Genomic DNA, 57,671 nt, shown 5'->3' with positions numbered 1-57,671 from the left:
TAAAACTTCTAGGGGGAATTGCGCTTATACCAATTTTATCGATATTACTCACTTGCGGAAATTCAATAATCGATCGGGACTATTCGTCCTAACTACAAACCGCCGTTTCGTGCTATGATGCGTGAATCTACAATCTACCATCTACAATCTACCATCTAAAAATGATGAAACAAATGAGTTTATAAAAGCAGATAAATAACATATAGTTGATAACTTATTAGCGATTGTGTTAGCTCCCAGACTTATATAAAAAGTGCGGACCCATGTATTCGGTTATAGGTAAAATCTACAATCGAGAATCTAAAATCTAAAATCTAAAATCTAAAATCGAATGACTGGCTTAATTTACAAATATCCTCCTCTTTTACCCGGAATTATCATCAAACGTTACAAGCGATTTTTTGCCGAAATAGAACTAGATTCGGGAGAAATAATCACCGCGCACTGTCCGAATACTGGCCCGATGACTGGTGTTTACATTCCGGGCAACCCCGTGCTAGTATCTCCCAGCGACAATCCTAAACGCAAGTTAGCTTATACTTGGGAATTAATTAAAGTTTGCGACACTGTGCCAACTTGGGTGGGAGTTAATACTGGGCTGCCAAATCGAGTAGTTAAATTAGCTTTGGAATTGAAATTGTTTCCAGAGTTGGGCAATTACAGTTTAATTCAACCGGAGGTTGTTTACGGCACTGATAAAAAAAGTAGAGTGGATTTTTGGCTAACTGGTGAGGAAAAACCAATTTTTCTGGAAGTGAAAAATACAACTTGGGTAAAAGAGGAGTTGGCTTTATTTCCTGATACAGTGACGGAGAGGGGACAGAAACATTTGAGAGAATTGATGGAAGTGGTGCGGCAGGGTTCGAGGGCTGTAATGCTGTATTTTATTAATCGCGGAGATTGTACTGATTTTGCTCCGGGGGATAGTGCCGATCGCCTTTACGGAGAATTGTTCAGACAGGCGATTAGTGAAGGTGTCGAAGTTTTGCCTTGTCGGTTTGACGTGACGCCAGAAGGCATTCGCTATTTGGGGTTAGCAAAACTGGATCTACTAGCCCCTAAATGATTGATTAGTTTAAATTGCCTGCATTTCTCGATCGATCTCAACACTAGCCACGCCTGGTACGCTCTTTAGTCCTTCTAGCTTCGACTCAGCAACTTCTCCAGTAACGATACCAATCACAGGCAGCACCTCATCTACTTTCATTCCCGCCGATTCTAAGGCAGTGACAACCGATTGAATTACCGATATGTTTTGGTCGTCAACAGTCACTATAATGCGCTGTACTTGTTCGTCAGACATATTTAGCATCCTTTGGAGTAAATCCATTGCGGTATTATAAATTGTCTTCTGTTAGATCCCCGCAGGCTAGTGCTGCGGGGATTTGAGTATTCTGCATTACGGAGCTTGTACTAAACCGCTTCCGACACGAGTATTTGGCAACGGTAGCGCCATAGCATAGGCAGTCAGCAATTGCCAAAGTTCAGCACCTCGTTTACCAGTCGATTCGGCATACAAGGCAGCGAGCCCAGCCACGTGCGGTGTAGCCATGCTAGTGCCATTGTAAGCAGCATAACGCCCTTTATTCATAGGCACTGATGAGTATACTTTCACTCCTGGAGCGGCGATATCGACTTTAGTTCCTTGAATTAGGTCAGAGGTAGCCGAGAAGTCAGGCACTTGGACGCAGTTATCGACGGCTGCAACAGCCATAATCGAGGGACTATTCGCTGGTTGTCCAACGGTTTTGGTGGGTCCGTGGTTGCCGGCGGCCGCCACGATCAGACACCCATTTTGTAGTGCCCGACGACCGACAGTTTCGTAGGCTGTAGAGGGCTTTGGATTGGTGTTTCCTAATGACATCGAGATCACTTGACACCCATTGGCGATCGCCCATTCCATTCCAGCCAGAATCCAGCCGCTAGCGCCACTACCGGCATTACTCAACACTTTACCGACATAAATGGTCGATTCGTAAGCGATCCCATACCTGCGACCGTTCTGATCCTTGAACCCGCAAGCTGTCCCGATGCAGTGCGTGCCATGACGGTTGCCATCTTGTACGTCCTCCCCTGGTACGAAGGACTGCGATACGATCGATCGACCCGCGAAGTCGGGATGTAATAGATCCATCCCCGTATCCAGCACCGCAACTTTGATTCCATTACCAGTCAACAGAGACTTCATCGCCTTCGTTGCCTTCAGACCCCAAGTAAACTCGCTATCATCAGCAAAACATTCTTGTTTCTGGATGTCTGCTACCTCTGTATTAGTGGCTTTCTCGTACAGGTTATCCACCGCATCGCGATAGCCCCGCAGGTAATCTGCCGACAACCCATCGCCAATGGCGTAGAAAGTGCGCTCTGGTTCGATCGCCAGGATGGCAGAATCCTCTCCCGCTGATGTCATGATGCTGCTGAAACCCCCTTCGTCTAAGGAAACAACGGCAACGCCGAGAGTAGGAAACACCGCTCCCCCTGCTGCTTCAAGTTGGCTCAAGTCTAGAGCAGAGTCCGCGAAATCATCAGCGTTTGCCAGTCCTCTGATACCAGTTTGGTCGCTCAAGAGGTCTAATCCTTCTGTGACTGCATCTTCGCCGAAAGTAATAATGTAACGCCCTGTTGTTTCATCGGCTTGGGCAGTTTCTGGGATGGGAAAACTAGGTTGTTCAGACATAAATACCTCTTAGTGATTGTTATTGGACATCAATGACAGTTTTTCTGACATTGATTTCTATTGTTTTTGTTGCGGACTCCACTTATTTAGCACTTACGCAGGGGAGCAATTTTTACATTATTTGTGAAGTAAGGTGGGGAGTGCTGCGTGCGTTCTACAGATAAACTTTGTGCGTAATTCCTGTTCTGTTTACTGGGCTAATTTGCTAATTTGATGGTAAAGTTCATCCTCTAACCGTCCTTCTCCTGTCTGGATTAGCCATCTTTCTAAAGTACGGTTTTTATCGGTAAATTGTTGAGATTTGCCATTACCTCTAGTAACAGCCAATCCATTATAAATTACAATTTCCCGCTCCCCATCTACCTCTTCACCACTATCTCGTACAATCAAACCACGATACCCCAATCCATCATTAACATAACCTTCTCCTTTATGTGTAGATAATGATTGAAAGCGTTGGGAAAATTCCCGAGATTCTTGCACTGTCAATTCCCAATGTGGGTTGGGCCTGCCACTAAACATATCCACTTCTACTTGCATCTTTTTGTCTCCTAAAGCTGTGACCGAACATCCAAGCAAAGTCACCAAAAACATTAAAAAACTCAAGCCCATTATCCTTTTTGGATATGTTGTGAATGAATAAACCCGTTGCATGGTCTTCTTCTCCAGTGTGAGGAATCCACATTCCGCAGTGCTATAGATTCTATTTAATCTTTTGGCTCTTACAAGTGTAAAAGTAGCCACAGAAGATGGTGTAAGGCCCGCGGTTACAGGTAGCTGGGTTAGTGATGACTATGCCGCTGTTATCCGTATTTCGAGCCGCTGTCCCGCCCGGTTTGTGACCCCAAAATCCTTCTCGCATTTTGCGATACCAGTGGAAATCAACAAAGCCCGGACCAGGGGCAATCACCAGTGCTACTAAATAGCGAGGGGCTTGTGAAGCGGGGAAACAATCGTAGCGTTTGTGCAATCCATCACACAGGGAAGCTTTGGTAACTTCTACGCAATTAATTGCGGTGTACTGATGTCCACATCCTTTTCCTGGTTGGGCAAAAGTATCTGTCCGCTTGTTGCTCGCATAGTTATAGCAGTTATTGTTCTGCCGGATTACGGGGTTGTTGTTCCAAAAGCCGGGGTTATAGGGCGAAGTATCATAAAAGCAGGTAGCAGCCACCTCACTTGAGGCTTCTACGGCCATGTTTGGTAAGTCTTCAACATCCGAGACTGAAAGTCGGCTGCTGGTTTCCAGTTGTTGTCGCAGGAAATTCTGCAACATTTCATCTAAAGGTAGTTCTTCTCCGAAAGCCGATGCTTCTGGAGATGATTCTGCACTGCTCATTAAGCCGATCAAACGATCAGCAATCTCGTTTGCTTTATCGCTAGCAGCACTCGCACCTGCTGCCATATACATACTAGCGGGTAGTTCAAAGTCTTGGGCAAGCTCGTCAGAGAGGGGTTCAATGGTGAAACCGCGAAACCCTAATCCAGCATCAGCAGAAGCTGCCTCGGCTACAATGCTACGATGATTAGCAATCTCTTTGAGCGTAGTTCGAGCTTCTTCCTCGTCTGTAATGATCCACTCGGGAGCGGGTCTTCCGGAGAATATATCGGCAGTAATCCGTAACATACTTAACCTCTTTTTTGAGTAGTTTTCAGCAAACAAACTCCACCTTAAAGTTGTTCAATAGCTAGAAATAACAACCTTGGCTGTGAGTGCTTTTTTAGCTGATTTTCAAAACTGGATAACAGCTTTTGATCTAATAGTCCTCAAAATAAACTTGGAGAGCAATACGACGATCCGCGTATAGGATTATGAAGAGATTGCAACAAATTTCCCGTTGAATAACCCCAATTTTTCCAGAGCAACCATCACAGCAGCCGTCCGGGTTTGTACGCTTAGTTTCCCGTAAAGATGCTCCAGATGTTTTCGCACTGTTCCTTCACTGCAACCGATCACTTTAGCGATTCCTGCATTGCTTTTATCTTTGGCAATCCAGAATAAAACCTCCGCCTCGCGTTTGGTGAGTCCTAGCGATTCCAGGGTCGAAATAGAAAATGATTGCAGTTCTTCTTCCTCCAACAGCAAGAGATATTGCTGGTTGATGGGATCTGGAATCAGACGGACGATCAACTGTCTTCCTGCTTGCTGAATGTACAATGGTAAACAGCTACATGGAATATCACCGTTGAATGTGAGTCGCGATATCTGTTCCTTGAACCAATGTTGTAAGAGTTCTGGCAATGACTGCGGGGCGCGGGATAAAAAATACTGGTTCAACAGTTGTTCGGCGCGTTGAGTCATGAATTGCACCTGCCCTGCAATCTCCACAACTATTGCCCCTACCCGATCCAAGATTTGCTTGACTAATACCTTAATGAAATTATCTGACTCTTTGTTAGTGCGATCGCCTAAAACTTCGAGAGTATAATGTTGGTAGCAATTTTCGTAACTTTTGGTATCAGCTTTTGTTGCTGGGAATTTATCAATATCTTCAGATGTCAACCTAACTGCGCGCTGACGCTTTGGTGTCTGTGAATTCATGGGAAGTATCTCCATTGGCATACAGGGTGAGAATGACGAAACCAGATACCCTTGCGGTGAGGGTATCTAGCTCATTTCACTCTTGTTAAGGTATACAAGTGTAGAAATGCACTCTGAGATTTTTTGACAGTCCCTGATTTAAATTGCTTTTCTTAAGTAATCACTAACAATAACAGTCACTAGCTGTTAGTTACCAGTCGCATAATCGAGTGACTTGCATAAATTTTATTTTTGTGTTAATCGAAGTAGAGGCTATTGTAGAGATTAGTGGCGAAAAAGAAAGTGAAAGTCAACCCATTTGAGATTTGAGATTGAAGAAAAGGTTTAGTTGATAAATTACCTGTCAACATCAGGCGATGTTTCGCTTACAATACACTATGTAGCATCTAATAAAAAAGAGCGATCGCACTATGGGAATGACCCTGACCGAAAAAATCTTAGCTAAAGCATCAGGCCGCACTAAAGTTGAGCCCGGAGAAAATATTTGGGTAGAAACAGACGTTTTGATGACCCACGATGTCTGCGGGCCCGGCACCATCGGCGTTTTCAAACGCGAATTCGGTGAGAATGCGAAAGTCTGGAACCCTGACAAAATCGTCCTCATTCCCGACCACTACATTTTCACCAACGACGAACGCGCTAACCGCAACGTCGATATTCTCCGCGATTTTGCCCAAGAACAAGGGATAAAATACTTTTACGACATCACGGATCGATCGGACTTCAAAGCAAATCCCGACTACAAAGGAGTTTGCCACATCGCGCTAGCACAAGAAGGCCACACCAGACCGGGCGAAGTGCTCTTCGGCACCGATTCCCACACCTGCAATGCCGGCGCTTTCGGACAATTTGCCACGGGTATCGGCAATACAGACGCGGCTTTTATCATGGGAACCGGCAAACTGTTAATCAAAGTTCCCGCAACCATGCGCTTTGTGTTCAACGGCGAACTGCCGGATTATTTGTTAGCAAAAGACCTAATTTTGCAGATTATTGGTGATATTAGCGTTGCCGGTGCTAACTACCGGACAATGGAATTTGCGGGCGATACAGTTGAGCGTTTGACGATGGAAGAACGGATGACGCTGTGCAATATGGTGATTGAAGCTGGGGGTAAAAACGGCACGGTTGCGCCGGACAAAACTACGTTTGATTACGTTACTTCACGGACTGACAAACCCTTCGATTCATTTTACAGCGATGGGGATGCTAAATTTTATAGCGATCGCACCTACGATGTCACCCAATTAGAACCAGTCGTCGCCAAACCGCACTCTCCCGACAACCGCGACTTAGCCCGCAACTGCCGCGATGTCAAGATCGATCGAGTTTACATCGGTTCCTGCACTGGTGGCAAAACCTCCGACTTTCTGAATGCCGCCCGCATTCTCAAAGGAAATCAAGTCAAAGTTCCGACTTATTTAGTACCAGCAACTCAGAAAGTTTACGAAGATTTGTTTGTCACAAAATACGACGGTCAAACGCTTTCGGAAATCTTCTTAGCTGCCGGCTGCATCGAACCCGCCGCGCCTTCTTGCGCAGCTTGTTTGGGCGGCCCGAAAGATACTTTCGGGCGGATGAACGAACCAGAAATTTGTGTATCTACAACTAACCGCAATTTCCCCGGCCGTATGGGCAATAAAGAAGCGCAAGTTTATCTGGCTTCGCCTTATACGGCGGCGGCTTCTGCCCTGACTGGGTATGTCACCGATCCGCGCGAATTCCTGTGTTAGAAAGTAGCTGACGTAAGGTGCTCTTCGGCGCACCCGAAGGTCCATGGAAGGTGCGCCGAAGAGTACCCTACGAGATGAATGTAATGTGTTCTGCGGCGCACCCGCAAAAATGCGTGTGATATCAAATTCGTTAGCATCGGAATAGTAAATTCGAGTTGACTGTTGACGGTTGACTGTTCACGGCGTCAACAGTCAACCGTCAACAGTCAACATCATTTCGGTGTAACCGGAAATGATATAAAATGCCCTATAAAAAAGTAGGAGGACGATATTAATGCCAAACTATCGCCGATTTTACCTTCCTGGTGGAAGTTTCTTCCTAACGCTTGTTACCTACAATCGCACACCGCTATTTTCAGAGTCATAAAATGTCTCGCGACTCCGCAAGGCTGTAGGGGCGATTAAATCAGAATAACCTTTTGAAATTATTGGGCTGTTGTATTGCCCGACCACATCCATTTTTGGTAAAAATCACTTCCTAATCATACTGCATATGCCAAGCTTTTTAGAGATATAAAAGTTGTATTTACACAATCTTTGCGAGGTCAAGGAACTGTGAGTCAAAATGTCTCATTTTCTGACAGCAAGGGTCTAGAATGGGATGTTTGGGCTCGGCGCTTGTGGGGATATTCTATTTCCAAACAAGATAATTTTGAACAGCATTTAAACTATATTCACTACAATCCTGTTAAGCACAATTTAAGTTAGTGTCCGCATTGGTGGTATTATTATAGCTTTAGCTTATGGGTAAAAAAGATGTTTATTCAGTTGATTGGTGCTGCTGTAGTCATAGCAGAAAGCCAAAAATACTAAATTTTGATGCCATTTCCTATAGACTAGGAGAATAAATTCACAAGGCTTACGTAAAAATTGGTTTGACAGGCTACTTATAGCGGTAAGGTGCGCCGTAGGGCGCAACCCTATCCTTGTGTAAGGTGTGCACTGCTTGAATTGAAAGGAGATTTGCTTTGAAAACACTATTTTTGGCTTGGCAAAGCCCGGACAGCGGTTCTTGGTTTCCGATTGGTCGATTGACATTTAACGGTAAAGAATACCAGTTCAATTATACAAATGGTGTTCTAGAAGCTAAACTTAAGTGCGGGTTTCAACCCTTGCCATCTTTCCCGGATTTCAAGAATGTTTACACTTCACAGAAACTGTTTGCGTTGTTTTCTAATCGAGTGATGACCCGATCGCGCCCTGACTACCCTGAATTTGTACAGTGGTTGAATATCCCTGAACACGAACATGACCCAATTGCTTTATTGGCGCGCAGCGGAGGTAAACGGGCAACTGATAAATTTGAGGTGTTTCCTTGTCCCGAACCAGATGAAAATGGACGTTATTTTATCCATTTTTTTGCAGATGGACTGCGATACCTTTCAAAGTCGGCAATTGAACGGATTAATCGGCTTCAAGTGGGCGAACTTTTGTATTTAGCCCACGAATTTAAAAATCCGCGCGCTTCCCGTCTGCTTCTGTGTACTAAAGATCACTGGATTGTCGGCTATTGTCAGCGCTATCTTGTGGATGATATTTTTGAAATTATTTCGCAGCATCCAGAATTGGTTTGCGTACAAGTCGATCGCCTCAACCAACCCCCAACGCCGCTACAGTTCCGCTTGCTGTGCAAGATGACCGCCGATTGGCGAGACTTTCGCCCCTTCCAAGGTTGGAGGTACCAGCCGTTTAGCAGTGATGTTTTAGCTGAAAGTGCGATCGGATAATCAGCAACAATAAGTAAAATTACAATTGCATAATTAGGGAAAAAGTCAAGTTAATTATTGTGAATTGAATACAGAAGATTGCAGAATTTATACAAATAATTAGCTCAACGTTGACATTTTTTCCATAATAAAGTATGTTTGAGCTAATTTATCGATTCCCAATTCCGCAGTCTTAGTTTAAGCCCATAAAATTTATGAAAGTTAGAGCTGCACATTGCTAATGCTATCCATTAGTATTGTTGTTCTGGGGAAAGCCGATTAGAATTATACTTTTTATAATTAGAATTGGTCGGGGTGCGAAATTGACCGAACATAAACTTCCGATAATTGTGAGTATGAACAAAAAAATAAAGATTGGGGTTGCTGAAGCTTTTGGTACTTTTGTGTTGGTATTAGGTGGATGTGGCAGTGCGGTTTTAGCTGGAGACAAAATAGGCTTTTTGGGAGTTTCCATCGCCTTTGGTTTGTCTCTCTTAATCATGGTTTATACGATCGGCCCTATCTCTGGATGCCACATTAATCCGGCGGTAAGCATAGGTTTAGTAGTTGCCAAACTGATCGATGCTGTTTTGCTTCCTTATTATATAGGCGGTCAGATTGTAGGGGGAATTTTAGGCGGTCTTGTTTTGTATATGATAGCATCAGGAAAACCAGGCTTTGATGCGGCTGCTTCTGGATTTGCATCTAACGGTTTTGCAGAACATTCTCCCACTGGTTACGGACTTTTGGCAGCAGCTTTGACGGAAGTTGTACTGACGGCTTTTCTGTTATTTACAATCATGGGTACTACCCATCCCAAATATCCCGTCGGTTTGGGCGGAATTCCAATCGGCTTGATGCTGGTGTTGATTCACTTAGTCGGAATTCCCATAACCAATACTTCAGTTAACCCAGCTAGAAGTATCGGTGTTGCACTTTTTCAAGGCGGATGGGCAATCCAACAGTTATGGGCGTTTATTGTATTCCCAGTGATCGGTGGAGTTATCGGCGTTTTGGCTTATAATTTGATTCGACCCACTATGGAAGAAATTTGATCTCGAACCAAAAATCAACCGGGTTTATTGAATTTTTTAGGGTGGTAGAATTCATCCGGCAACTTAACAAACCCGGTTTGTCGATCGCACAACTTGATAAAATTGCAAGTATTCGGTAAATAAGTGCCATGATTACGATCGTGATGGGAGTCTCAGGTTCTGGCAAAACTACTGTTGGTAAGTTGCTGGCGCAATCTCTTAACTGGGATTTCAGCGATGCTGACGATTTTCACCCATCAGCTAATATCGATAAAATGAGTCGGGGCATTCCTTTAGAAGATGCGGATCGCCTTCCTTGGCTATTACAATTGCAAGCCGCAATAGACAGGTGGCTGTTAGAAAATAAAAATGTGGTTTTGGCTTGTTCTGCTTTAAAAACATCTTACCGCGAAATGCTCTACCGAGACCAAAAGCGAATGAAGATAGTTTATCTCAAATGTTCTTTTCAGCTATTAGCCACAAGGTTAAAAAATCGCGAAAATCACTACATGAAAGCAGACTTGCTGTTAAGTCAGTTAGACAGTCTCGAAGAACCTGAAGATGCAATTATCATAGATGCTTCGCAGCCGTTAGAGTTAATCTTGCGCCAAATTAGAATTCATCTGATGTGCGGTTAATTGCCCACAATAAAACCTCTGATACCAAATCTGGCTTCAATACCCATTGATTTCTTAGTTTCTATCAGCTAGAAGCAGAGTTTGTATAGAAATCCTCGCATCATTTGTGAATTTCTTACTCCCGAGCGAGCTGGTTCGGGGAGGGTTGCGCGGGGGGAAAAAATTTACGACTCCTGCAAGGATTGCTATAGAGTATGGATTTCAAACAGCCGGATTGAGGTTTTTTAAGGCGGATTTAGTATAAAAGTTATTTTGTTCTGATAAACCGAGTTTCTGAACCAAATTTAGCCCCCTCTCCGTTTCCAGGCTGATAGGTTTGCGGCCCTAATTTTTGTACAAATATAAGAAAGCTTCTACTTCAGCCGCAGTAGGTTGAGATCTAATTGCGCCTGGTTTCATCGCTGTCATGGCACCTACCGCACTGGCATAAGTTACAATTGTTTGGGCTATTTTGGGATCTGCTAAATTCTTAATTCCCTGCTTGCACAACTGTCGCACAAAACCAGCCAGAAATGCGTCGCCTGCCCCTGTTGTATCCTCAACATCTACTGTAAATGCGGGGATTTTTCCTTCATTTTCCGAGATACAATAAGCGCAACCTTTTTCGCCCGCAGTCACCAAAACGCCTTCTACAGAATCGAGACGGTAGGTAATAGCTCCAGCATCGGTAGTGTCAAACAACCATTCGGCTTCTTCCTCAGATAACTTGACAAAATCAACTTTTTTTAAAATTTTTCTAATGCGCGCTTTTGCTTCGTCTGGATTTGGCCAAAACACGGAACGCCAATTGATGTCAAGTATAATTTTAACGTCATACTGTTCTGCTAGTTCGATCGCTCGGACGATCGCCTCTCGACTTTCAGGATAAGCTAATTCTAAAGTACCTAGCACTAAATATTCGGCATTTTCAAACAACACTTCGGGTAGTTGTGCGGCAAGGAGGCGCGTGTCTGCAAAATCCGCAGTATCAAATTCGCCAAAACCTGCAAAATTTCGATCGCCCGCTTCATTCCGCAAGACATAAACTTGCCGCGTCGGCGCACTTGGATGTCGCTGCACTCCAACGATATCAACCCCTACTTCTTGCAATACCTGCACTAGGGAATTCCCCAAATCATCCCCACCTACAGCACCGATAAATCCCGCCGCCGCCCCCAATTTAACCAAAGCACAGGCAACATTAGCAGGAGCACCGCCGGGATATGCCGTCCAAGATTCCACCTCTTCGAGAGATACTCCTGGTTTGTCTGCTAAACAATCAAATAAAACTTCACCCAGACACAGAACGCGAGGATAAGTCATAGAAATTTTAGATTTGAGATTTTAGATTTTAGATTTTAGACCAGCAGTAGACAGGTCAATAATGATTTTTAACCCATCCCAGAAAAATTGCAACCTATTTTTTTATGGCTGCTCCTATAATATCAGACTTACTGATATTGGCAGTTACTCCCTAAAGGCTGAAATATAGTGCGGTCTTATAACTTAGTTGTTTTACGCGCAAACATCTGCAGGTTGGGCCCGGATGTCAGATGCGTGTAGGTAAAGGCAGCATCTGCCACCCGACGCACAAGCACTGGTGGCTGCGCGTCTTGGCGTGTGCGCACTGGGTTTGCACTCCTGGCCATTCTACAAGCGAGTTTGTGCTTCGGGCCCCAAAGAGTAGCACGGCAAATTTAATTTTCTCTTCATACTCGATCCCTCATCCTTTAGAATTGTAGATAGGTAAATATGCAGACATAGGAAAAATTTATGAGTGGGATTGTCTCTGGGACCCCTGTCACCCTGTCGGACAGAGAATTGCAAGTGGTAGAGTTAGTAGCGGCGGGATTGACTAATGAGAAAATTGCCGAAAAGTTAGAGATTAGCAAGCGTACAGTTGACAACCACATTAGCAATATCTTGAACAAGACGCGCGCTGACAATCGAGTTACGCTTGTACGCTGGGCGTTGCAGTGGGGAAAGGTATGTTTGGACAATATTAACTGCTGTCCTCTACCGCGGCCGATCGATAAAGAAGTATCTTAAGTAGGGATTCTGGTTGGGGACAGGCAAAGAAATGATGCAAACGGCACAAGAAAAACAACTCCGCTATCAAATTCAATGCCCTGGATTGCCACTGGCGGTGTATCGCGAAGTGGCGATCCATTTGCGTCAAGTTGAAGGGGTGGAAACCGGTTTAATTCCGCAGCAGTCGCAGCGGTTTGATTACTACGACAGCCAAGTTGGGGGTTTGTGGATACAGTATCCTGAAGGGTTCGATTTGGCAGGTCGCGAGCGGGTCGATCGCATTTTGGCTTATTATGGCGATCGTTACGGAGCGTGGGAATTATTAAGTCATTAGTTATTGGGAATTGTTAGTTGTTGAGTGTTAACTCTTAACTCTTGACTAATAACTAATGACTCATGGCCAATGACTAATGACTAATTACTAATCACAACTGACTACTGCCAACTGACTACTGACTAACAAAATGAGTGCAATTAAAACTTTACCGGGAACGCGGGATATTTTGCCCGCTGAAATTCAATATTGGCAAAATATAGAAGAAGTCGCTAGGACAATTTTGAAAAAAGCGGCTTATCGAGAAATTCGGACGCCAATTTTTGAACAGACATCTTTATTTGAACGCGGCATTGGCGAAGCTACCGATGTCGTAGGCAAAGAAATGTACACTTTTAAGGATAAGGGCGATCGATCGACGACTTTGCGTCCAGAAGGCACCGCCGGAGTAGTGCGAGCTTTTATTCAAAACAGTTTGTACGCGGCGGGAGACGTGCAGCGTCTGTGGTATGCTGGGCCGATGTTTCGCTACGAACGCGCGCAAGAAGGAAGACAACGGCAGTTTAATCAAATTGGCGTGGAAGTCTTGGGGAGTGCGAATCCTCGTGCGGATGTCGAGGTAATTGCGATCGCCTGCGACATCCTGCAAACCCTCGGTTTAAAAAATTTGCGCCTCGATATTAATTCTGTCGGAAATAAGCAAGACAGACAAAATTACCGACAAGCTTTGATAGATTATTTTACACCGCACAAAGACGAATTAGACGCGGATTCTCAAGATCGTTTGACTCGGAATCCGCTGCGGATATTGGACAGCAAAAATCAGCGCACTCAAGAAATTGTAGAGGGTGCGCCGAGCATTTTAGAATATTTGGGCGACGAGTCGCGATCGCACTTCGAGCAAGTGCAGCTTATGCTCACAAATTTAGGAATTAGCTATCAGTTAAATCCCCGATTAGTGCGCGGTTTAGATTACTATACCTACACCGCATTTGAAATTATCTCCGACGATTTGGGAGCGCAAGCAACAGTTTGCGGAGGCGGTCGCTACGACGGTTTAGTCAAGGAATTGGGGGGCCCTGATACGGCGGCAGTCGGTTGGGCAATGGGTATCGAAAGGTTAATTATCCTGCTGCAAAAGTTGCAACCTTTGCCCGCGCCGAAGTTAGATTTTTATTTGGTATCCAGGGGCGAAAAAGCAGAACAGCAATCGGTATTGTTAGCTCAAAAATTGCGCAGTGCCGGGTTTAGTGTAGAGATAGATTTGAGCGGCAGTGCTTTCGGGAAACAGTTTAAAAGAGCCGACAGAAGCGGTGCAGTTGCGTGTTTAGTTTTGGGAGATGCGGAAGCTGAAAACGAGACGGTACAATTGAAGTGGTTGGCGAGTGGTGAACAAAGTGCGATCGGGCAATCAGAACTACTAGCCATGACCACCGAACTACAGCAGAAAATTAACAACCCTTAAAACTCTCGGTTCCTCGTTACCAGGCTCTGCCCGGTAACGCATATCCAGAGGATCTGCCTCGTCATTAAGCCATTAACATTAATCCCAAAAACCAAGAGATATAATTTAAGAATTAAAACATTTAACCTCTGATAAACTATGTCTGTAGCAACTAAAAATCCTGAAACACAACTCACAATTACCTGGCCGCTACTACCAGAAGATTTTCAACTACCAGACGACCCCGTGGAAGACGAAAGCCAACCATTATTAGCCGCCGCTTTGCGCCAGCCGCTAACAGCATTTCCAGAATTAATGCAGGATGCCTTAATTGTTTCCAACTTTGCCTTGTGTGCCGGCATAAGTTTCCCAGGTTCAACCAGCGACGAACAGCGTATTATCTGCAAAGCGCCAGATTGGATGTACGTGAAACCCGTCAATCCAAAAAATGTCTCTCAAGTACGCCGTAGTTATACGCCACACACAGAAGGAACCATCCCCCAAATCGTGATGGAGTTTCTTTCAGAAACCTATGGAGAAGAATACTCCGTTGAATTTACCTCGCGGGTGGGAAAGTGGTATTTTTACGAGCAAGTAATCAAAGTCCCCAGATACGTCATATTCCGAGCCAAAACATCTCGTTTAGAAGTTTACGCTTTAGAATCAGAGCACTACAACTTGCAAAAACCCGATGAAAATGGACGTTATTGGATACCCGGATTAAACTTGTTTTTAGGAGTTTGGGAAGGAACCCACGAAGGGAGAACAGGCTGTTGGTTGAGGTGGTGGGATGCAGAAGGCGAGTTGTTGCTGTGGTCGGAAGAAAGAGCGGATCGCGAAAGACTGCGCGCTGAAAGATTGGCCGAAAAACTGCGTCAAGCGGGGATCGAGTTAGATGACGAAGAGTGAAATATCAATTGATGAGTCGAGTTCGATCGGGTTTTGGTATGATGACACTCTTGTGGTGCGGGCATCCCGCCCGCCCTTGGCGAACTTGGCACTCCTATGTTAATCGAACGTCTCCAGCCGATCGCGTGGACAAAAAAACCGCGACTCATATCCTTATTTTCTGGTTGCGGCGGCATGGATCTGCCATTCCACCAAGCCGGATTTGAGGTAGTTTGGGCGATCGACTCCAATAAATACGCCTGCAAAACATTCAGCAGAAACATTGCTGATGTCATCATCAACGACAGCATAGAAAATATAGACATTGCACAAGTTCCCGAAGCTGAAATATGTATAGGAGGGTTTCCCTGTCAAGATTTCTCCCTAATTTGGAAGCGCCCCGGACTTGAAGGAACCAGAGGTAATTTATATACATATTTTCTAGATTTTGTTAATAAAAAAAAGCCCAAAGCTTTTGTAGCAGAAAACGTCAAAGGCTTATTAAGTGCAAATAATTATCAAGCAATAAAACAAATAATCTCCGACTTTGAAAGTATCGCTCCAGGCTACTTAGTTAAACCTAAACTATACAACTTTGCTGATTACGGAGTTCCGCAATTTCGCCAAAGAGTGTTATTAGTTGGCATTCGGATGAATACAGGATTTAACTTTGTACATCCTCAGCCAGAATACGGTCAAAATCGCAAAAGTCCTTATCGAACTGCGGGCGAAGCACTCAAAAATGTAGAAGCAGTTCTTAACAATAACCAACATCATAAAATTCAAGCCCGCACCGTTGAAATTTTAAATCGAATTAAACCGGGAGGCAATTTTTCTGATATTCCCAAGGATAGTCCATACTATGTCAAAGGCATGATCAGTCACGTTTATCGGCGAATTCATCCAGATAAACCATCATCAACAATCATTGCTGGTGGAGGTGGCGGAACTTGGGGTTATCATTATTTAGAACCGCGTTCTTTGACAAATCGTGAAAGGGCAAGATTGCAAACATTTCCCGATGATTTTGTTTTTGAAGGTTCTACAACTGAAGTGCGGCGGCAGATTGGCAATGCAGTGCCGCCGCAGGGAATTGCGGCTGTTGTTGAGGCTTTGATTCCGCTATTTAAGGGGGATTATCCCCAAGTTGATTTATATGAAATGAGTCAAAAATTGCAGGGGATGTCAATTCAGGAACGATTAAAATGGGCTGAATAAGAGGTGTCCTAGCAGAGTTTAGAGTTGATTTCAAATGTGGCGGTATATCAGAAGCTTAAAAATAGCTGGCTCTGGGTTTACGATTAAATAAAATACATAAGGAGGGAAAGTCAATGATAAAGTTTGCTCTAGGTCACTACACCGATTTTAAATTGCCCAGCCACTCAACTATTCCAGAGGAATTACAGCAAACACTTCAGACGGTTGGGGACAGAAAATATGACGATTTATACGAACGAGGTGGAAAGTGCAATGTAGAAGAAGCTTTTGTAGAAGTAATGACAGCCTTTGGAATGCCTAATGATCCAATATCCCATCAGCGATACGTCTATATGGCTTATGGAATAGCATTAGCAGCTAAACCGACTATTAAACATTACTTTCCTGAAGAACACAAGGCTGATATCGTTGAAGGAATTGTATCTTGTTGGCTGAAGGATAGTTGTGAAATCCCAGAAACTTGGGCTGATACCTTGTTTCCTAATATCAACCAAATCGGAAAATATCAAGCTACTGACGAAGCTTATAATATCTTATACGGCTTGCTGCAAACACTCAACACCAAAACAGCCTATAATGCCATCTTGGATATTTTGTATGATGCCATTACCGGAGATGCTATTTCTGGTTTTGCTGCGCCTCAACGAGATATGTTTAATTGGTGGTTGATCGAGGTGGTTCCTGCTGCCTATTGTTTAAAGCTGCCATCTACTTTATATTCTGGAAAATGGGAATTTCCGCCACTGAGTCAGTGCGCTTAAGTGATGACCAAAGCAATTGATACAGCTTAATTAGTTAATAATCACGGGAATGCAGTTATTGACAATTACGAGCGCTCTCATTCATACTATAACTAAGCGTTGTAGGAGCTAACTTTAATGTCGGAGCTATTCGCAAGAATCACGGTTAATCCTAGACAGTGCGGCGGTCGCCCTTGCATTCGCGGCATGAGAATTCGGGTATCAGACGTACTGGACTTATTTGTGGCTGGTTTGAGTGCGGAACAAATACTAGAAGAAATGCCCGATCTTGAAGCTGACGATCTGAAAGCATCTCTTTTGTATGCTTCGCGCAAACTAAATCATCCGGTATTGGTTGCATGACAATAATTTGGGTAGATGCACATCTGTCACCGGCGATCGCAACCTGGATTACAAACACATTTGGTGTCACAGCAGTAGGCTTGCGCGAGATTGGCTTGAGAGATGCCGAAGATCCTGAAATTTTTGAGGCATCGAGAGCGCAGGGAGTTATCGTAATGACTAAAGATAGTGACTTTGTTGATTTGGTCGCTCGCCTGGGTTCACCGCCACAGATTATTTGGTTGACGTGCGGCAATACATCAAACGCTCGGTTGCGAGAGATTTTGAGTGCAACATTAGCTGAAGCTTTGGAGATATTGAAAGCAGGTGAACCACTGGTGGAGATTAGTGGAAATTAAACTTTTAATCACTAATCAGGCACCATCAAACCCTTCAATATTCTCCGCTTTTCCTCCTCCCTCAACCCTTTACACAGCACCAAAACCCCAAAACCCCCCAAACCCATCGGATCGATCAACTGATGCAAAGCCTCCCGTCGGCGCAAAAACGTTGCCACATCCAATACTTCTGCATCATTTGTAGACAGAGAAGCAATACGATCGCCCAAACCCAACGCCATCAAAAACAAAGCCTGCTGAGTAAACCCTACCACCTCCAAACCGCACAATTCTCCCTGCCTTTCCAGCGCCGTAAAATTAACATGAGCCGTTAAATCCTGCCGCCCCACATTAATATAAGGATTATTGTGATATCGGTGCAGATAATAACACTGTAGCGTCCCCTCCCTGCGCCTCGGATTGTAATAGCGGTGCGCCGGATAACCATAATCAATAGTTAACAAATATCCCCGCTGCAACTTTTGAGCAACTGTACTCATCCAGTCCAAAGCCGCCAAATTCACATCACTGCGATAACCATCCCCATAAACACTCGCCGACAAATCGATGCTTACAAAATCCAAATATTCGGCAATTTTATGCGTGGAAAGTTCGCCAATTACTTCAACAAAATTTATCTCTTCTTGTTCATTTTTTTGGGTTTCGCAGGCAACGTAAATCTCCCTAACTTGCCCTTCTTCCAGAATGAATTGATGCACGGGCAAAGCATCCACTAACTCATTAGAAAAGAAACAACCGATTATTGAATTATTAACTATCTCATCCCAATTGCACCACTTAACGCACTTGATATCACCTAACTTTTGGCGTTGTTCCGCTTGAAGTATTGGCGAAATTTCAACAATTATGTATGTTAAATTTTTAAATAAGTCGGGATGTTGCCGTTGCAGATATTGCAGTACATTTTCGGCAAAATTTCCCCGCCCAGCGCCCATTTCGACGATCGCGAAATTGAAAGGGCGATCGAGCAATTCCCACATTTCCACAAACTCCTCTGCCAAAACCTCCGCAAAATCAGCCCCCCAATGAGACGACGTGATAAAATCGCCTTGTTTGCCGATCGACTGGCGATCGCTATTGTAATAACCGTGCTGCGGATGATATAATGCCAAATCCATATATTCAGCAAAAGTAATTCGCTGCTGGGGACTGGCGGCAATTCTTTCGCAGATTAAAGCACAGAGCTCCGGATTGCTGTCATTGATATCTGGTTGCTGGACTTTCATAATTTATCGAATCAAAGTTGATGTTATTTCATTTGTGAAGGAGAGATTTTTTTTATTAACCGCAGAGGGCGCAGAGGGCACAGAGGAAGAGAGAAGAGAGAAATCAGGTATATTTTAGCTACCTTAACAGCAAAATTAATCGATATCTATCCGCGTTTATCTGGGGTTCAAAAAAATCAACCCGGTTCCATAAAAAAACCGGGTTAATTTCTTAGATAAAAACCGACAAAACCTACCTGTCAACCGAGCCCATAATAATGTCGATACTCCCCAAAATTGCGACCAAATCCGCAATCTTCACGCCGCGCACAATGTGAGGCAAAATCTGCAAATTATTAAAATCTGCAGCCCGAATCTTCCAGCGCCAAGGAAACACACTATCATCCCCGATAATATAAATCCCCAACTCACCCTTGCCGCTTTCAACGCGGACATAATGTTCGCCCTTGGGAATCTTAAAAGTCGGCGCTACTTTTTTGCCAATAAACTGATAGTCAAAACCATTCCATTCAGATTTGGGACCGCTTTCGAGTCGCTTCGCTTCCAAATTCTCGTAAGATCCGCCGGGGAGTCCTTTCAAGGCTTGATAGATAATCTTAACAGACTCGCGCATCTCCCGAATCCGTACTAAATACCGGGCTAAACAATCGCCACCAGCTTCGGTACAAACTTCCCAGTCGAAGTCGTCATAACATTCGTAATGGTCAACTTTCCGCAAATCCCAATTTACGCCGGAACCGCGCAACATGGGGCCGGAAAGTCCCCAGTTAATCGCTTCGTTGCGGGAAATCGTACCCAGGCCTTCAATCCGGCGGCGAAAGATTGGATTGTTGGTAATTAAACGTTCGTATTCGTCTATTTTGGGAAGGAAGTAATCGCAGAAATCTTCGCACTTATCTACCCAACCGTAAGGCAAATCGGCGGCAACTCCGCCAATGCGGAAATAGTTATTATTCACCATGCGATAACCTGTGGCTGCTTCCCACAAATCGAGAATTGGTTCGCGATCGCGCATAGTATAGAAAAAAGGAGTTTGCGCGCCCACGTCCGCCAAAAACGGCCCTACCCACATCAAGTGGTTAGCAATCCGGTTCAACTCCAGCATAATTACCCGAATATAACTAGCCCGTTTCGGGACAGCAATATTTGCCAACTTTTCCGGTGCATTCACTGTCACCGCTTCGTTAAACATCCCCGCAGCGTAGTCCCAGCGGCTCACGTAGGGCACGTACATCACGTTGGTGCGATTTTCGGCAATTTTTTCCATCCCCCGGTGCAGATAGCCCAAAACAGGCTCGCAGTCCACCACATCTTCCCCGTCCAGGGTGACAATTAACCGGAGTACCCCGTGCATGGATGGGTGGTGCGGCCCCATGTTGAGCACCATCGGTTCGGTTCTAGTCTCAATTCTTGACATAATTAAATGAATTAATGATTACTGACTATTGTTGATTTTTGTTTCGCTTTATAGATTATGAAGGATATCGAGCTCTCTGAGAAGGATACCCCTGGATCAGATGTCAGTATTGACACCTATCACGTTCCAGTTTTGGGTCAAGAATTAATTGCGGGTTTGGCTGTGCGTCCAGGCGGACACTATTTGGACGCGACGCTTGGGGGCGGCGGACACACGAGTTTGATTTTAGCGGCGGCGCCAGATGTTACAGTGGTGGCGATCGACCGCGATGAACAAGCCATCCGTTTTTGCCAAGCCCGATTTGCCAACTCGCCCGTTAAGTTTTGGCACGGCAACTTTGCTGAATATCAGTCCCCAGAGGCCGAATTTGATGGTATCATAGCAGACTTGGGCGTCAGCTCTGCTCAGTTCGATACACCGGAACGAGGATTTAGTTTTCGCCACCCAGCTCAACTAGATATGCGTATGAACCAGCAGCAATCTTTGACGGCAGAAGAGATTATCAACCACTGGGAAGAAGTTAAACTAGCAGATATTATTTACAAGTACGGCGAGGAGCGGCTGTCGCGGCGCATCGCAAGGCGGATTGTGCAAGGGCGTCCTTTTCAAACTACAACAGAACTTGCAGGGGCGATCGCCTCCAGCTTCCCCCCCAAGCAGCGCAACGGCAGAATCCATCCGGCCACCCGTACTTTCCAAGCTTTAAGGATAGCTGTCAACTCCGAACTCGCTTCTTTAGAAACTTTCCTCAACCAAGCCCCAAGGTGGTTAAAACCCGGTGGGAGAATCGGAATCATTACATTTCACAGTCTCGAAGACCGACCAGTCAAGCACCAACTCAGAGGAACACCCAATTTGCAGGTACTGACAAAAAAGCCGATCGGGCCACAATCCGAAGAAGTCGCTAGAAATCCCCGCTCTCGTTCTGCTAAGCTCAGACTGGCAGAAAGAATAACTTGATTCGGCAGTAGTAATATGCTTGCTGCAAAAAGTTCAGAGATTAGGGAGACTTGCATGCAGCAATCAAGTACGATGCGGCAAAGATGTAGGGAATAGCGCCAACAACCCACCACTAACCCTCCGGGTACAGTGGGGCTTGAAATACAGCCGGTGTTGACCAGACTTAGGTAGCAATACCTGCGTTAGTAGTAAGTGTTAAAATTCACACCGAGGACAGTGCCCAGCTAGTTAAGAACTCTGCAATCAGAGCATTAATTAGCAGTTTTGAATGCTGGTGTGTTTAGAAAAGTACCGACTGCTAACAAGGTCATTGCTCGTATCACAGCGTGAAAGCTGACTCGGGAATTTTCCCTATTGAAGCGGCCTACCGAGGCGGGTTACAGTATCGAAAGCCTCTCATCTGTGGGAACAGATGGTGCGAAAGGAATGCTCACCTTGAGGTAAAACGGGTTTCTTTAACTCAACTTGACGTAACTGATATGTTGCATATATCCAGCCCCCCTTTTCCTCCCGCCACCTTGCTGATTACAGCTATGGTGGGGGTTTTCAAGGGGGAAGAAAGATGAGTCGGGGAGATGGAAGCAAGCTGAAACTGATGGTAGTCGATGACGAACCCGACAACTTGGATTTATTGTACCGGACGTTTCGACGCGACTTTCAGGTTTACAAAGCAGATAGCGCCCTCAGCGCCCTGGAAGTTCTAGACGAACAGGGCGAGATGGCGGTGATTATATCTGACCAGCGGATGCCAGAAATGAATGGCACCGAGTTTTTGGGGAAAACAGTCGAGCGATTTCCCGATACGATTCGGATTCTGCTAACGGGATACACCGATGTTGAAGATTTGGTTGAGGCCATCAACTCAGGTCAAGTGTTCAAATACATCACCAAACCGTGGAATCCAGAAGAACTCAAATTGGTGATCAATCAAGCCTCAGATACTTACAAATACTACAAGCAGCGCAGCGTTGCATTGCGCCGCGCTTTACGCAAGGAATCTCTGTTCAATGAGGTAATGAGCGTCATTCGCGGGTCGCTAGATTACTCTAGTATGGTACAAACTATTGTTCAAACCGTAGGTCAAACTTTTGAGGCCAACTATTGTATGCTGCGGCCGGTAGAGACCGATCGACTATTGCCTAGTACCTTCCCCTACCAAGCCCAAACCGACGATGCCAGTAACTTTTCTTTTGATGAAAATTTGCTGGTTCAAGCTGTAGCCACCCGCCAAACTCAAGTGAACTCAAACAGTGGGGGGAATGGTAACTCGGTTGAGATTGCCGTGCCCCTGACTTACCAGCAAGAATTGCTGGCGGTACTGGCTTTGTCCCAGATTGGCGGCACTAACCCTTGGTCGGCAGAAGATATAGAGTTAATAGAAGGTGTAGCAGCTCAAGCAGCTCTCGCCCTGTCTCAAGCTAAGCTCTACCAGCGCACTCTGGATTTAGCCAAGCAGATGCAAAACGAGTTGGAAGTGGCTCGCCAAATCCAAACAAACTTGTTGCGCCAAAGTTGGCCGGATTTTGAAACAGTCAGAGTGCAAGCTTGCTGTTATCCCGCGCGGGAAGTTGGTGGCGACTTTTTTGAAGTCTACGTCCACTCCCAAGGGGATATCTGGATAGCGGTGGGAGATGTTTCGGGTAAGGGAGTTCCGGCTGCTCTATTTATGGCCAGCGCGATTTCGGTGATGCGGCGGGAACTTTCCCAAGAAGTTTCTCCAGAGCCAGATCAAGTTATGCAGAACATGAATAGCAGTATGTCTGACGACCTGATCGGCAACAACCATTTTATTACAATGGTTGTTGCTCGTTACACTCCGTCAACCGGACACCTCGCCTTTGCTAATGCCGGTCACATTTACCCGATTGTTTGGTCTCACTCGGAGGTGAAAGCTCAAGCCGCTAGCGGTAAAACGCCAGCCGAGCCTAATTTCCTGAAAGCTCGTGGCATTCCCTTGGGGATACTACCAGTTTGGAGAGGCAAAGCAGGTGCGATCGAATTAAAGTCAGGAGATGTATTTCTGCTGACGAGTGACGGAATTACTGAAGCTAGCGTGACCACTGAAGCGGTCGCAGGGGGTGTACCAACCCGTTCTATGCTACAACAAGAAGGGCTTTGGCAACTCTTGATTCAGGAACCTGGTTCTTTCAACTTGGACAATTTGTTGGCTCACATCCGAGCCGATAATCCCGTTCAGGAAGACGACCAAACCATACTCTCTCTGGAGGTTCTTTGAATCTGTCAGCGACTCCCGACCCATAGTCGGGGGTGAGAGCCAAAAAAACTTACGCCCTGCAGGTTGACGGGCCACAGAGTAGTCCTGCAAAGGACGGCGTTATCGTCAACAGTAAAAAACCTAGCCGGCGATGGCGCAGCTAGTTTCCTGAATCGCTTTCCTGGGGGATTAAACACCTGTAAAAGGTTAAGGTAGAAGGCATTGGTCAGAAAAAACCAAAGCTTAAAAGCCAGGGATTGAAACAAAGATTTTTTATACCTCGCTGCTTGCAGTCTCGGTATAATTATCAATTGTTAATGGGCTTTAGACCCATAACTAAAGTTTTCAACTATACTCTTAACTTCTGCCTTCTACCGAATGACGAATGCCTGATTTTTAAACAGAAAAGGCTAGTATCCCCCAAGTAGCGACAAGTATTGAGGCCGAATCCATTCGGCGCGTCGTGTTTCATACCTGGTGTGAATACACAGGGTTTTCAAACTTACGGGATTTTTTTATGAATACTGAGCTTCATGTGCCAAGCGACTTGCGGTTTTTAACAATTGTTGAAAATTGGTTGCTGAGCAGTTTGGAAGTAGAGCTAGGAGAGCACGTCGATTGGCCGCGTCAGTCGAATCGTTTGCGCTTGGTGTTAGCAGAAGCCTATTCTAACGTGATCCGCCATGCTCACAAAGATCAACCCAATTTGCCCGTGTTAATTCGCTTGAATTTAAAAAATAGGGATATTGGTTTAGAAATTTGGGATTACGGTAAAGGTTACGAAATGGATACTTACAATCCCCCGAGGCCGGAAGCTAAACAGGAAAGCGGCTACGGCTGGCTGATTATGAGCAGACTTATGGATCGGGTGGACTACACTTTGCAAATAGACGGTCGCAACTGTCTAAAGTTGGAAGCGAGTTTGCCGGAAAAATCTTAATTAGTCGTTAGTCATTAGTCATTAGTCCTTAATGATTGGCAATGCACTTTTAGACTCGCTTTGGCTGTCTGTCGCACGCGCTGCGGTGACAGCCAATTTTCCGTGCAGTAGCGTCAGCCCAAGGCGAGACTGTAAGATTGTAGGGGTAAAGTCCCGATCGCACAAATAGCCACGAAACCGATTTTTTCTACCGTGAGCGGCACTTCACCAGAAATTGGGAAAAAAACCCCGTTTCTGCCTCCTTCTTGCCATAAGAAGCCGATTGACCTGTCGAGTTCACGATTTAAGCTATTACGTGAACTCGACAGGTCAAACCCAAATAGGCAATTTAAATCTGAAACAGCTTATTAAACATCAAATTTTTTCTGTGACCGCAGACTTAGCAATTCTTGGGGAGAAGCTAACAGTTTGACGGTGACAGAAAGGATTTTTTGCTCAGAATTGAGCAAGAATAGCCATCCGACATTAACACCAAATGCGGAAGTTTGCACCCGACCGCTGACCTGAACTTCTACTTTGCCATCTTCTAAAATTTGGCTGACACCTTTGTGGGGGTCTAGCTGCATTCCTCGTGCTTCTTTTTTTAGATAAGTGGCGATCGCAATCCTGCCGATAATTGGATCTTCAAACGGCGCGTGCAGAACGCCATCATCGGCCAATAAATTAGCCGTCGCTTCAAAGTCCCCTGCGTTTAAAGTTTCAAAATATTGCAGTATCCCTGGTATTGTGATGCCTGCAATCTTTATAGAGTTAGTTAAAATAGGTCGAGTTGTGGCGGTCATAAAACAAGTGATTTCAAATGAATGAGTATACTGTAATCATTCTCTTTGTCGCAGCAAATCCCTCAAAAGATATAAGTAGGGGTAGGAAAATAATTCTCCGAAAAAAGGAGGAATCGGGAACCGCAGAGCGTCGAGCGCAGCTTTCAGAGCGATCGACCAAAATCAATATTACTTTCAAAAAATGTAAGTGTAGCCAAGCTGCAAACCCTGATACCATCAGTCATTTCCCATCCTTCAATTCTTGAATCTAAAATTTAAAATCTAAAATCTAAAATGATAGAAACCCAGATGCCTCTAGGCATCTGGGTTTCTGGCCAAGTCTGTTTGACTGACCGAACCAGAATATTCTATTTACGCATCAAATTGAGCAATTCTTTAGGAGATGCCAACAAGTCGATCGCCACAAAGAAAATTTGACCTTGGGGATCGAGCAAAAACCGCCACGCAATGTTCATTCCCACATTCGATCCGAACCAGGGAGTTTCGACTTTGCCAGTGACTTTCACTTGGCGGTAGCCATCTTCTGCGGGTTCCGATACGCCTCGCTCGGGCATCATTTTCAGTCCGACGCACTCTTCCCGCATATAGTTCAGGATAGCTTCGCGACCGACTATCGGCTTTTGGAAAGGCGGTTGCAGGGCACCTTCTTCAGCAAATAAACCGACGGCTGGGGTGAAGTCGAAGGCGTTCATGTAGTCGATGTAGCTGAGCACAGTCTGCTCGCTAATACCCTCAATTGTGGTTTTTACCCGCTCTTCTAGAGCGGTGGGAGTGCTGCGGGGGGCAGAGCGTTTGGCGTACTCTTGGTTAAAAGCAGGGTCATAGCCCATGTTAACTACGGTATTCCGAAGTACGGTAATTTGCTGGCCTGGATCTAGTTTCTTGATGGTTTCAAGGACTTGGGTGGCTTCGGAAGACATTTGATAGCCAGCGGGGATCGGAGCGACAAGGCCCTGTTTCATCAACTGTCCCAACTCGTACCAGAAACCGAGTTTGGTGTTGACGCGCAAGGAAGTGTAAATCCGACCTATCGTTGTGTCGGCGTTGCTGGCGAGGTCAAACATGGTTTTGCTTTGAGCAGCCGGCGACATTTGCTTGATTTCGCTGAGGATGCCTTCGACAAGCGCCATGCTGGCTACTCCCGGAGCTGCTGCGGTGATGGAAACGCCCATTTCGGTGTAGGCATACCAGAGCAAGGCTAGTTGGTCTTCAACGCTGAGTTTGTAGAAGGCTTCGGTGGTAGCCGGAACAACGCTAGCAATCTCGGTGTTTGAGAAGATAGATTGAGCGGATTGAATGCTAACTGCCATGTGTATGCTGTGGGATTTGTGGTTTTAGTGAGGTACTTGAGTTAGGAAACCTCAAGCTCCCTTGATTAACATCATGTAACGTTTTGTTAATTTTTGCAAATATAAATTACATATAGCTGAGTTATAAAACTATGATCAATGGTTTGGTAAATTGCGATCGCCGTCACTAGACTGTGCGCCGAATTAGGTTATTTAGGAAACTGATCGTTAAAAATTGCTTTATTTATCATATAAAATCAAAATAGTCAATACAAAAGGTAAATATTTGCCTGGTATCAAATGAAAGCGCCAATTAGCAGCATTTTGGTGAAGCAAAAAGCCCTTGAGTTGGGATTTCACAAAGTCGGGATAGCCTCAAAAGACACGGATTTCGATCTAGAAAAACAAAGATTGCAAGCTTGGCTGGACAAGGGTTATCAGGCGGATATGGCGTGGATGGCAAACCCGAAACGGCAGGATATTCGATTAATAATGCCAGAGGTGCAGTCATTAATATGTGTCGCCATCAACTACTACACACCTCACCAACGCCCCTCAAATCCCCCTGGTGAGGAGGGGGTCGAGGCAGGGATCGAATATGCTAAAATTTCTCGCTACGGTTGGGGAAGGGATTACCACAAAATTTTGCACAAAAAACTGAAGGTTTTGGCAAATTGGGTGCGATCGCAAGGCGAGGGAATTGAAGCGCGGTATTATGCTGATACCGGGCCGGTTCAGGATAAAATGTGGGCGCAGCGTGCAGGGATTGGCTGGATTGCCAAAAATGGTAATGTAATTTCGCGCGAATACGGTTCTTGGATGTTTTTGGGCGAAATCTTGACTAATTTGGAGTTAGCGCCGGATGATCCCCATACGGAACATTGCGGTACTTGTACTCGCTGCATTGAGGCGTGTCCGACGGGAGCAATTACTGAGCCTTTTGTGGTGAATGCCGATCGATGTATAGCCTATCACACGATCGAGAATCGAGCCGAAAAATTGCCCGACGAAATTGCATCTAATTTACAAGGTTGGGTAGCAGGTTGCGACATTTGTCAGGATGTTTGTCCTTGGAATCAGCGATTTGCGAAACCAACTGATGTGGCAGAGTTTGAGCCTTATCCTGAAAACATAGCACCGACACTTGCAGAATTAGCGGACATTTCCGACGAAGAATGGAACCGCAGATTTACAGCTTCGGCGCTGCGGCGCATTAAACCCGAAATGCTGCGGCGAAATGCCAAAGCCAATCAAATTAACCCTTAAAAGTTGAGAGGTTCGTCAGGGTGCTTAGGGGGCGCATTACCCTCTAGATAATAACCCTAGGCTATGTACTGAATCGCCAAGAGTGAATACATTATGCAGTAAGTCATTTCTCATCTAAGATCTAAAATCTAAAATTGTATGCTTCCCCGTTCCTTATTTGCTATTGTCCAATGACCAAAGTAATTATTTTTGATTTTGACGGTACTTTAGCAGATACAATCGATATTCTTCTAAGCATCACCAACCGTTTGTCAGTAGAATTAGGCTTTAAATCTGCGACCAAAGAGCAAATCGCTCAACTGAGCAATTTAACTTCTTGGCAAGTCCTTCAGTATTCGGGCATTTCTATCTTCAAATTCCCGCTGTTGATTAGAATGTTGAAAGCGGAGTTACGCAGCGAAATTCCCAACATTCAGTTATTTCCGGGGATTAAAGAAGTTTTAGTGGAGTTAAAAAAACTGGGATTTCAACTGGGCATTATCACATCTAATTCCCGAGAAAACGTCTTGGCATCGCTGGAAAAAAATGGTTTGCAAGACACTTTCACATTTATTTACTCTGGTTCAACTTTTGGCAAACATAAAGTTATTAATAGCTGGCTAAGAAGAGAAAATATAAATCCTAAACAAGTCGTTTATGTGGGAGATGAGATTAGAGATATAGACGCTGCTAGAAAAACCGGAATTAAGGTAATGGCTGTAGCTTGGGGTTTTAATTCTCAGGAGGTTTTGGCTGCACACAATCCCGATTTTTTGATTAAACGCCCCCAGGAATTGATAGAGATTATGAGTAATTTGTGGGAACTTTAAACTGAAATGGCCAAAAGTAAGACTCGTCGCTTGAAATCTATTCTAGACAAACTCTCGTTCAAGCAGAGAGGGACTCAAGAATAAAATGGGTATTAAAGCCTGATTTTTATCCGCCATATTCCCTAGTATCATCTTTGCGAATAAATTATGTTAATCTCCTTCGCTCCGTTTCAGTGCTGCTAAAACTGCTTGCTGGCTAACTGCTTGGTAGATTTTGCTAAAATGCTGCTTGAGTGCGTCAGATGCGGGGGAGGATTTGCTAGCGGTTCCTTTTCCGTCGGTGGCGATGGGAATTGGGCCTAAGATATCTAATACTGTTTCGCTGCTGGGCGGCGGAACAATGACTACTAAAGATGATTCTAGCTGCTGGTTGTATTCCCAAAAGCGATCGACCTTCGGCAATTTAGAATTCGTAGTGGGGGCATTTTCGCCGGAGTTGACTGGGGAATTTTCCTCTCCTTGCGTACCTCGTCTCTGACGGAGTGCTGTCAAGATTTGCTCTTTGGTTCTCCCCCGCAATTGAAAGAGTACGAAGGGGTCTTCGCTAAAGCGATCGCCCAATAAGTAGTATACTGCACTGATGTGTTTGCAAGGGTTTTTCGGGTCAGGACAGCTACAGCGCGATCGAATATCAGATAAGCTTAACGGAAATAGCGTTTTGCCCGCTGCTGCAAATACATCTTCAATATTGTGCGGCATTTCTCCTGCTAAGAGTTTAGCTGAAAAAACTGCTCTTTGCGACATATTTTCAATCACATAATCCCAATCTTCATCAGTCAATGTATCGAGTCCTAAAGAAACTTGATAGGGTTTAGGATCAGTTCCTTGAACTATGGCAATTACTTCTTGATTGGGAAATTTAATGCTGAGAACTTTACCTTCCCGCGCGTATTGCCAGCCACGTTCTAAGCGCTTTTTGAAGCGGTAGGTATTTATTAAATCTAACCACTGTTGTGTCCACCATTCTCTGTCAATCATAAGCCGAAGGAAGAAGGAAGAAGGAAGAAGGAAGGAGGAAGAAGGAAGAAAGCTTTAGTTATTTAGGAGAGTCAGAAACCGGGTTTTTTACCGAAAAACTGAACTCTCACCTTTAATTCTGGTAAAAAACCCGGTTTCTGTGGTCAGAGTGCGTAATTCCTCTGATTTTTGATAACTAAAGTCCTCACCAGAAGCCGAAGAAAATTAAGCACATTATTCTTCTTCGTTTTCTATAATAGCATTGCGATCGAGGATTAGTAAATTGCGAAGTTGGTCTGTATCTAGCTCGGTGAGCCAGTTTTCGCCGGCGCTGACAACTTGTTCGGCTAGAGCTTTCTTACTTTCGATCATATCGTGTATTTTCTCCTCTAACGTACCTGTGCAGACAAATTTATGGACTTGCACGTTGCGAGTTTGACCGATGCGAAATACGCGGTCAGTTGCCTGATTTTCTACTGCGGGATTCCACCATCTGTCATAGTGGAAAACGTGGGTTGCTCTGGTTAAGTTCAAACCTGTGCCGCCTGCTTTTAAAGATAAAATCATAATCGGCGGGCCTTGGGGGTCGTGCTGGAAGCGATCGATCATTTCTTCCCGCTGCTGTTGCCGAATTCCTCCGTACAAGAACAAAACTTCTCGCCCTAAATGCTGTTCTAGATGTGGTTTCAGGAGTTTTCCCCATTCAGCAAATTGAGTAAAAATTAAAGCCCGATCGCCCTCAGCGAGCACCTCTTCTAACATTTCCACCAACCGCTGCAATTTCCCCGATTCCTGACTCTTAATCTCCAATTCTTTCGGCTTAGCTTCTGCTTTCACAAGAGCCGGATGGTTGCAAAGTTGCTTGAGTTTTACCAGCAAAGCCAGAATCATTCCCCGGCGCTGAATGCCTTCTGCTGATTCTAATTCCGCTATTGACTCTTCGACTATTTTCTGATATAATACCGCCTGTTGAGCAGCAAGCCCACAAAATACAGTCATCTCCTGTTTTTCGGGCAAATCTTGGATGATTTCTTTGTCTGTTTTCAGGCGGCGGAGGATGAAAGGCCGAACGAGCGATCGCAAAGTCTGCAATGATTCTCGATCTCCGTATTTCTCGATCGGAATTGCAAATCGGCGCTGAAAGAAATTGCGCGGTCCCAAATAGCCAGGATTCAGAAACTCCAAAATTGACCACAATTCTTGCAGTCTATTTTCCACCGGAGTTCCTGTCAGCGCAATTCTAAAAGATGCCTCGATTTTTCGCACCGCTTGCGACTGCTTCGCCTCGGAATTTTTAATATTTTGCGCTTCATCCAAAACCAATCCTTGCCATTTAATGCCTTGAAATTCCTTCGCATCTCGAAACACCAGCGCGTAACTGGTAATGATTAAATCCTTTCCCTTAATTGCCGTCGCAAATGCTTTGCCTTTAGCGCGTTTGTCTCCGTGGTGAACTAATACTTTTAGGGTCGGACCAAATTTCTTGACTTCGCGCTCCCAATTGCCCAATACCGATGTCGGACAAACCAGTAATGTTGGCGCTTCTAGAGAATCTTGTTCCTGTAAGTGCACGAGGAAAGCAATTAGCTCGACGGTCTTTCCAAGTCCCATATCGTCCGCGAGACAAGCGCCCAAACCCCAGCGTTCTAAGAATGCTAACCAGCCTGCTCCTAGCGCTTGATAAGGTCGCAATTGTCCTCGGAAACTAGCCGGAGTTGCGATCGCACTTACCGCTTGATTATCGCTCAAAGTATTCAACAATTCCTGAAGCTGACCCGTAGCCTCAAAATTCACCACAGGCAATTTCTCGATCATCTGAGTATCGCCCGACGCCAAACGCAAAGCATCCTCCAAAGAAAGAGTCATTTGCTCTTTGCGGCTGGCAAAAAAAGTTTGAGCGGCTTTCACATCCGGCGCGCGCAACTCCACCCACTCGCCGTTAATCTCCACCAAAGGCGAATTCAACGCGGTCAATCTGTCAAATTCTGCCTTAGAAATGCGCTGTCCGCCGATCGTCAATTCCCACTTAAAATTTAGCAGACTTTGCAATCCCACCCCACCTTTCGCCGGAGTCACTTTCGGAGTTTCCGCTTGAATGCTCAAACCCAAACGACTCGCCCAACCCTCACTCTTTGTCAAACTCGGCGGCAAAACTACGCCCAACCCGCTATCAGCAAAGCGCCAAGCTACAGACTTAATAAACTCGTATGCTTGCAGCGGATTTAATTGGCAAGATTGAGGCCGCTGTGCTTGCAAACTCGGTTCAATTAACGGATAAAGTTTCGAGGCTAAACCCAAGCCGCTAAGCAAAGTTTCTTGAGGCAATTCTATTGTCCGCCCCGCATAAGCCAAACGCTCTACAGAGTTGTTCCAAACAGTTGTCGCATCCACCAAAAATTCGGTTTCATCTGCTGCTTGCAAGCAATAATTTAAATTCCAGTTGGCTTTACCGGGCGCTGGTGGTATGAGTTGAAAGCAAGTGCGAAATTGACTTTGTTGAGATAGTTGGTTTTGCAGCGGTGCAGTCCAAGCACTCAGCTTGGTTGCCAAGTTTTCCAATGCTGCTGTTTCTACTTGCACAATCCCCGATTCCTGCTGCAAAGCTTGCAGCCACTCGCGCACAGGAGAAACTGCTTTGATCTCTAAAGTAGAGCTACCAGCCGATCGCACTTGACTATCTACAATACTACTCAAGAAGCCTAACACCAATTCCTCCGCCCCCATCGGCAAATCCACCGTTAAAGGCAATTGACTGGATTCTTCTTCCTTTTCCCCTCTTCCTTCTTCCTTCTTCCCTCTTCCTTCTTCCTTCTTCCCTCTTCCTTCTTCCTTCGATTGATATGTTCGGCAAGCCGTCGGCATTTGCTTGACAAAAGTTGCGAGGCGGAGTAAGTCTGTAGAACTATCTAACAGGGGTTGCCATTTGGCAATAGCAGAACCGTCGGACTGTTTCTCCAATCCAGGCAAAAATTTGCATCTTGCCAACAAATCCAAACTCCACCTAGCAATATGAGACCAAAAACGCAAATCTGAGCCGACAAAAGAGTCGGGTTCCGTACTGTTAAGCGGTAGTGATTGCAAGAAAACAAAAGCTGCTTGAGGGTTGAGACACAAACCCTCGACTTGCCAGGGATAAAGGTAAATATCCTCGGTTTTAGCGGGTTCCTCAAGTGCTGCTGCTGAGTGCTGCGGCATCAGATTTGCGTTCGATTCTGAGATTTGGGTGGGAAGTGCGATCGCCCGAATTTCCCTTTGAATTGAGGAGTTGGGTGCGCTAATTTCGGCTGCGTTTTGAGTTTTGGTTGATCGCCTAGTTTTTTTGCTTTTTTCCGGTGGAGTTTCTGCGGTTTCCGGTAATTGCCAATCCAGTTTTCCCGACTGCTGCAAGGAATTTAGGAAACTCTTAAATTCAGCTTCGGTCATTGCTAAGGGGTGCGGTAGATTGCTCCCCGCTTCTAGGGTGTGAATTGCCCCAAATTTTCGCCAAGTTTCTCCCCAAATAAATAAGCCACTTTTTTCATTCTCTCGGAGCCAACTGCCGTGTAAAATTGCCATATTTTTTACCCTGAAATTTGTATTTAAGTGCGAGATTGACTACAGAATTTATATGAAATTTATGAAATTTTTATTTAAAACAAACCGAGGAAATTTTAAGCCTGATAGGAATTAGGTAGGTAGAACCTGTATATTTAGGTACTTATGGCGCACTTTACGGCTTATTCCCTGTCCTAGATAACTAAATCCCTCTTCCTTCTTCCTTCAACGTCCCAATTCCCAAACGAAAATTCATCGTACCATCTATGGAAGGCGTTTGGCGGGCGATCGACCGGAGAATCGATCGGAGAATCGACCCCAGACAGCAAAAAATAATAATTCAGTATAAATGCTTACAATTGAGACGCAGACAGTCGATCGCGAGGCGATTATCCCTGTCTTTTGGCGTCGGACTCTCAAACATCCTGTGGTAATGTTACGATCCCGACAGAGAAAGAATGTGGTAGATAAGGAAGCAGTGCTACATGGTAGAGATAGACAAGTCAATATCCTTCGATGGACGGGATATTAGACTGAAGATTGGTTTACTAGCGCCTCAAGCAGGCGGTGCAGTTTTGATTCAGTCGGGTGACACGGCGGTTTTGGTGACAGCGACTCGATCGCAGGGGAGAGAAGGAATTGATTTCCTGCCCCTGTTGGTGGATTACGAAGAGAGACTCTACGCTGGCGGTAAAATTCCCGGTGGATTTTTGCGAAGGGAAGGGCGTCCCCCAGAAAAAGTAACTTTGACTGGCCGTTTGATCGATCGACCGCTGCGTCCGCTATTTCCAAGCTGGCTGCGAGATGACATCCAAGTTGTAGCCACAACGGTTTCGATGGACGAACAAGTGCCACCGGACGTTTTGGCGGTGACGGGGGCTTCGGTGGCGATACTGCTGGCGAAAATGCCGTTTTACGGGCCGATGGCGGCGGTACGAGTCGGTTTGGTAGGAGATGATTTCATCATCAACCCCACCTACAGCGAAATCAAAGAAGGCGAGTTGGATCTCGTGGTAGCTGGTTCTCCTGATGGAGTAATCATGGTAGAAGCCGGCGCCAACCAATTGCCGGAACAGGATATCATCGAGGCGATCGACTTCGGCTATGAAGCAGCCTGTGACTTGATTCAAGCCCAGCGCGAAATTATGGCGGAATTGGGCATCGATTTGGTGGTAGAGGAACGGCCATCGCAAGATTCGGCCCTGGAAACCTTCATTCGCGATCGCGCCCAAGAACCCATCCGCATCATTTTGTCAAGATTTGAAAAAGACAAAACAATACGGAATGCAGCATTGGACGAAGTTAAGGCAAATGCAGTCGAAGCTGCGATCGCCGAACTCCCGGAAGAGGACCCGGTAAAAGTAGCCGCCACCGCCAACAGCAAGGCGATAGGCAACGTTTTCAAAGACGTTACCAAAAAAATGATGCGGAAGCAGATCCTCGAAGATGGCATCCGCGTAGACGGCCGCAAGCTAGACGAGGTGCGACCCGTTTCTTGTCGCGTAGGCGTGCTGCCGTCGCGAGTACACGGCTGTGCGTTGTTTAATCGGGGGTTAACCCAAGTCTTGTCCGCAGCTACCCTGGGAACCCCAGGCGACGCCCAAGACTTAGGAGACGACTTGCACCCGCAGCAAGACAAACGCTACCTGCATCACTACAATTTCCCGCCGTTTTCGGTAGGAGAAACCAAGCCGATGCGATCGCCCGGACGCCGAGAAATCGGTCACGGAGCCCTCGCAGAACGCGCTTTGCTGCCCGTTTTGCCATCCAAAGAAGATTTCCCCTACGTGATTCGCGTAGTTTCCGAAATCCTTTCTTCCGACGGTTCCACCTCAATGGGTTCAGTTTGCGCCTCAACGCTAGCATTAATGGATGCAGGCGTTCCCCTTTCCCAACCCGTCAGCGGCGCGGCAATGGGCTTAATTAAAGAAGGCGATGAAGTCCGAATTTTGACTGACATTCAGGCAATTGAAGACTTTTTAGGCGACATGGACTTCAAAGTAGCTGGTACCGACACCGGGATTACTGCTTTGCAGATGGACATGAAAATCAAAGGTTTGCCCTTAGATGTGATTGCCACCGCCATCCGCCAAGCCAAACCAGCCAGACTGCACATTTTAGAAAGAATGCTGGCAACCATCGACACTCCCCGCAAGGAAATGTCGCCGTTTGCACCACGTTTGCTAACCCTGAAAATCGATCCAGAATTTATCGGTTTGGTAATTGGGCCAGGTGGCAAAACGATCAAAGCCATCACCGAAGAAACCGGTGTCAAAATTGACATCGAAGACGACGGAACCGTAACAATTGCCGGCAACGACAGCGAAAAAGCTCAGCGGGCTTACAACATTGTCCAAGGCATGACGCGCAAGTTAAATGCAGGAGACGTGTATGTCGGCCGCGTAACTCGAATTATTCCGATCGGCGCTTTTGTGGAAATTTTGCCCGGAAAAGAAGGCATGATTCACATTTCGCAGTTAGCGGACTACCGCGTTGGCAAAGTGGAAGACGAGTTAGCTGTGAACGATGAAGTGATTGTCAAAGTGCGAGAAATTGACAATAAAGGTCGAATTAATTTGACCCGCTTGAATATTCATCCCGACGAAGCGGTAGCTGCCCGCGAAGCGCTGAATAAATAGTTTACGGTTGGTAATTGGTAATTACTTGTAGAGTAATTGCTAATTGCTAATTGCTAACTGGTGATTAGTAATTGCTGATTGCTAATTGAGATTAAATCTGATTGTTTCAGATTGATTTGGGAGTAGGTGCGCGACAGCGACAGATCGACAAAAGTGCGATCGGCTGTAGAAGTTAATAAAGTCGCGCACTTTACCCTCGGCGGTTGCTATAAGTAAACCTTGGAATTATTCATCTCTCTCCCCTCTTCCTCTGCGCCCTCTGCGCCCTCTGCGGTTAAATCGCTCATAAATATTAAAAAAAACAAACTATCCAGAAACCAGACTTATTGAAAAAGCCTGGTTTCTCAAAGAAGCTCAAATCAAATCACAGCAATACAGTCAATCTCTACTAACACATCTTTCGGCAAACGCGAAACCTCCACACAAGCGCGCGCCGGTGCTGTTTCCGCATCAAAATATTTCGCATAAACCGCATTCACAGCGGCAAAATCATTCATATCTTTGAGGAAAACCGTAGTTTTTACCACATCCAGCCAAGTAGCGCCCGCTTCTGTGAGAATGGCTTCGAGATTTGCCATAACTTGTTGGGTTTGTTTTGCCACATCGTCGGTGTAGACAATATCATTTAGTCTAATGTCGATCGCAATTTGACCAGCTACAAACAGCATAGTGCCCGTAGCGGCAATGGCTTGATTGTAAGGGCCCACGGGTGCGGGTGCTTTGTCAGTACGAATAATTTTGCGCGTCATAGATGTCACTTTTTGGGATAATTTTTCCGAAGTTTCTTGATTGTAGATTTCTCCATCAGGCATGATAGCACCAGTGAAGTCTGCATTCTCAATACTTACTGCATAAATGTTTGCATCTGTCAATTCTGCTTGTTTCAGGTTGGCTCCATCCAGGTTTGCTTTAATCAAGTTTGCCCCTTGCAGATTGGCTGCTTCCAGACTTGCACCTTGCAGGCTGGATTTTTTGAGATTTGTGCCTTGAATATCAGCTCCAACCAGATAAGCTTCATCCAAATTCGCCCAGGATAAGTTAGATTTAGAGAGCTTAGTTAACTGGAGTTTAGCTCCCTGTAAATTTGCGCTTTGAAGCGTCACACCAGTTAGGTCTGCCCGACTTAAATCAGCTTTAGTCAAGTCTGCTTGGGTCAAGATTGCACTACTTAGGGTGGCTTTACTGAGGTTTGCCTCAATCAATGAAGTTCTAGTTAAATTTGCACTACTCAAGTTAGCACCGCTAAGGTTGGCCTCCTTTAAGTTGGCATCCCATAACTTAGAATTATTGAGGCACGCTCCGCTTAAGTTAGCACCGCTAAGGTTGGCAGAAATCAGGTTTTGTACACCTCCGAGCACTCCACTCAAATTTGCTCCTGTCAGGTTTGCCTTACTAAGATTTGTATTGCCAAGGTTTGCCTTGGTCAAGATTGCCTCACTCAAGTCAGCTCCCGTCAAATTTGCACTATATAAGTCTATTCCACTCAGCTTTGCATCTTTGAGGTCTACCCCACTTAACTCTGCTTTTTGAAAGTTGCGCTGTCCTGCGGCATATTTTTCTAAAAGTTCTTTAGCATCCATAAATAACCTCGATCGCCCTTCCGCTACACCCCACTTTCCCAGCCTACCACCAAAACCGAAAGCGCGAACTAAATCTGCGTCAATCCGCGTCAATCCATTTTCATCTGCGGTTAACAAATTCCCTTTTTTAACCGCAGATATAGGCAGATAGACGCGGATTAACGCAGATAAATTAGAAATTATCTGCGTCAATCCGCGTCTATCAATTCTTATCTGCGGTTAAAAAATTACCTTTTTTAACCGGAGATAAACGCACATTTACACATTAAACACCAACCGGAGCACCAACAACCTCACCTTTCAACATCCGAGAAGCAGCATCAAGCAATTGCTCCTCCAAATAAGGCTTAGTGAAATAACCTTTCGCGCCCAAACTGTAAGCCATTTGGCGGTGTCTGTCAGCACCGCGAGAAGTCAGCATCGCGATCGGCAATTCACACAAAACCGCATCCTTCTGCATCCGAGAAAGTAGTTCCAAACCATCCATTCTCGGCATCTCAATATCGCAGAAAACGATATCGCAAGGCAGACCAGATTTCATCTTTTCCCAAGCTTCCTTACCGTCGCGAGCTTCTTCCACACGATAGCCAGACTTCTCAAAAGTAATCGACAATAGCGATCGCACCGTAATCGAATCATCCACAATCAGCACAGTCGGCTCAGTCTTCTCGATTTCCGCCTCGGCAGCAGCCCGATCGCCCTCATCCCAAAGCGTACCGCCAGTGTCCTTCCGCAGCCTTCCCGTAGCCAAATCGATCAGCTCCAGAACGTCCGCAATCGCCACGATCCGACCGTCCCCGAGCACGGTGGCCCCAGCAATCCCGATCGGCTTCGGCACCGGCCCTTCCAACGGCTTGATCACAATTTCCTGTTCCGTCGAAACCTGATCCACCTGCACCGCCAAGAAATTGCCAGCAGACCGCAGCACGATCACCGAAATCATGTCATCGTCAGTATTAAACCCGTAAACACTGCCCCGACCCAAATGGCGGCTGTAAGCCAGCAGATCCCGCAGCGGCCGGAACGGCAAGCTTTGACCCCGCCACTCAATGCAAGGCAAACCATCCGCCCCCGTCGTCACCTGATCGCGAGGCACATCGATCATATCCTCGACCCCATCCATCGGGAAAGCAATGCGAGCGCGATCGCTAATGCAAGTCAGAGCCTTAGAAATACTCAACACCAGAGGCAAACGGATCGTAAACACAGTCCCCTTGCCGATCGTCGAATCAATCGACACAGTGCCCCGAATTTCCTGCAAGGAAGTCTGCACCACATTCATACCGACCCCCCGGCCGGCGTACTCCGTCGCCTGTTCCTGAGTGCTGAAACCCGGCATAAACAGCAAATCGTAAACTTCCGAGCGAGACATCCTCTGAGCCTGAGCCGCCGTCAGCATACCCTGCTTAATCGCCTTCGCCTTCACCCGTTGCGGGTCAATCCCCGCCCCGTCATCAGAAACCGAAACCACGGTTTGGTTCCCTTGGTGGAAAGCGCGAATCGTAATCCGGCCGACAGCAGGCTTCCCAGCCGCCAGACGCACCTCCGGCGGTTCGATCCCGTGAGTAATCGCATTGTTCACCAAATGAGTCATCGGGTCATATAGCTGATCCACAATCATCTTGTCGATCAAAATATCCTTACCCTCAACCTGCAACTGAGCCTGCTTGCCGCACTTAATCGCGATTTCCCGCACTGCCCGGAACAGTCTGTCCGTCGTCTCCGCAAACGGCTTCATCCGGGCGCGAGTCAAACCTTCTTGCAGTTGAGTCGTAACTTGTCGCAGTTGGCGAGTCACCTGATCCGCCTCATCCACCAAAAACTCAATGTCCGCTGCCGACTCCCGCACCCGCACGATCAGCTCAATAATCTCTTGAGCCAAACTGTGGAAAGGAGTAAACCTGTCCATTTCCTCCGGTCTCCAGGCACTTTCCCGGGTGTGGGCCGAATCCTCAGAGCGCCAGGCAGATCGGTGTCCCTGCCGGTTTGCCAGCAAAGCAATCTCCAAAAGACTCCGCTCGTAGAAATCCTGAGTCCGCTGGCTCACATCGCTCAGCAGCGCAACCTGGTGCAGCAAATTGTCCAAAAACTGCCGCATCCGTTCTTGGTCTTGCTCCAAACTGTTGCGGTTCACAACCAGTTCCCCCATCAAATTGCTGAGGTTGTCCAGTTGCTTGACCGGCACCCGCATCGTCTGGTCGCCGAACCCGCCCGCGCGGGCATTCCGCCTGGGTCTGTTGATCGCCGACTGCCCCATATTGCCTTCCCCTTGGCGGCCGCTGTCCTTTGGATCTTCCAGCAGTTTTTCCAAATCGCCAAATTCGTCGTCGCTCTCATCGGCAGCAGTGCGCGGAGCTTTACTAGCAGTTGTCGCCGGTAGCCCGTGAATTTCCGGCATAGTTGCGCTCTCGCTAAGGAGTTCTTCGAGATCCGAGAAAACTTCTGTATTTACCGGACTCTGATTTGTGCTTCCAGAAGCTGCTATGACAGCTCCAGCACCCCCTGCAATTAACAGTGCTTCTAAATCGTCAAAATTGCCTTCGGCATCCTCATCGCCTGATTCGCCCTCGGCAAAAAAGTCTGCCAGCGACCCCTCTTCCAACTCCGAGGAATCGGCCTCGCCCGACTCGTCCTCAGCGTCCCAAAAGCCCGTCGTCAGTTCCGAAGTCACCAGAACCTCAGCATCGATGGAATCTAACAAATCATCAAAACCCTCCAACTCTTCGTTGTTGAGAGTAGCCCCGGTTTCCATCGCCGAGAGCAAGTCAGCATCGCCCTCAAACATACCATCGAGAGATTCTGCCGGCAGCGGCTCTAAATCCGCACTTAAAAAATCCGTTTCCAGGGCATTAAACAAATCATCTTCGCCCTCTGACTCCCCGGTGGCATCTGTTGCGGCTCGATCGAACAAATCCGCACTCGCCTCGTCGAACAAACCATCGGCAGGTTGGGCAGACAACTCCTTCACATCCGCAGCGCCATCATCTGGCGCCGATCCAGCATCGCCTGGGTGCACCATGCCTTCCCCAAACATATCCTCCAAGAAATCGAAAGCTGCGCCCTCATCAGATTCGACATTTGAAATTTCCGACTCAGGACGATCATCGGACAAAGCCCCAAGTTCAACCTCTGCCGAATTTGTCAAGCCTTGGTCGGAAACAGCCGCACCATTGTTCTCGAACAAACTCCCCAAATCGCCCTCCTCAACTCCCACATCCGCACTCAGCAATTCTGAATCCCCATCCTTCAGCCAAGCCCCACGAGCTTGCCCCGAAGCTTCTCCGTCATACTCAGTACCCGTAGGTACAGAACCGAAAAGCTCAGCCAAATCGGCAGCTTCTCGGGAAGTAGCCACTCCTTGCCGATCCCGCACAGTCTGTTCATCCTCAGAAATCGCGTCCGAGGTCATATCCCCAAACAGCGCATCTAAATCCGTATCGTCCAGCTCCAGGTTGAGCGATTGCACAGACTCGTCTTCCATGCCGAAAGCATCTTCTAGCCAGTTTTCATCCGCAGAGATATCTAAATCAGAATTTGATGTCATGTTAAGAACGTTGCCCATTTCCTCATTTTGTGCGGTGCCTGCAGCTTGATCTCGATCGCCCCCGTTCTCCCCACCTTCGTCTTCTGAAGAAAGGAAATTAGAAGTAATCCCCAACAGCTCGCTCAAATCCGAATCCTCGCCAAGCTCAGAGAACAAATCGAAATCATCCATTTCAGGCAGAGCAAGCGCTTCGGCATCCGCTGAATCATTATTGCCCCCCCCTGCTGCAGGCTCCTTCGATTCACCGTCTAAAGCCTCAGACTTCAGGGAATACTCCGAAGAGACTGCCGGCCCACCTGTTTCCTCAGATAAGCCTAAATCGCCGAACAAGTTCTCGAAATCAGCATTGTCCGTACCACCAGCAGAAGTTTGGGCAGCCACTTCGTCCAAAAGCGTACCGAGAGCATCTTCCTCAGCTTGTCCCCTGGCTGGGGCCACCGTGTCGTCTCGCCGCTCCAAACCGCCCCTACCGTTACCCGTTTTAACCTGTTTGCGAGTTAACCGCTGGCTCGAACCCCCATTTTTCTGACCGGCAGCTACTGCCGAGCCCTCTGCCTCTTCTCCAAACAGCAAATCCTCCCCAAACAAACTCGTCAGGTCATCAATCGGAGGCTTCGTGTTCGTTTCGGAACTTTCGGCATCGTATTCGTCAAACAACAAATCAGTAAAATCGCCGGAATTGTCATCGTCTGACCCCAGCATTCCCGCCGCCGATATCCCAGAAGACTGTGCATAGTCGAGGTCTTCTTCTTCTTCCCAAGCGCCGTCGAGTTCCGGGGACTCGCCGTCAAACAAGTCAGCTAAAGTGTTGAGTTCTGCCGCGCCCACTTCCGGGCCGGTGCGGGTCGAGCCTCTAAAAGCACCCGTCTCCATATCCGATTCTGCGAAGGCGGAATCCTCGTCGAACTGGGACGATCGAATGCCACTGTCATCGTTGCTGTCGCCGCTGTCTAGTTGGTCGAACAGCTCGTCTATACTCAGCCCAGAAATAGTCGGCAGTAACTTGTTCAACCCATCCGGGGCATCGCCCGAACCCACCAGATCCCAGGCCTCATCCTCAACAGAAACCACATTTTTCCCGGATTTACTCGGTTGAGCAAACGCCAGCAAATCTTCAAAATCTGTTTCTGGAACCAGAACAGCCGGCTGCAGCGCCATAAGTTTTGCGCTTGGTGCGATCGACGATTCTAGACCAGAAATTACCAGTTCTTGCGCTTGTTTGATGTCTTTGATCACCGTTGGGGCTAAGGTGCGGTAGTTATTTTCTGGGTTGGCGATCGCCTTGGATACAGCTTGGATCAATTCTATCCAGCAGGGCAGTTCAAATTCTTCCCCTGCCCTGAGCAAGTTCCGACAAATGTTCTTGAGTTGCCGCCTGCTTTCTGGCCCCTCGGGCTGTTTGAACTCTTGCAGGAGTTCTCGCATCCTCGCCGGCACGTCCGAGTCAAATACTAGCTGCAGCGCGCTGTCTTCTGTTGCTCTGGCATCAGGTGCGTAAACTGACCGCGAATCTGGAAAACTCCTTGATGAGGCAAACGCCCCCACTCCCACCCCCGCCATAACTTGTTCCGGTACTGGCATCGCGTAGCTATCGTCTGCATGGTATTCTCCGTGTCCAACGAGTCCCCCCAAGTGCCCGTTGAGCTCTTCAAATACTGGTTCTAATTCTCGAACCATCTGTTCTCCCAATTCTTCTGTCAGTCCAAAAGGCCCCGACAGTTGCTCTAACAGCCCTTGCAATGTGTCAAAAATTCGCAGAAAAAGGGACTCTAGCTGTTGGTCTACTTTAACGCTGCACTCTTTTAAAACTTTAAAACTATCTTCTAGTCGGTGAGCTGTTTGCTGAATGCTCGTCAGCCCCAGCATTGCTGCTCCTCCTTTGACAGAGTGAGCGGCCCTAAATACTTCGTTGACCAGTTCTGGGTCTTCGATCGTGGTTTGCAGATTCAGCAAGCCTTGTTCGATCGTATTGAGGTGGTCTTTTGCCTCCTCAATAAAGTAGCCCATTATCCTCTGTTGTTGCTCCGGCAGCATAGTTTTATTCCTGATTTTAAGCGTTATTGTATTGGGTCTATGTTAGTAGTTCTAGAGAAGCTCTCTGTATATCTCGCCCCTTGCCAAGAGAATAATCTGACTGCGAGATATCGCAAATGTCCTGGCTATTTTTGTTTTCGATATGCCCTCACTTAAAAGATAGCGAATCTCCAGCACTTGTTCGGGTTGGAGTTTGCGGTTAGGACATATCTAGCCGGGAACGCAAGGCAAACGGTTTTTTTCGCTTGGCATCGCGGGAGTTATCGGCGGGGGTTCCTTCCCACAAATGGTCGGGATTGATACAATCGCGATCGTAGCAATTGTGACCCGCAAAATAACCTGGTTTAACAGGTCTTCCCAGTTTGTGTTCCCGTACAAGTCTGTGACCGTATAAACTTTTTGTTTTGCCATTAATTTTAGTACCTTTAATGGCGTCACCATCACTTCTTTTAGCCAAGGTACAAATCCTGCAGCGGTTCGGCTGTATTTGGGTTCGAGTACCGGGAATTATTTCTTGACCTCGCAGTTGTTTTTGAGGTTTCGGCCCAGATGCACTTGGGACATCTTTAATATGTTCTTTTTTGAACCGATATTGAAAATTTTCCCGCCGAGAAACTTGCCACAAATGGTTAGAATTAATGCAGGTGCAGACCTCCCAAGTATGGCAAGCAAAGTATTGGAGTCTTAGCGACATATCTAATGAGTTTTCTAATACTAAACGATGGACAGTAAACGTTTTACCTCCACCGTTGCGAAGCTTTTTATTGGCATAGCCCCTGCTAATTTTTGCTCGGCTAGAGATAATACAGCTCATCGTCTGAATCTCGCCAAAGATGCCGTAAATTACCTCTACTCTGTTATCCTCCATCTGTGCAACTCCTACTTTATTTAGGTGTTGAATTAGCAGCCTCGCAGTGGTTTCAAGACTGCGAGGTTGCTTTTTGTCTGCCATCCTTGCCCGACCAACGTGCTTGTAAATCAGCCAGCAAAACAAGCATTAGACACTTAATTATTGTCTTTCTGCGGTTTCTACTCGGAATCTTTCCACCGATGTCAAAAGGTCGCGAGCAACGCCTACCAAGTTTTGCAAAGCACCGGAAACTCGCTGCGCTTCTTGGGATGTTTCCTGAGCAGTCAACTCGACAGCCTGCATAACAGAAGCTACCGCGCGAGCTGTTTCGTTTTGCTCTACAGTGTCGGCAGTAATCGATCGCACTAACACGTCAATTCGGTTAGTTACTTGAATGATATCTTCAAGCGATCGCTTCGCCTGTTCTGCCAATCGTGTCCCCTCAATAACCTGCTGCGTCCCTTCTTCCATGGCCGTCATTACCGCGCCGGTTTCGCTTTGAATTTGCATCACGATCTGTTCGATTTCTTTCAAAGACTTAGCCGATCGGTCTGCCAATTGTCGCACCTCGTCTGCCACGATCGCAAAACCCCTGCCCGCTTCCCCAGCTCTCGCCGCCTCAATACTGGCGTTGAGGGCCAACAAATTCGTCCGGGAGGCGATCGTCGCAATTAAAGCCACAATCTTAGAAATTTCTTGAGAAGCTTCTGCCAGCCGCTTAACTTTTCTCGTGGTTTCTGCTACTGTTTCTCGAATTTCTAAAATCCCCGCCACAGTTCGCTCCACTGCCTCGCCCCCTTTCAGAGCCGTTGCCGCCGCGCCCCGGGCCACTTCTTCCGCCTCTCTAGCGCTCTCTGCGACCCGCTGAATCGCATCGGTGAGGACTTGCACGGAATTCAGCGTTGCCGCCAGTTCCTCAGCTTGCCGGAGCGCATCGGAAGACAAATCGCCCGCAAACTTAGCACTGTCCGTAGCGCCTTTGCTGACCTCCCGAGCCGCCTGCTTCACCTGATGGACGATTTCGCGCAGATTTTGAATTGTCAAGTTAAACGAGTCAGCAACAGCGCCCAAAACGTCTGCGGTCACTTCCGCAGTCACCGTCAAGTCACCCCGGGCCGCTCCTTCCACGTCGTCTAGCAAGCGAATCACTTGGCGCTGCAAGTCTTCTTTTGCCTGTTCCTGCTCGTCAGACTTGCGCCTGGTATCGCTAATCGTGGTTTGGATAACCTTCGCCATGTGGTTGAATTTAGCAGCCATTTTGCCAAATTCATCTTCCGAGTAAACCGTAGCGCGAGCGTCCAAAGTTCCTTGAGATACCGCATCGAACTGAGCTTGCAAATTGTCCGACGACTTGCGTACCTGCTTGGCGATCAACTGGCCGATGCCCCAAGAAGTTAAAAAGCTGGTAAAGCCTGCGGCTGCGGTCATTACCCAGCCTGTTTGGCGCAGGTAAACGATCGCCTCGGGTTTGTCTTGCCGCAGAGCTTGATAGGAGGCAATGTTGGTGACGAAAGCCACAGCTACCAGAGAAACCAGTCCCGCCCCGATTGCCGTGTACAACTGTTTTGTAAACAAAGGGGCATTTTCCAAGAAAGCCAGTCCCCCCTGTTCTACCGTGACCGAAGTATCGACCGCTTCTGTTTCTGTGGGAGCAAAACTCGGCACAGACGCATCAGCCGGGCCGCTTATGCTAAATATCTCGTCATCCCGAATTGCTGAGCCATCGCTGTTGTCAAAGTCCAGGCTGCTGCCAGTCGTTCCCATCATGCCGCTGGTCGAGTTGCCGAAATTGGTGTTACCTCTAGTCAAGATCGAACTGGTGGCATCTTCTGAGATATCAAAGTCCGGCAAATTCCCCAAATCGTCAAATTCGTCAAATTCGTCTAAAAAGTCGCTGTGTTCTTGAGCGTTCCCAGTTTTTGACGACCAGGCGCTGTCGTTCTTGTCGGACGCCCCGAAAGCTGTCGCTTGTTCGTTTTCGTCGAAAGAGAAAGAATCGCTAAAAGCATCATCATCAAAAGCATCTAACTCGAAGTTGTCTCTAGAGCTAAATGCTGGGGGTTCCGAGTCGCTGTAACCGTTGCTGTTGGCGGAAGCCTGATCGACTGAATTAAATTGTCCCCGGCTCGACCTTTGACTTTGAGAGTTGGGAACCGCACCTCCCATCAACAGCGTTTCGTCTTCCGCCAGCGAATAGTTTGAGGAGTAGTCCGACCCGTTATTCGGCTGTTTGTTTTGAGGTCTAGAAGACCCAAAACCCGACGAGGGCATCGCCTCGGCAAAGGGGTCTTCCTCTTCTGCCAGAGGTGCGTTATTACCGTAATTTTGGCCACTCGGGGGCGGGGATTGGTAGTCGTAGTCCGAGTTATCGTCGAATTCGTCTGGCAAATCGAGCGCAGCAAAAGGTTCGCCAAAATTGTCCGAGGGCCCGAGGGGGGAGTCTAGTTGGTTCGAGTCGAAGGAATTCCCGATTTCTGAAGAGGCAAAACTTTGACCGTTGAGCATCTGAGTCGGAGCTTCTGAAAACGACTCTCCTGAGTAAGGTGCGCTTTTCCCAGACACTTTGCTGCTAGACACGTCAGCAGCATCAAACCCTCCATCATCTAAGGCAAAAGGGTCTCCAAAGTCCGAGTCGGCAAACTCGTCTATGTCTAGCGAGTCGGAGTTCTCAGCATAAGCTGCCATGCCGCCGCTGTCGCCACCAAAGGGGTTAGAATGTGAGGCTAAATCTGGGACTGAGCCTGCGCGATCGTCGTCTTCTGCTTCCCACCCCAAGCCACTCATGCCCAAGTCGGCCAAGTCCTCGTTTTCCATGTCGTCTGGGGATTGACTTCTATAGGAAAGGGAGGGTGAATTTCCTTGGAAAAGTCCCAAATCCGGGTCTTCTAACCCTTCATCAAGAGATAAGTCTGGATAGAATTCTAATTCAGTTTCAGCAGACAAAGCCTCGAAATTTTCCGTTTGCAGTTCTCCAGATAAAAATTGGTCTGTGTAGGTAATTCCGTTGTGAGCGTGTTCCACCAAACTCGGGTCGTCACTCAGGCCTAGCACAACCGTGTACTGTTCCCGCGCCACCTCATACTGTTGCAGTCCGTAGCAGTAAATGTGTCCGCACAGCAGGCGAGCGCTGGGGTCTTCGGGAAAATCTTCTACTAATTGATAAACTAGGGCTGCGGCTTCTGAATAATTGCCATCCATGTAGGCCGCTTCTGCCCGTTGGTAGTCCTGCTGAAAGTTGGTACTTGTTGCCATTTGCCGCCCTCTTTGGATTTTAGATTTTAGATTTGAGATTTTAGATTTTTATCTTGAATAGAATGTTTAGATGCGCGCCTCAAGTCGTGTGACTGTTGATGGTTAGACCTCAATCGAAAATCGCAAATCGCAAATCTAAAATCGATTTCACGCTGCCCACCGCGCCGAGCGCAGAATTTTCACTTGATCTAGCAGTCGGAGCACTTTCTGAGTTGGTGCACCTAACATCCATTCTCCCCTCAGAAATGGAATCATGCCGTCTGGTGCATTGTTCTGAGAGTGCAGTTGCTCTACGTCGAGCCAGTCCATCCCCACAATTCGATCGACTGCTAGCCCCAAAATCGTGTCTTGGTCTTCCACAGCCACGATCGGGATTTCGGGTCTATCTGTGTTCAGAGGGGTTTGGTCTCCCAGAAATTGGCCGAGGTCTGCCACCCAAATCACTCGTCCTCTCATATTTAGCGTACCTAAAAGCAGAGAGGAAACGTTGGGGATCGGTGTCATGCGGTCTGGAGACGGGGATAGTACCTCTCTAATCCCTGTCGCTGGCAGTGCGAACTCGTTCCCCGAAGGAACGTAGAACCGCAGGTGCAGCTCACCTTCGGGAGTTTCTAGTTCTTGGAATTCCGGAGCCGGATCTACCCCTAGTCCTGGTAATATAAAGTCTGGGCTACCGCTAATCATAATTCTGACACCTGCATTTCTAGCAAATTGTTGAGGTTTCCCGCCAAGAATAACCCGATCGAACTTCGATGGTCGAAACTTGACACAGCCAAGCTTGACACAGCCAAGGGGTGAATGGCGCGACTGCCTGAGATCCTTGGCAATAAATTTGCTCCGTCAATAATTGACTGCCATCAATAAATTCGCGCGACCTTTGCTGGCACATTAGCTCCAATCGACTACGAACAATTAATTTGAAACCCCTAAAGCTTCACTTTGTACTCCCACCGCCGTCTCAATTGGTAAAACTCTGGGTAATTTCTGCGATCAATGCTAAACCGATACTCGGATTAGCGAGGAGTTGTTGACCTGGCTGGTGTCGCGACAATCATGAACGGAGTCACTTAAGACTGACAATTGCACTCTCTGACTTTGTACAGAAATACCTAGCAATAAGTAGCTCTGTGCATCAGTTTTTCGGAGCGGCTGCAAGTGGAGAACAAGTATATTATATTTGCACTTTGAGCGTGTTAGACCCACTTGGGCCTAGAAATTGAACAGAGTTTTACCGACGCCCTTATGCCAGCGCGCGGATTTATACATTCTAGTTTATGGTGCGATCGCCAATAGTACCCCCAGCTTTCTCTTTGTGGCGGCCGAGACTTGATTTAACCGCAGGTACAAAAAAGCTGCCATCATGGCATCGGTGCGAAAGTTATTTTTCTTCTAATTGGTCTTCTAGCGAGCGGTCTAATAATCTTTCCGAGAGATTGATCTGAGGGTAGCCCGGGCCCACATATTTTTCTACCAGCATCAATAACTCGCTTTCACCAAAAGGTTTCGTGTAAAAGTCTGTAGCTCCAGCCATGCGGGCTTTAACACGGTCGATAAATCCGTCGATGCCCGTCAGCATCACGATCGGCGTCTGCCGGAAAGCGCTAGAACTACGCAGCATAGCGCAAATTTCGTAGCCGTCGAGTTCCGGCATGGCGATGTCACACAGAATTAAATCGGGTTTGAGTGGAAACACCAAACTCAGGGCTTGGAGGGGATTGCCGATCGTAGTAGCTTCGTAACCGTGTTCATTTAAAATTGACTCGACTGTTTTGCGAATAGTATTGTCATCGTCAATACAGACAACTCTAGGAACCTTGGTTTCTGGGGACGACCATTCTTTTTTGTTGTTGGTGGGGGCAACAGAGGGTTCGTAAAATACTTGCACCAATCCCTGCTGCACAAAGGGGTAAATCGCCTTAGCGACAGTGAGCACGTCTCGGTTGAGGTAGCGCGCCATTTGGCGGATCGAAGTGTGCCCGTCGGCCCAGCGTCTGAGAGTATTAAAGGTATTGACAGGCAACGCGACTCGCAGCTCGGAGGGGTCTGAAATCACCGGGCATTGGTTGGGCGACTGAATGTGAGGGTGAAACTGCTTCCACTGCTGCACCTGTTTGACAATCTTGGCCAGCAGCGAGCTAATTTCTAAGCTTGTCAGTTGAGGAGCCAAAGCTGGGCCCATTTCAAAAGTGAAGGAACCCTGGTGGAGACTGAGCAAGTCAAATAGGGTTTCGTGGATCATGCTCTGGATGATGTTGCGCCCTTGAGCTGGGGTGAGGATGTGGTTTTCTAGCAGGGCCCATAGGTAGCCGTATTCTGGGGCATTGGTAGATGCCATATAGGGAACTTGGATTTTGTCGAGGGCGGTATCTGCTTTGTAGCGGCGCAGGTAGTCGCGCAACCGAAACAAACTGCCCGCACTCTGGGTAGCGTAAATAATCTGACCGTTGAAGCAGAAGACATACCAGGATTGTCCTGCAAGGGAGCGCAGGGTAGGTTGAGTACCCGTGCTGCTGCCGGTGGAGGTGTAGGCCTCTACGAACAGTTCTCCGGTTCGCTGACCTAACTCAATCAATTGCAGGATGCTGCGGATGTCTATTTCACTCAAATTTCCCTGCATGCAGCTAAAGTGTCCTCCTTAAAACCGTTGGCGTCTGAGCTCGGAAAGACTGTGTGCTGGCGAAAAGATTGACTTTAGTTTCCGTCAATAATTTACGCGCTGATGCCGATCTCACAATTGGGAATTGACGAAAGGGCGATACTTGCTGTCGCTCCTGGGCCGCGCTACCAGTCCACAAGCTGAAACCGCCAAACTAGCGGCATTCTCTAAGTGTAGAGTTTCACCTTGTATTCCCACGGCGTTGCCTAAACTCGTAGAATCCACATTGCACGATTGCAGGGGTTCTTCGAGTGTGCAACGCTGGCATTCCCGACTGGTTCAAGTCTTCGATAGCCAAAGTTTTGAAGTTTTTGGCTGAGTATGCCGTCAGTTTCTCCAGCACATCTTGGCGTAGGTCAACTTCAAAATACCGAGGATTCTCTGGTTTTACCGCTGCTACCAGCAGCAAGTGCCGATCAAGCCCCGATGGGACCTTGAGGCTAGTCTGTTGGGTTGGATGAGTTGCGATCAAGGTTTTTTTTGGGTTTGCCACAGCCCTAAAATCAGGTGCAGTCAAAATGAACCTTTGTTGGCAATTGTCAGGAAAACCCTCAGTGCCGATCGACCTTTTTGCTCGCCCGCGGCGAGCGTCATAGGCTCGCGTCATTACCCTATTCTAAGGCAGCGCGGCTCAAATCCCTAGTCCGCCAGAGGAGGGCGCCGGCTTGGGGGCAGCGAGGGCTTTTCTCAAGATCGACCCCTAACTAAGTTGTGGAATCAATAGAAAGTTTTTTATCGAAACGCCAGAGGTCAGCCCTGGGCTAAGGACATGGGGATTTAGGCCTGGGGCTCAGTCGGTAGGGACTTTTAAGTCTCGTGAAACGATTGTGTTGCTAAAACCAGAGTGGTATAATCGGCACAGAGCAATTCGCCAGAGTAAGAATAATTTTCAACCCATTGAAATATCCTAGAGGGCGAGCAACCCCGGTAACGCACTAATCCGATTAATTCGGAATAGTTAAAGGGCAAATAATTGCAGCATAGGTCACGTTCAACCTTAAAAATATGAAGGACTCAGCAAGTATGCGCTGCGGGATAAGTAAAGTTCTTTGAGTCAGTAGAGGGATATTTGAATGTCCCGTTGTCGTCTTAAAGGTGGGCAAGAATCCCCGGCTTTAGATGTGGGGAGGTTCAAGGACTGACCTTTTTCATGTTTGGGCTATGGCAGTCTCCGCAGTGAGAGCTAGTCTTTAATCAAGCGGCATGGGTACTGCTGTCTCATTCCTCCAGACAACTGGCGGCGGCCGTACTTTATGGAAGTTCTCCCGTGAGAACGTGCTATGCGTGAGTGCTGCTAAAGTTAGAAAAAAATGCTATCCCCCGATTGGGCAAACGATACCAAAAAGTAAGACTTAAGTGGCAAAAAGTTATCCTTACTTGCCTATACTTGTTTACTTTAGGTAAGTTGACTAAAAATCACACGCAGTGTTATCTTTAGTCCAGAACCTTTGGCTTAAGGGGGATAGCCTACTTATGTTGGAATTAGCCGTCTACCCAACAGCGTAGGAAGTAAACACCACTTATCTTTTAGGCCTTTAAGTAACTTAAAGTAAGTTGGAAGAGGTTTTACGAAGCAGAGGACTATTAGTGTGCTGTATCTAGCGGAAGTACAAAAACAGAGAAGCGGCTTTGGTCTCGGTGGCGGTAAGGCTGAGCTGAAACTGCTAGCTTGTCAGCGAGGCGAACATAACTGGAGCGCCGTACCAGGCGATGACGCGATCCCAGTTGAGGAAGCTAATAAGTTTAACGACGGCACGCTGGTGCTGGTTGAGTTGAGCGCTAGCAAGCAAGTGCAGCGGATTCAGGAGGCGGCCCGCCAGTTGGTGAGCATTCTGCAAAATTTCTCGCGATTGCAGGATAAGTTTAAGGATAAGGAAGAGGAAATTGAACAGTGGAAGGCTTCTCTGACTTTTTCGAGTCAGGAACTCAATCGCCGGGAAATGGAAATGCAAGCCCGCGAAGAGCAGTTGGCTCAAATGGAAGAGGAGTTGGAGCGACTGGAGGCTCAGCGCTCAGAAATTGAAAATACTCGAGATGAAGCTAACCGACTGCGAGAAGAAGTCGATCGCAGCCGCGTGGAAATTGAGACGGCTTGGGAACAGTTGCGGGGCGAGCAGCAACGGGTGGCCCAGCAGCAGTCTGAGGTTCCGCAGGGGGCAGTAGTTGATGAGCAGCAGACCCAAAGGATTCAGGAGTTGATGCAGAAGTTGGGAGGGGCGATTGCTTCTGCCCAAGGGGTGCGGGAACAACTGAATCAGTCTTTTGGTGCGGTGGGCGCTCAGCAGGCAATTCTGGATCAGCACTGGCAGCAGTTGGAGCAAAAACAGAGTATAGCTCAACAGCAACAAGAAGAGGTCGATCAACAAAATCAGAGCCTCCAAAACCGCTGGCAAGAGTGGTACCAATCTCAAGATGCTTTGGCCGGGGCTCGGGCGGAGCTTAAAGGGCAGCAAAGTACCCTCAGCGCTAAGCAGGATCAGGCTCAGTCGGTGTCTTTGCAGGTGCGGGCTGTTGAGGATCTTTACCAGCAAGTTTCCAGGCTCGCATCTGCTTCGGGTGCTGCGGGTACGGAGCAGAAAGTAGATGTGTCAGCTTTGGAGAAGATGCCTGTTGATGAGTTACAGGGGCTGGTGCAACACCTGCAACAGGATTTGGAAAAGGTGTTCCGGTTTGTTAACGATCAAGAGGAGGAGTTGACTCTGCAGCGGGAGACAATCGAGGAGCTGCAAGGGAAAATTCAAGCTGCTAGCGAGTACGATCGCATGGCTTTGGAAAATGAAATGGCAGATGAACTCGAAAGTTATCAGATGTTAAACGAAACTCTGGTGGGACAGCGCCTCCGGTTGCAGGAACGGGAAGATGTTTTAAAGCAGCATCAGGCGGTGCTGTGGCGGCGGCTGGGTACTGCTAATGCTTCAAAACAAGAGCGAGGAGATATTGATTTGGGACCGATTGTCGCACAGCTCAATACTCAGCGCCAGCAGCAAAGCCAAGAATTGCAAAGATTGGAAAACGAAATTCAGCAGGTGCGGGAAGGCATATCCCAAATTGAGGCAAATGTCAACCGCCAAAATGGGGAAAGTGAGGCGAAACGCTACGAACTCAAGCAGTTAGAGCAGAATTTGTTCAACCAGAAAGGTGCAGTGGCGCAACTCTGGGGCAGGCTGAATGTTTATCAAGAAATGTTGCAGCCGGTGCAGGACAATTTGAATGCGCTACGCCAAAAGCTGGAAGCGGTGGCGGGGGAACTCGATCGCGTGCAGGAGACGGGAGAGGAACAAGATCGGGTAGTTTCCGAGTTGCGGCAAGTCCTTTCGGGTTTGATAACAGCTTAAAATTTAATATCTAAAATTATCGAAGGGTGTTCGACTCGACCGATCGCTCCTCCAGGAAATGGATCGGTTTGCGATCGGTTGGGCGCTACGATTAAGCTGGTTAGTTTTTCTACGCTTTCAAAACTGGGCGCCGAGGGCAATATTTGTTGCAGTAGTTGTCGCATTGCCCGTCGCTGCAAGGCCAGGGGTGCTTCCCGCAAAATCGGGCGATTTAACTTCACGGGAAGTTGAAAATTCACCTGCGGGCTGTCTGCAATGGGAGACATTGCTCGCTGTAGCAAGTCGCTGGCTGCAAGTTCGAGATATTCTACGTCGGCGCGGAGGAGTTCGGCTGTTTGAGCTAGCGCTTGTTGGGCTTTTGGATTGAAATGAGTTTCCAAATAAGGCAATAATTCCGATCGAATCCGGTTGCGACTATATTGCAAGTCTTGATTTGTGGAATCTTCCCAAATTGGTAGTTTTTGCTCTTGACAAAATTGACCTGTTTGCGAGCGAGTTATTTCCAGCAAGGGACGAACTAAATAGATTTTAGATTTTAGATTTTGGATTTTCGATTGGGAATTTTCATCCAGATTTGCCCATCTAAAATCGGCAGATATTTGGGAGTTGGGATTTTCGCCGGCATTCCTTAATCCAAAATCTAAAATCGGCAATCGAAAATCGAGCAGGGGCCGGCTCCAGGTGAGGGCAGAAAGTCCGTCGGCGCCACTGCCGCGAATCAGGTTGTAGAGGAGTGTTTCGGCGCGATCGCTGGCTGTGTGGCCTGTAACAATGTAGGGGTAGTTGTGGGCGATCGCAATTTCGGTTAAAGCTTGATATCGCCACTTTCTGGCGGCTGCTTCTGTTTTGGGGATGTCCGAGGCTGTTTCCAAATAGTAGGAGATTCCCCAGTTTCTAGCTAATTGTTCTACATGATTGGCCGACGCTTGCGAGTCAGAGCGCCAACGATGATCGCAGTGAACAATAGCTAGGTTCCACCCCCATTTTGGCTGCAAATCTAGCAGTAATTTAATTAAACACAGAGAATCTTGTCCGCCGGATACTGCTACTAGCAAGCGCTGATTCGATGGCAATATTTGTCGGTACAGCAGCGTCCTGTGAACTTGAGCGTGCAGGTGCGTCCAATTGGAAGATTCAGCCATGAGAGCAGTTTTTCATTAAGCAAAAATAAGGAAGTTAGACAACGAGCAGTGTACGGGATTTAACCGATGAATTTTGAGCAAAGAAGGGGAAGCATCCCCCTCTCCCAATCTCTCAGTCTTTGCCTTCCTAGCTCCACATTCCTATACTTTGGGGGTCGCGGTCTGGATACCTAGAAATAGGAAAATGATTACTTATTTCTGTTGAGTCACATTGATTTAATGGCTCATCTATATCGGTTTGATTAGAGCTATCTACGGCGTAGTTTTGCACGGTGTCTGATCTTTCCGCAGCGGCAGGAAGGGCTTTTTGTTCTTTGATTTCAGGTTCGAGCGGAATGAACTCCAGACGCATTCTAAGTTTTCCTTTAGTCCAGTCTTTGCCAGCACTTAATAGCTCGCAATCCAGACCCTGTGAAAATAATTTTTCGTCTACCAATTTTGACTGCATAATCGCCATAAATTCGCTGACTTTGAATGTACATTGATACATCAAAGCGCTGGTAGGGGCAGACACAACATCGTCTTCTTGGGGAAATATTGGCGATTCGTCCATATTAATTGTCCTTATTTTAATGAATGAAGGAAGTTCGGCAACGGATTTTGTAACGGATGTAACAGATGTCAGGAAGAGCGAAGTTATAGAAAGGAAGAAGGTCCTTCGATTTCGCGCTCGGGTAAAAAAAGGGAAGAAGGAAGAGGGAGTTAATTATTAGAATTTCGCTGGTAGAGTAAGGTGGGAATTGCCCACCCTACAACCGGAGATGATATTAATCCCGATTCTTTGACTTATCCTGTTCTTCTGTGGCCCATTGGTGAATCAGGAATTAGAAAAACCAACCGTAGGAATGCAAACCTTTGCCTAACAGATTAACGCCTAGATAGCAAATCCAAACTACCACAAAACCTGTGGCTGCTAAAATTGCTGGGCGTCTTCCCTGCCAGCCACGAGTAATGCGGGCGTGCAGGTAGGCAGCAAATACCAACCAAGTAATTAGCGCCCAAGTTTCTTTCGGGTCCCAACTCCAGTACGATCCCCAAGCTTCGTTAGCCCAAACCGCACCGGCAATAATGCCAACTGTCAGTAAGGGGAATCCTAAACCGATGATGCGATAGCTAATGTTATCAAGAGTTTCTGCTAGATTCAACCGCTGGGGCGAGAGAAGTTCTGCGGTTTGAGTTGGGGCGGTTGATGGGGTTTGAACGGTTGCTAATTCGAGCACTGCGGTGGTGCCCAAACCGTTATTGTTGGAGTTGAAAGAGGGTTCGCTGAAAGCTAATGCGCTGTCGGCGCTGGTTTCTGCAATTTGAGGTTCGGGGTTTTGAGGGCGTTGGAGGCGGTAGTTGCCGTTGCGGTTGCTGTTGGTGCCGAAGGAACTGCCGGTAAGTTCGATTTTTTGGCCGCGGGTGACGATTAAAAAGGCGATCGCCAGTAACGCTCCTACCATTAAAGTTGAGTAACTAAGCATCATGACGCTAACGTGCATCATCAGCCAGTTTGATTTGAGGGCGGGTACTAGGGGCTCTGCAGATTGCATGGTTGCGGGCAGAGTCAGGGCTGCAAAGGCGGATATTGCCATTGCTACGGGGGATGTGGCTACTCCAACTAAGCGGGAACGGCTCATGTTTTCCGCGACTAGGTGGATGGCGGTGATTCCCCAAACTAGGAAAAATAGGGATTCGTAGAGATTGCTTAAGGGGAAGTAGCCGGCTTCTATCCATCGAGAACCGAGTAAAGCGGCGATGGATAGGTTGGCGACGGCCATTCCTGCGGTGCCTAGGGCCGACAGATAGGGAATGCCGGGGAATGCTGCGCCAACCCAGTAAATGAGCATTGTGGAGAACAAAACGGCAAAGGAGATGTTGTCCAGCCAGTTCTGGAGTACGACCAGATCCATAAAAATTACTCCGGTAGTGTTTTTACTTATTTTTGCTAACTAGATCGATCGTACTGGGGTTGGGCAGTTTTGGGTTTGGGATTTTGAATTTTTGTGGCAATTATGAGTTATTGGCAGTTGTTTATGTGCGAGTGGGCGATCGACTTACCAAGGATTGCCAATCATTCTAAAAGCAGACCAATAATAAGGATGAGAGAAATTCTGACTCCGCACGTTTGCCAATTCCGGAGGTACCGGCAGATTCCCACCAGAAGTGTGCAGCATCCCCCCTTCAATTCGCACTTCTTGGCGCAACATCGCTAATTGCGCTTGCCGCAGCGCTTCTGCTTTAATCGGAGCAGTTTTTAACTGCGCGTAAAACTCCGACATCAATCCCAAACTGCCCTCGTCGCTGACATACCAGAGAGTCGCCATAGCCGATTTAACCCCTGCTTGCACGGCTAACCCGCCAAAGCCCAACTCGGCTTCTCGATCGCCCACAGCAGTTCTGCAAGCGCTCAAAACTAACATTTCAACTTGCGGGCTGTGCCAATTCATTTGCCGCAACTGATCCAAACGCAATTTAGTATCCCACAACTGAATAAAGGATTCGCTGGGATCTCCCGATCGAAATTCGGCGTGAGTAGCCAAGTGAATCATCCCAAAAGGCTGCTGCTGGCGCTGCGATTTCAAATTGGCCAGGGTGAAAGCTTCATTCAAGAAAGACTTACCCGGCCACTGCTGTGGCGTGATTGTCGATACTTCTATTTCCACCGCAGGTAAAGGACTCATATCTGGAAATTGCGACGCCCCCATGGCCAGAACTTGGGTATTTTTGAAATTGGCGGCGCTGGTATCCGTCAAACTCAGACTCGGCATTGAGCCCACACTGTAACGCTCTACCAGAAAGCCTTTGCCGTCGTGCAGGGCGCCCATCGGTATCGATCGCAACCCTATATCTGAGATAAAAGATAAATTCTCAATGCCTTTGGCTTGCAGTTCTGCTTCGAGCGGCGCTACCATCCACTGGTAGAGTTGCTGAGCCAAGGGCAAATAACTTTTAGTGTTGCGCTTTACCGGATTAGTCAGTTCATCGCGAAATTTCCGAACAGCTTCCATTACCTGGGCGCGAGAGGTTCCGGGGACGCGCTGGCGAACGGGCACACCTTCGGGGGTGATCATCATCATTTCCAGTTCGTCAGAGGCTTGAATTTGCTGTTCTACGCGCAAGATGGGCGAACTGCTGTAAGGCCGAGCGACTGTAGAACCCCTGGGTACAAAGCTGATATAAATGAGAGCTGGTTTGATGCCTGTGGCTTGTTGGACACTGCGAAGGGTATTTTGGGCATCTTCTAGGGTGGCGATCGCAGTTGTTGATGGCAAACTTAGGTAATCGACAAACTCGCTAGTAAATCTCTCCTCGACGGGAAAAATAATGGCGCCGAGGTTGGTGGGCAACTTGGAAGCGTCAAGAGTCGGAGACGCGGGAGGTGAATTGCGCTGTTGCAAGGAATTAGATATCTGGTTTTGCTCTTGCAAGCTGGGAGAAAATAAACGATTTGTGCTGGGTGGCTGGTTGGCTGCGATCTCCGGTGTCGGTATCGGTGCGAGATTTATCGGCGCAGCAGCAGGCGCAACCACTGGATTTTGAGTAATTATCGGTGTTGGTGGCACATTTGGGACTGGCGCTGGATTTTGAGTAATTATCGGTGTTGGTGGCACATTTGGGACTGGCGCTGGATTTTGAGTAATTATCGGTGTTGGT

Annotated in this window: 45 protein-coding genes; 20 read left to right on the top strand and 25 right to left on the bottom strand. The window is 47.1% G+C overall.

Going from position 1 to position 57,671, the window contains the following annotated elements; all coding sequences use genetic code 11:
- The first annotated feature begins 331 nt into the window (after nt 1-331).
- Nucleotides 332-1,066 (top strand): DNA/RNA nuclease SfsA, encoded by a 735-nt coding sequence (sfsA, locus tag QUA42_RS10030; RefSeq protein WP_333137163.1) that lies wholly within the window; start codon nt 332-334, stop codon nt 1,064-1,066.
- 9 nt (nt 1,067-1,075) lie between these two features.
- Here the strand turns inward: sfsA and QUA42_RS10025 are convergent, their stop codons facing one another.
- The 5 genes from QUA42_RS10025 to QUA42_RS10005 all read right to left on the bottom strand — a co-directional run bounded on the left by QUA42_RS10025 (nt 1,076) and on the right by QUA42_RS10005 (nt 5,219).
- Nucleotides 1,076-1,303 carry a hypothetical protein gene (locus QUA42_RS10025; protein ID WP_333037580.1) on the bottom strand — a complete coding sequence of 76 codons (228 nt, stop codon included), beginning with the start codon at nt 1,301-1,303 and terminating at the stop codon, nt 1,076-1,078.
- Nucleotides 1,304-1,399: 96 nt separating this feature from the next.
- Entirely contained in the window at nt 1,400-2,677 is a 1,278-nt protein-coding gene (locus QUA42_RS10020) for a S8 family serine peptidase (protein WP_333137162.1), read from the bottom strand.
- Nucleotides 2,678-2,866: 189 nt separating this feature from the next.
- Nucleotides 2,867-3,331, bottom strand: coding sequence for a hypothetical protein (locus tag QUA42_RS10015; protein ID WP_333137161.1), 465 nt, complete (start codon nt 3,329-3,331; stop codon nt 2,867-2,869).
- 49 nt (nt 3,332-3,380) lie between these two features.
- Entirely contained in the window at nt 3,381-4,304 is a 924-nt protein-coding gene (locus tag QUA42_RS10010) for a hypothetical protein (RefSeq protein WP_333137160.1), read from the bottom strand.
- A gap of 183 nt (nt 4,305-4,487) precedes the next feature.
- Nucleotides 4,488-5,219, bottom strand: a complete 732-nt coding sequence (locus QUA42_RS10005) for a helix-turn-helix transcriptional regulator (RefSeq protein WP_333137159.1) — start codon at nt 5,217-5,219, stop codon at nt 4,488-4,490.
- A 410-nt stretch (nt 5,220-5,629) separates the two neighbouring features.
- Here QUA42_RS10005 and QUA42_RS10000 point away from each other — a divergent pair, with 410 nt between their 5' ends.
- The 4 genes from QUA42_RS10000 to QUA42_RS09985 all read left to right on the top strand — a co-directional run bounded on the left by QUA42_RS10000 (nt 5,630) and on the right by QUA42_RS09985 (nt 10,330).
- Nucleotides 5,630-6,952, top strand: a complete 1,323-nt coding sequence (locus tag QUA42_RS10000) for a 3-isopropylmalate dehydratase large subunit (protein WP_333083104.1) — start codon at nt 5,630-5,632, stop codon at nt 6,950-6,952.
- A 968-nt stretch (nt 6,953-7,920) separates the two neighbouring features.
- Nucleotides 7,921-8,679: a DNA-binding protein gene (locus QUA42_RS09995; RefSeq protein ID WP_333137158.1), complete on the top strand. Its 759-nt coding sequence runs from the start codon at nt 7,921-7,923 to the stop codon at nt 8,677-8,679.
- Between the two features lie 335 nt (nt 8,680-9,014).
- Nucleotides 9,015-9,713, top strand: a complete 699-nt coding sequence (gene aqpZ / locus QUA42_RS09990; protein WP_333137157.1) for an aquaporin Z — start codon at nt 9,015-9,017, stop codon at nt 9,711-9,713.
- Between the two features lie 128 nt (nt 9,714-9,841).
- Complete coding sequence (locus QUA42_RS09985) at nt 9,842-10,330, top strand: gluconokinase (protein ID WP_333137156.1); 489 nt, start codon at nt 9,842-9,844, stop codon at nt 10,328-10,330.
- A 324-nt stretch (nt 10,331-10,654) separates the two neighbouring features.
- Here QUA42_RS09985 and QUA42_RS09980 read toward each other — a convergent pair whose 3' ends face one another.
- Nucleotides 10,655-11,632, bottom strand: coding sequence for a carbohydrate kinase (locus tag QUA42_RS09980; RefSeq protein WP_333137155.1), 978 nt, complete (start codon nt 11,630-11,632; stop codon nt 10,655-10,657).
- Nucleotides 11,633-12,082: 450 nt separating this feature from the next.
- On the opposite strand from QUA42_RS09980, the gene QUA42_RS09975 reads away from it, so the two are divergent.
- The 8 genes from QUA42_RS09975 to QUA42_RS09940 all read left to right on the top strand — a co-directional run bounded on the left by QUA42_RS09975 (nt 12,083) and on the right by QUA42_RS09940 (nt 17,605).
- Nucleotides 12,083-12,358: a photosynthetic electron transport-dependent transcriptional regulator PedR gene (locus QUA42_RS09975; RefSeq protein ID WP_006633901.1), complete on the top strand. Its 276-nt coding sequence runs from the start codon at nt 12,083-12,085 to the stop codon at nt 12,356-12,358.
- A 34-nt stretch (nt 12,359-12,392) separates the two neighbouring features.
- Complete coding sequence (locus QUA42_RS09970; protein WP_333061263.1) at nt 12,393-12,674, top strand: hypothetical protein; 282 nt, start codon at nt 12,393-12,395, stop codon at nt 12,672-12,674.
- Between the two features lie 130 nt (nt 12,675-12,804).
- Nucleotides 12,805-14,079 (top strand): histidine--tRNA ligase, encoded by a 1,275-nt coding sequence (gene hisS / locus QUA42_RS09965; protein ID WP_333137154.1) that lies wholly within the window; start codon nt 12,805-12,807, stop codon nt 14,077-14,079.
- 138 nt (nt 14,080-14,217) lie between these two features.
- Nucleotides 14,218-14,967 (top strand): Uma2 family endonuclease, encoded by a 750-nt coding sequence (locus QUA42_RS09960; RefSeq protein WP_333137153.1) that lies wholly within the window; start codon nt 14,218-14,220, stop codon nt 14,965-14,967.
- Between the two features lie 96 nt (nt 14,968-15,063).
- Complete coding sequence (locus QUA42_RS09955) at nt 15,064-16,164, top strand: DNA cytosine methyltransferase (protein ID WP_333137152.1); 1,101 nt, start codon at nt 15,064-15,066, stop codon at nt 16,162-16,164.
- A gap of 113 nt (nt 16,165-16,277) precedes the next feature.
- Nucleotides 16,278-16,925 carry a hypothetical protein gene (locus QUA42_RS09950; protein WP_333137151.1) on the top strand — a complete coding sequence of 216 codons (648 nt, stop codon included), beginning with the start codon at nt 16,278-16,280 and terminating at the stop codon, nt 16,923-16,925.
- A 117-nt stretch (nt 16,926-17,042) separates the two neighbouring features.
- A complete protein-coding gene (locus tag QUA42_RS09945; RefSeq protein WP_333137150.1) occupies nt 17,043-17,267 on the top strand; it encodes a DUF433 domain-containing protein in 225 nt (74 codons plus the stop codon).
- Entirely contained in the window at nt 17,264-17,605 is a 342-nt protein-coding gene (locus QUA42_RS09940) for a DUF5615 family PIN-like protein (RefSeq protein WP_333137149.1), read from the top strand. The genes QUA42_RS09945 and QUA42_RS09940 overlap by 4 nt, the downstream gene beginning before the upstream one ends.
- Nucleotides 17,606-17,616: 11 nt before the next feature.
- Here the strand turns inward: QUA42_RS09940 and QUA42_RS09935 are convergent, their stop codons facing one another.
- On the bottom strand, nt 17,617-18,831 hold the full coding sequence (locus QUA42_RS09935; RefSeq protein ID WP_333137148.1) for a class I SAM-dependent methyltransferase: 1,215 nt from the start codon (nt 18,829-18,831) through the stop codon (nt 17,617-17,619).
- A 232-nt stretch (nt 18,832-19,063) separates the two neighbouring features.
- A complete protein-coding gene (locus QUA42_RS09930; RefSeq protein ID WP_333137147.1) occupies nt 19,064-20,248 on the bottom strand; it encodes an NAD(P)H-quinone oxidoreductase subunit H in 1,185 nt (394 codons plus the stop codon).
- 57 nt (nt 20,249-20,305) lie between these two features.
- Here QUA42_RS09930 and rsmH point away from each other — a divergent pair, with 57 nt between their 5' ends.
- The 3 genes from rsmH to QUA42_RS09915 all read left to right on the top strand — a co-directional run bounded on the left by rsmH (nt 20,306) and on the right by QUA42_RS09915 (nt 24,363).
- The gene (gene rsmH / locus QUA42_RS09925) at nt 20,306-21,208 is read left to right on the top strand and encodes a 16S rRNA (cytosine(1402)-N(4))-methyltransferase RsmH (protein WP_333137146.1); all 903 of its coding nucleotides are present in this window, start codon (nt 20,306-20,308) and stop codon (nt 21,206-21,208) included.
- 562 nt (nt 21,209-21,770) lie between these two features.
- Nucleotides 21,771-23,444: a SpoIIE family protein phosphatase gene (locus QUA42_RS09920; RefSeq protein WP_333137145.1), complete on the top strand. Its 1,674-nt coding sequence runs from the start codon at nt 21,771-21,773 to the stop codon at nt 23,442-23,444.
- 496 nt (nt 23,445-23,940) lie between these two features.
- Entirely contained in the window at nt 23,941-24,363 is a 423-nt protein-coding gene (locus QUA42_RS09915) for an ATP-binding protein (RefSeq protein WP_006633914.1), read from the top strand.
- 347 nt (nt 24,364-24,710) lie between these two features.
- Here QUA42_RS09915 and QUA42_RS09910 read toward each other — a convergent pair whose 3' ends face one another.
- Together QUA42_RS09910 and QUA42_RS09905 are read right to left on the bottom strand one after the other, a co-directional pair.
- Nucleotides 24,711-25,145, bottom strand: coding sequence for a nuclear transport factor 2 family protein (locus QUA42_RS09910; protein WP_333137144.1), 435 nt, complete (start codon nt 25,143-25,145; stop codon nt 24,711-24,713).
- Between the two features lie 347 nt (nt 25,146-25,492).
- A complete protein-coding gene (locus QUA42_RS09905) occupies nt 25,493-26,455 on the bottom strand; it encodes an orange carotenoid protein N-terminal domain-containing protein (protein WP_333137143.1) in 963 nt (320 codons plus the stop codon).
- A 279-nt stretch (nt 26,456-26,734) separates the two neighbouring features.
- Between QUA42_RS09905 and queG the strand changes: the two genes are divergently transcribed.
- Nucleotides 26,735-27,700, top strand: a complete 966-nt coding sequence (gene queG, locus QUA42_RS09900) for a tRNA epoxyqueuosine(34) reductase QueG (protein WP_333137142.1) — start codon at nt 26,735-26,737, stop codon at nt 27,698-27,700.
- Nucleotides 27,701-27,870: 170 nt separating this feature from the next.
- The gene (locus tag QUA42_RS09895) at nt 27,871-28,509 is read left to right on the top strand and encodes an HAD-IA family hydrolase (protein WP_333137141.1); all 639 of its coding nucleotides are present in this window, start codon (nt 27,871-27,873) and stop codon (nt 28,507-28,509) included.
- 150 nt (nt 28,510-28,659) lie between these two features.
- Here QUA42_RS09895 and QUA42_RS09890 read toward each other — a convergent pair whose 3' ends face one another.
- Together QUA42_RS09890 and QUA42_RS09885 are read right to left on the bottom strand one after the other, a co-directional pair.
- A complete protein-coding gene (locus QUA42_RS09890; protein ID WP_333137140.1) occupies nt 28,660-29,487 on the bottom strand; it encodes an SWIM zinc finger family protein in 828 nt (275 codons plus the stop codon).
- A gap of 213 nt (nt 29,488-29,700) precedes the next feature.
- Nucleotides 29,701-33,021, bottom strand: coding sequence for a DEAD/DEAH box helicase (locus QUA42_RS09885; RefSeq protein WP_333137139.1), 3,321 nt, complete (start codon nt 33,019-33,021; stop codon nt 29,701-29,703).
- A gap of 464 nt (nt 33,022-33,485) precedes the next feature.
- Between QUA42_RS09885 and QUA42_RS09880 the strand changes: the two genes are divergently transcribed.
- Nucleotides 33,486-35,639, top strand: coding sequence for a polyribonucleotide nucleotidyltransferase (locus tag QUA42_RS09880; RefSeq protein ID WP_333137138.1), 2,154 nt, complete (start codon nt 33,486-33,488; stop codon nt 35,637-35,639).
- Between the two features lie 359 nt (nt 35,640-35,998).
- On the opposite strand, the gene QUA42_RS09875 is transcribed toward QUA42_RS09880, so the two are convergent.
- The 9 genes from QUA42_RS09875 to QUA42_RS09840 form a co-directional block, all read right to left on the bottom strand.
- Complete coding sequence (locus QUA42_RS09875) at nt 35,999-37,336, bottom strand: Rid family detoxifying hydrolase (RefSeq protein ID WP_333137137.1); 1,338 nt, start codon at nt 37,334-37,336, stop codon at nt 35,999-36,001.
- 148 nt (nt 37,337-37,484) lie between these two features.
- Nucleotides 37,485-42,797, bottom strand: coding sequence for a response regulator (locus QUA42_RS09870; RefSeq protein WP_333137136.1), 5,313 nt, complete (start codon nt 42,795-42,797; stop codon nt 37,485-37,487).
- 51 nt (nt 42,798-42,848) lie between these two features.
- Complete coding sequence (locus tag QUA42_RS27700) at nt 42,849-42,974, bottom strand: helix-turn-helix domain-containing protein (RefSeq protein WP_445301302.1); 126 nt, start codon at nt 42,972-42,974, stop codon at nt 42,849-42,851.
- A 22-nt stretch (nt 42,975-42,996) separates the two neighbouring features.
- Complete coding sequence (locus QUA42_RS09865; protein ID WP_333137135.1) at nt 42,997-43,749, bottom strand: HNH endonuclease; 753 nt, start codon at nt 43,747-43,749, stop codon at nt 42,997-42,999.
- A gap of 57 nt (nt 43,750-43,806) precedes the next feature.
- Nucleotides 43,807-46,899, bottom strand: a complete 3,093-nt coding sequence (locus QUA42_RS09860) for a methyl-accepting chemotaxis protein (RefSeq protein ID WP_333137134.1) — start codon at nt 46,897-46,899, stop codon at nt 43,807-43,809.
- A 147-nt stretch (nt 46,900-47,046) separates the two neighbouring features.
- Nucleotides 47,047-47,580: a chemotaxis protein CheW gene (locus QUA42_RS09855; RefSeq protein ID WP_333137193.1), complete on the bottom strand. Its 534-nt coding sequence runs from the start codon at nt 47,578-47,580 to the stop codon at nt 47,047-47,049.
- A 22-nt stretch (nt 47,581-47,602) separates the two neighbouring features.
- Nucleotides 47,603-47,788 carry a hypothetical protein gene (locus QUA42_RS09850; RefSeq protein WP_333137133.1) on the bottom strand — a complete coding sequence of 62 codons (186 nt, stop codon included), beginning with the start codon at nt 47,786-47,788 and terminating at the stop codon, nt 47,603-47,605.
- Nucleotides 47,789-48,277: 489 nt separating this feature from the next.
- Nucleotides 48,278-49,516, bottom strand: a complete 1,239-nt coding sequence (locus tag QUA42_RS09845) for a response regulator (protein ID WP_333137132.1) — start codon at nt 49,514-49,516, stop codon at nt 48,278-48,280.
- A gap of 220 nt (nt 49,517-49,736) precedes the next feature.
- Entirely contained in the window at nt 49,737-50,162 is a 426-nt protein-coding gene (locus tag QUA42_RS09840) for a hypothetical protein (protein WP_333137131.1), read from the bottom strand.
- A gap of 982 nt (nt 50,163-51,144) precedes the next feature.
- On the opposite strand from QUA42_RS09840, the gene hmpF reads away from it, so the two are divergent.
- Nucleotides 51,145-52,890: a pilus motility taxis protein HmpF gene (gene hmpF / locus QUA42_RS09835; protein WP_333137130.1), complete on the top strand. Its 1,746-nt coding sequence runs from the start codon at nt 51,145-51,147 to the stop codon at nt 52,888-52,890.
- Here hmpF and tilS read toward each other — a convergent pair.
- From tilS to QUA42_RS09815, 4 genes are all read right to left on the bottom strand, one after another.
- Nucleotides 52,887-54,032: a tRNA lysidine(34) synthetase TilS gene (tilS, locus tag QUA42_RS09830; protein WP_333137129.1), complete on the bottom strand. Its 1,146-nt coding sequence runs from the start codon at nt 54,030-54,032 to the stop codon at nt 52,887-52,889. The two genes, hmpF and tilS, sit on opposite strands and share 4 nt — an antisense overlap.
- 127 nt (nt 54,033-54,159) lie before the next feature.
- The gene (locus QUA42_RS09825) at nt 54,160-54,585 is read right to left on the bottom strand and encodes a KGK domain-containing protein (protein ID WP_333137128.1); all 426 of its coding nucleotides are present in this window, start codon (nt 54,583-54,585) and stop codon (nt 54,160-54,162) included.
- Between the two features lie 271 nt (nt 54,586-54,856).
- Nucleotides 54,857-55,927, bottom strand: coding sequence for a c-type cytochrome biogenesis protein CcsB (gene ccsB, locus QUA42_RS09820; RefSeq protein ID WP_333137127.1), 1,071 nt, complete (start codon nt 55,925-55,927; stop codon nt 54,857-54,859).
- 144 nt (nt 55,928-56,071) lie between these two features.
- The coding region (locus tag QUA42_RS09815; protein ID WP_333137126.1) for a CHAT domain-containing protein at nt 56,072-57,671 on the bottom strand (1,600 nt) is incomplete at its 5' end.

The sequence above is a fragment of the Microcoleus sp. Pol11C2 genome (assembly GCF_036701505.1).
Lineage (GTDB): Bacteria > Cyanobacteriota > Cyanobacteriia > Cyanobacteriales > Microcoleaceae > Microcoleus.
Note: the sequence above shows the minus strand (reverse complement) of the source record. Positions and strands in the feature narration are given on the sequence as shown.

Excerpts from the sequence above, each read along its gene's own strand:
- QUA42_RS10020 (WP_333137162.1), bottom strand. The coding sequence starts at position 2,677 with ATGTCTGAACAACCTAGTTTTCCCATCCCAGAAACTGCCCAAGCCGAT.
- QUA42_RS09945 (WP_333137150.1), top strand. The coding sequence starts at position 17,043 with ATGTCGGAGCTATTCGCAAGAATCACGGTTAATCCTAGACAGTGCGGC.
- QUA42_RS09980 (WP_333137155.1), bottom strand. The coding sequence starts at position 11,632 with ATGACTTATCCTCGCGTTCTGTGTCTGGGTGAAGTTTTATTTGATTGT.
- QUA42_RS09960 (WP_333137153.1), top strand. The coding sequence starts at position 14,218 with ATGTCTGTAGCAACTAAAAATCCTGAAACACAACTCACAATTACCTGG.
- QUA42_RS09825 (WP_333137128.1), bottom strand. The coding sequence starts at position 54,585 with ATGGACGAATCGCCAATATTTCCCCAAGAAGACGATGTTGTGTCTGCC.
- QUA42_RS09865 (WP_333137135.1), bottom strand. The coding sequence starts at position 43,749 with ATGGCAGACAAAAAGCAACCTCGCAGTCTTGAAACCACTGCGAGGCTG.
- QUA42_RS09920 (WP_333137145.1), top strand. The coding sequence starts at position 21,771 with ATGAGTCGGGGAGATGGAAGCAAGCTGAAACTGATGGTAGTCGATGAC.
- QUA42_RS09880 (WP_333137138.1), top strand. The coding sequence starts at position 33,486 with ATGGTAGAGATAGACAAGTCAATATCCTTCGATGGACGGGATATTAGA.
- QUA42_RS10025 (WP_333037580.1), bottom strand. The coding sequence starts at position 1,303 with ATGTCTGACGAACAAGTACAGCGCATTATAGTGACTGTTGACGACCAA.
- QUA42_RS09985 (WP_333137156.1), top strand. The coding sequence starts at position 9,842 with ATGATTACGATCGTGATGGGAGTCTCAGGTTCTGGCAAAACTACTGTT.
- QUA42_RS10010 (WP_333137160.1), bottom strand. The coding sequence starts at position 4,304 with ATGTTACGGATTACTGCCGATATATTCTCCGGAAGACCCGCTCCCGAG.
- QUA42_RS09930 (WP_333137147.1), bottom strand. The coding sequence starts at position 20,248 with ATGTCAAGAATTGAGACTAGAACCGAACCGATGGTGCTCAACATGGGG.
- rsmH (WP_333137146.1), top strand. The coding sequence starts at position 20,306 with ATGAAGGATATCGAGCTCTCTGAGAAGGATACCCCTGGATCAGATGTC.
- QUA42_RS09870 (WP_333137136.1), bottom strand. The coding sequence starts at position 42,797 with ATGCTGCCGGAGCAACAACAGAGGATAATGGGCTACTTTATTGAGGAG.
- QUA42_RS09890 (WP_333137140.1), bottom strand. The coding sequence starts at position 29,487 with ATGATTGACAGAGAATGGTGGACACAACAGTGGTTAGATTTAATAAAT.
- QUA42_RS09845 (WP_333137132.1), bottom strand. The coding sequence starts at position 49,516 with ATGCAGGGAAATTTGAGTGAAATAGACATCCGCAGCATCCTGCAATTG.
- QUA42_RS09860 (WP_333137134.1), bottom strand. The coding sequence starts at position 46,899 with ATGGCAACAAGTACCAACTTTCAGCAGGACTACCAACGGGCAGAAGCG.
- QUA42_RS10000 (WP_333083104.1), top strand. The coding sequence starts at position 5,630 with ATGGGAATGACCCTGACCGAAAAAATCTTAGCTAAAGCATCAGGCCGC.
- QUA42_RS10005 (WP_333137159.1), bottom strand. The coding sequence starts at position 5,219 with ATGAATTCACAGACACCAAAGCGTCAGCGCGCAGTTAGGTTGACATCT.
- QUA42_RS09840 (WP_333137131.1), bottom strand. The coding sequence starts at position 50,162 with ATGACGCGAGCCTATGACGCTCGCCGCGGGCGAGCAAAAAGGTCGATC.
- queG (WP_333137142.1), top strand. The coding sequence starts at position 26,735 with ATGAAAGCGCCAATTAGCAGCATTTTGGTGAAGCAAAAAGCCCTTGAG.
- aqpZ (WP_333137157.1), top strand. The coding sequence starts at position 9,015 with ATGAACAAAAAAATAAAGATTGGGGTTGCTGAAGCTTTTGGTACTTTT.
- QUA42_RS09940 (WP_333137149.1), top strand. The coding sequence starts at position 17,264 with ATGACAATAATTTGGGTAGATGCACATCTGTCACCGGCGATCGCAACC.
- tilS (WP_333137129.1), bottom strand. The coding sequence starts at position 54,032 with ATGGCTGAATCTTCCAATTGGACGCACCTGCACGCTCAAGTTCACAGG.
- QUA42_RS09955 (WP_333137152.1), top strand. The coding sequence starts at position 15,064 with ATGTTAATCGAACGTCTCCAGCCGATCGCGTGGACAAAAAAACCGCGA.
- QUA42_RS09895 (WP_333137141.1), top strand. The coding sequence starts at position 27,871 with ATGACCAAAGTAATTATTTTTGATTTTGACGGTACTTTAGCAGATACA.
- QUA42_RS09975 (WP_006633901.1), top strand. The coding sequence starts at position 12,083 with ATGAGTGGGATTGTCTCTGGGACCCCTGTCACCCTGTCGGACAGAGAA.
- QUA42_RS09915 (WP_006633914.1), top strand. The coding sequence starts at position 23,941 with ATGAATACTGAGCTTCATGTGCCAAGCGACTTGCGGTTTTTAACAATT.
- QUA42_RS09910 (WP_333137144.1), bottom strand. The coding sequence starts at position 25,145 with ATGACCGCCACAACTCGACCTATTTTAACTAACTCTATAAAGATTGCA.
- ccsB (WP_333137127.1), bottom strand. The coding sequence starts at position 55,927 with ATGGATCTGGTCGTACTCCAGAACTGGCTGGACAACATCTCCTTTGCC.
- QUA42_RS09970 (WP_333061263.1), top strand. The coding sequence starts at position 12,393 with ATGCAAACGGCACAAGAAAAACAACTCCGCTATCAAATTCAATGCCCT.
- QUA42_RS09935 (WP_333137148.1), bottom strand. The coding sequence starts at position 18,831 with ATGAAAGTCCAGCAACCAGATATCAATGACAGCAATCCGGAGCTCTGT.
- QUA42_RS09905 (WP_333137143.1), bottom strand. The coding sequence starts at position 26,455 with ATGGCAGTTAGCATTCAATCCGCTCAATCTATCTTCTCAAACACCGAG.
- QUA42_RS09850 (WP_333137133.1), bottom strand. The coding sequence starts at position 47,788 with ATGTGCCAGCAAAGGTCGCGCGAATTTATTGATGGCAGTCAATTATTG.
- QUA42_RS09885 (WP_333137139.1), bottom strand. The coding sequence starts at position 33,021 with ATGGCAATTTTACACGGCAGTTGGCTCCGAGAGAATGAAAAAAGTGGC.
- hisS (WP_333137154.1), top strand. The coding sequence starts at position 12,805 with ATGAGTGCAATTAAAACTTTACCGGGAACGCGGGATATTTTGCCCGCT.
- QUA42_RS09950 (WP_333137151.1), top strand. The coding sequence starts at position 16,278 with ATGATAAAGTTTGCTCTAGGTCACTACACCGATTTTAAATTGCCCAGC.
- QUA42_RS10015 (WP_333137161.1), bottom strand. The coding sequence starts at position 3,331 with ATGCAACGGGTTTATTCATTCACAACATATCCAAAAAGGATAATGGGC.
- sfsA (WP_333137163.1), top strand. The coding sequence starts at position 332 with ATGACTGGCTTAATTTACAAATATCCTCCTCTTTTACCCGGAATTATC.